Below are 57,671 nucleotides of genomic sequence, written 5' to 3'. Positions count from 1 at the left end.
AAGTGTGAAACGGTTTTGCGTCCGGAAATGCGTAAAAACAAATAGTTAGAGGCCTTTTTTCTTTGCTTCACCCCAGATTGCTTCCATTTCATCGAGGGTCGCGGCATCAAGATCGCTTCCGGTTTCATCGAGCGTCTTTTCGATGAAATGGAACCGCCGCTTGAATTTCTCATTGGCGGCGACGAGTGCAGTTTCTGCATCGATCTCAAGATGGCGGCCAAGATTGACCATGGCAAACAAAAGGTCGCCATATTCCTCTTCGATATCCGCACGTTCCTTCGCCGCCATGGCTTCCTTAAGCTCTGCGGTTTCCTCGGCGATCTTGTCGAGGATCGGTGCTGCCTCAGACCAGTCGAAGCCGACTTTCGCGGCTTTCTGCTGGAGCTTCAACGCACGAAGAAGGGCAGGGAAGGCCTGTGGAATATCGTCCAGAAAGCCGTTCTTTTCGATCGTTTCCAGCCCGAGTTTCGAGCGCCGTTCGGCTCTTTCGGCTTTTTCTTCGGCCTTGATGCGATTCCACGAGCCCTTGGCCATGCCTGCACTTCTGGCTTCAGCGTCGCCAAAGACATGCGGATGCCGCCTGATCATCTTATGCGTGATGGCTTCCACGACATCACCGAAAGCAAAGCTGCCCTGTTCTTCGGCCATGCGTGAATGGAACACCACTTGCAACAGCAGATCGCCAAGCTCTTCGCGCAGATCATCCATATCGTTGCGCTCTATGGCATCGAGGACTTCGTAAGTTTCCTCAAGCGTATAGGGCATGATAGATTCGAAACTCTGCTCTACATCCCACGGACAGCCAGTTTCAGGATCGCGGAGCGCTGCCATGATTTCCAGAAGGCGATCAATATTGCGGGATGGTTTCATCATCGCTCCGTCAAACTTGGCTGATCTACTGCAACCATTCAAGAGAATCGCACCGTGTGGCTTGAAGTCTGTTACTGATTTTGCATAGTCAGCCGGGGATCGCACATCGGGGCGGTATGTTCAACAAGCGGATACATAAACGATGACAATTCTTGTGACTGGCGGCGCTGGCTATATCGGCTCGCACACCTGCGTTCAGCTCATCGAGGCAGGCCACGACGTCGTTGTGGTCGATAATTTTGACAACAGCCACCCGGAAGCCCTGCATCGCATCGAAAAGATTACCGGGCGTCCGCCGCGCCGCGAAGCGGGTGACATCCGTGATCGCGCCTTTCTGGAACAGGTGATCCGGCATCATAAATGCACTGCCGTCATTCACTTTGCAGGTCTGAAAGCCGTTGGAGAATCGAGCGAAAAGCCGATGCTCTATTATGATTGCAATGTGGTGGGTACGCTCCGCCTGCTGCAAGCGATGGAAGCCACCGGCGTCAAGACACTGGTTTTCAGCTCGTCGGCCACGGTCTATGGCGATCCGCAAAAACTGCCGATTACCGAAGACCAGCCGCTAACGGCAACAAACCCCTATGGCCGTACCAAGCTGGTCATCGAAGACATGCTTCGCGATATTTATAATGGCGATAATAGCTGGAAGATTGCCATCCTGCGGTATTTCAACCCGGTTGGTGCGCATGAGAGCGGCCTGATCGGCGAAGATCCGAAAGGTATCCCGAACAATCTCATGCCGATCATCGCGCAGGTTGCCACCGGCCGTCGCGAGAAACTGAATGTCTGGGGCAATGATTATCCAACGCCTGATGGCACCGGCGTTCGCGACTATATCCATGTGGTGGATCTGGCTGCCGGTCACCTGAAAGCGCTCAAGAAGCTCGATGAGCCGCAGTGCTTCTCGGTCAATTTGGGTACGGGGCAGGGCTATAGCGTTCTCGATGTGGTCAAGGCATTCGAACATGTTTCGAATCGCGAGATCAAATACGAGATTGCACCACGCCGTCCGGGCGATGTGGCAGAATGCTACGCTGATCCGAGTTTTGCTCGCGATTTCCTGGGCTGGTCGGCAGAGAAGAACCTGCGCGAAATGTGCCAGGATATGTGGCATTGGCAATCGAAGAATCCCAACGGCTACGAGTGAACCAAATCGGGCCGAAATAACCGTATGAATGAAGCGGGCGCCGCGTTCCACGGTGCCTGCAAGATTGGACGATATGATGCGCTTCCTGCCTGATAAATTCACCAGCATGCTGATCGTGACCATTCTGATTGCGTCGGTGCTTCCCGTGCACGGTGAATTTGCAGATTGGTTCGCACTGGCGACGAAATTCGCAGTCGGGCTTTTGTTCTTCCTGCATGGCGCCCGGCTGTCTCGCGAGGCTGTAGTTGCAGGTATAACGCACTGGAGACTGCATCTGGCAGTCCTCTCGTCGACGTTCATCCTGTTTCCGATCCTCGGTCTGGTAGCAGGCTGGACCATTCCCGGCTTGTCACAGTCGGCTTTCTACACAGGAATCCTCTTTCTCTGTGTTCTGCCTTCGACGGTCCAGTCGTCCATCGCCTTCACGTCAATTGCAGGCGGCAATGTCTCAGCCGCAATCGTATCGGCGTCAGCATCGAACATTTTCGGCATGTTTCTCACACCGCTCCTGGTTGGCCTGTTGTTCGCTGTCAAAGGCGGCGGCGGAATATCGATCGACGCGCTGGAATCCATTCTGTTGCAACTGCTCGCACCGTTCGTGCTCGGGCAGATTCTGCAGCCATGGATTGGCAATTTCATGCGCCGCCATAGCAAGGCGCTCGGCTTTGTTGATCGCGGCTCGATCCTGATGGTGGTTTATCTGGCCTTCAGCGAAGCCGTGGTCGAAGGGCTTTGGCGTACCGTTTCATGGGATGATCTCGGCATGATGGTCGGCGTCAATATTATCCTGCTGGTCGCTGTCCTGCTCGCCACCTGGTACGGCAGCAAATGGCTTGGGTTCAATCGTTCGGACCGCATTACGATCATGTTTTGCGGATCAAAGAAGAGCCTAGCCAGCGGTGCGCCGATGGCAAGCGCGATTTTTGCCGGCGCAAATGTTGGCAGCATTGTTCTGCCTTTGATGCTCTTTCACCAGATTCAGCTTATGGCCTGTGCCGTGATCGCGCGAAAGCTTGCGGACCATAAGGGGCATGACGAACGCGTCACGGCCGCTGCGGAATAGGCAACGTTTTTCGATATAAGCGGAACCGCCTGCGACGTTTGCCGGATCAGCGTAGGAAACGGGGAGGGACATTCTTCCTGCTCTACGCTTTCGAATGTCGTTTGAACTAAAAATTCCGATTTTACAAATAGTTACATGCCGCACCTAACAGGTGACGGACAGAAGAAGGGCCTATCTTCATGGCTGAAAACGACAAACCGGCTTTTGATCAGGAAGCGCTTGCAGAAGCCTATAACCGGGCACTCGCGCTGGAAAAAGCTGGGGATTTCGATGCGGCTGCCAAGGCCTATGAAAACGTTTTGCGTATCGATCCCGATGATCACGGAGGCGCTGCAGTGCGGCTTGCCAGCATGGGACGTGGAGCGGTGCCACTCAAGGCGCCGGATGCCTATGTGTCGACGCTTTTCGATCAGCATGCAGAGATGTTCGATACGATCCTCGTTGATCAGCTCGGTTACGACGTTCCGTTGCAGCTGCGCGAAATGCTCCTTGAGATGAATGAAGAGTTTTTCGCAGAACGTATGCTTGATCTGGGTTGCGGCACTGGTCTGTCTGCCGACGCGCTCGATGATATGGCTGAGCATAAAACCGGCGTCGATATTTCAGAGAACATGATCGAAGTGGCTTACGAGAAAGGTGATTATCAGGCACTGTTCGTTGGCGAGGCCGTGCGCTTCCTCGAAACTACCGATGAAACGGATTGGGACCTGATCATCGCCACTGATGTTCTTCCTTATATGGGCGAGCTCGACAAGTTCTTCGCAGGTGTTGCTGCGCATCTGTCGTCGGGTGGACATTTCGGATTTTCCAGCGAGACGCTCGACGATACGCGGCTGGCCGGGCGTGCATTCATGGTTGGAGACTATCAGCGCTTTGCACATGCACAATCCTATGTGCGTGCAATGCTCGACAATCACGGAATGGATTGTGTGCGTTGCGAAGATATTGTCGTGCGCAGCGAACAAGGATCACCAGTTCCAGGCCATCTCTATATCGCTCGGCGCCGCTAGGGCCTTTGGTTGCCAACTCAGGGCTCGTATTGAGCCTTGAAGAAGCTCTGCTATTCACAAGGCCGCCAATTCAACGTCGGATTTATATTGGGTAGTTCCATAATCTATCTTATGTGATCAATACGTATCATCGAGCATCAGCCGTTTATATCCTGCCCCTCATGTCAATTGGACCGTGCGGCAGCGTGCTTTGCATCGTTGATTTCAATCATTTCGAAGAATCGTACGACGTGAGAAATACACTCCGTATCAGGGCAATCTGTCTTGGTATCTAAGACCAAAGCATGCGTGTGCTGGCGGTTCATATGCGCTATTACCCGGGCGGCGGCGTATTTCGCAAATGGTCGGTAGCAGTATCTTGCTTTCGAGACGGCGAGCGCCATTTCCGGCTCAAGCCCGAATGGGAAGGCCCGAATGGGAAGGCCCGATGGGAAGGAAGGTAGATTTAAAGATGTTGGAAGCACGTATTCGAAACACTTCGCTTCGAGACAAGATCATTACCGCGGAGCAAGCCGCAAGCCTTATCCAGGACGGCATGATCGTCGGCATGAGCGGGTTTACCCGCGCTGGCGACGCCAAGGCTGTGCCGGTTGCCATGGCCGCCCGTGCCGCAACGGACCCCTTCAAGATCACGCTGATTACCGGAGCATCGCTCGGTCACGATGTTGACAAGCTTCTCACCGAAGCCCACGTGCTCTCACGGCGTATGCCGTTTCAGGTCGACAGAACCCTGCGTGCCGCCATCAATCGCGGCGAAGTGATGTTCATAGACCAGCATCTTTCCGAAACTGTCGAGCAATTGCGCTCGAACCAGATCGGGCCCATCGATTACGCTGTCGTTGAGGCCCTTGCCATTACCGAAAGCGGAGGGATCATTCCCACGACATCGATCGGCAACTCGGCAAGTTTTGCCATTTTGGCTGAAAAGGTGATCGTTGAAGTAAATCTCAACCAGCCCATGGCCCTTGAAGGTCTGCACGACATCTATATTCCGACGAAGCGCCCTTCCCGCGATCCGATACCGGTCACGGCATGCGATAGCCGGGTCGGCCTGCCCTATATTCCGATCCCGCCGGAAAAGATCGCAGGCATCGTCATCACGCAGGAGAATGACAGCGCATCCACTGTGGAGCCGGCCGACGGCGAAACCATCGCAATTGCTGGCCATCTGATCGAATTTCTGATGCAGGAAGTGGCCGCCGGACGTCTCGACCTGACGCTGAACCCGCTTCAGGCCGGTATCGGCACCATTGCGAACGCCGTGTTGAATGGCTTTGGGGATAGCCCGTTCCATAATCTGCGCATGTATAGCGAAGTGCTGCAGGACAGCACTTTCGATCTCTTCGATGCCGGAAAGCTCGACTTTGCATCCGGATCGTCAATCACGCTCAGTCCCGCCTGTGGAGAGCGGGTCTTCAATAATATCGACCGTTACCGAGACAAGCTCATTCTGCGCCCGCAGGAAATCAGCAATCATCCAGAAGTCATCCGCCGTCTCGGCATTATCGGCATCAATACAGCGCTGGAATTCGACATTTACGGCAATGTGAACTCCACGCATGTCGATGGCACACATATGATGAACGGGATCGGTGGGTCCGGCGACTTTGCCCGTAACGCCTTCATTTCAATCTTCGTCACCAAGTCCGAAGCCAAGAACGGCGCCATATCCTCTGTCGTTCCCATGGTCACGCATGTCGACCATACGGAACATGACGTGGACATTCTGGTAACGGAACAGGGCCTTGCCGATCTACGCGGCCTCGCCCCGCGTGAACGCGCACGTGTCATCATCGACAATTGCGCACATCCGGATTATCGCCCGCACCTCAACGATTATTTCGACCGTGCATGCACGCGTGGCGGGCATACACCTCATCTGATCGAAGAAGCCTTCAGCTGGCATCAGCGCCGCCGCGAGACGGGCAGTATGCGCAGCTGATTATCTGGAATGTCTTGCGTTGTTCGGCGCCAGCTTGATTTAAGTTCTTGCTTATAAAGCGGAACATTCTTTTCCTTGGGACGTTAACCGGCACATTGTTTTTGGATTGGAAACGATGTGCCGGCAGCAAGAGCCCTGCTCTTCTTTCGGTTTGAACGGGCTCAATCAGACGGCGCGGAGGAACGGCCGTCGGTGAGCAACGCAACCCAAGTTCCGGGAAGGATCAGACCGCCTATGTCCATCCTCATCAGCCTTCTGATAACAATTCTTGTTATCTTCCTCGTGCTTTATCTCATCAACATGCTGCCTCTCGACGCCAAGGTCAAACAGATCGCTCAAGTTATCGTGATCATAATTGGTATAATTTCACTGCTGAAATATCTGGCGGTCTTCTGATTGAAGACAATAACAGTTAAGAATCCCGGAGTTTCGGGCAACTCGCCGCTCCGGGATTTTTATAGTAGCCCGTTCAAGCTATTTCCGAGTTATATTAGAGACTTGCGATTTATGTCTCATTGAGGCAATTCTTTTAAACATAGTTGTGCTTATTTAGGTTTCCTCGTAATATAAAACCGTTATGCTACCTATGATTGTGTCATTAATGGCACGCATAAACAAAAAATTGTAGGAAGTGCATGGTGGTATCTTTCCCCTCACAGGCGTTCCTTTTATAAGGCCCGCAAAATAAAGCCCGTTCATCTGGGGTTCAGGCGGGGTCGTTGATCATCCTCACTCAGGGTTGGGAGTGCGAGGGCATGAAGAAGACTGCTCTTTTGAAAGCAGCACTGATAACGCTGTCTGTCGTGTTGTTCTCGATAGGAGCGACGTCGATTGTGGCTTATTCAGCTGGCGTAAGCCCGGGCGTCGTTGCGCTTACTCTAAGCGCAGGGATTCCTGCGGCTACAGCTTTCCCTTCCCTTGCATATATTTTTCATCAGCATGGCAAGCTGAAAGATGCCTATCTCCAGCTCGAAAAGGCGCATGTCGAACTGCAGGCGCGCTCGAGGATCGATCACATGACTGGCCTTCTCAACCGCGAAGCGCTGTTTGAATCCATGAAGATCAGCCGCTCCCGTATCGAGACCGGGACATTGCTCGTCGTTGACGCAGATCACTTCAAGGCAATCAATGATACGTTCGGACACGGGGTGGGCGATCGCGCTTTGAAGCTGATTGCTTTCGCACTCCAGAATGTGACACGAAAAGGTGACCTCGTCGGTCGCATTGGCGGGGAAGAGTTTTGTGTTTTCCTGCCGGGGGCGAGCGGCGAAACCGGTATGCGTGTTGCACAACGTATTCGCGCGGAAGTGGAAAACACACCGTTTCATACGACCGAATATCAGGTCTATCCGTTGACGATCAGTATCGGCGTTGCCTCTGCACCGAAGAACGAGACGAATTCGCAGGTGCTCAGCCGCGCGGACCGCTGCCTCTACATGGCCAAGCAGCGCGGACGCAATTGTGTGGTCTTCGATGAGGAAAGCGGGCGCCTGGCCAGCGCGTCCGTCGTTTCTATAGCTAGTGCTCGTGAGGTGGCGCGCGGATAGCGCCACGGATCATTTCCAGGGTTCGATGACTTCTTCGGACCATCCCACAGGCACGAAACCCATTTTCTGGTAGAGCTGCAATGCACGCGGGCTGTCAAGCGTGTTGGTGTGGATCATCACCTTTTCCGGGCCATGCGCCCAGGCGGCGGAAATGGCTTCACCGAGGAAGAACTTGCCCAGTCCCCGTCCCTGAAAATCATTGATAAGGCCGAAATAGACAATCTCGGCGGCTTCCGGCAAGGCTGAGAGATCAAGCTCGACGAAACCTGCCGGGCAGCCATCCGCGTAAAGGACATGGATTTCAGTCGTATCGGCGTGAATTGCGGTTGCAACTTCCCCGTCTGTCTGTACACGCCGCATCATCCAGTGATGCTTGCGGCCGACCTGTTCATAGAGATAGCGGTAATAATGGACCGGCATGGTGCCCGCGCGCATGATCGCGAGGCGGATACCAGACGGCACTGGCACCTGAGTGGCCTGACGGGCAGACATTTCCAGATGGGTGATGCGGGCGGTCAGTTTTCCGGTCATATTTATTCGGCTTCACCGGTGACAACGGGCGTATCCTGCCTGCTGCCCCACTCACTCCAAGAGCCATCGTAAAGACGATTATCCGTGTGACCGACCGACGCCAGCGCCAGCATGATGACCGCCGCCGTTACGCCGGAGCCACAGCTTGTAACCACCGGCTTGGAAAGATCGACCCCGGCTTCATCGAAAATCTTGCGCACGCTCGCCAGATCCTTCAACTCACCGTTTTCAGACAAGGTGCCGACGGGAACGTTGCGCGCTCCGGGCATATGGCCGGAGCGCATGCCCGCACGTGGCTCGGCATCGCGTCCCGTGAAGCGACCGGCTGCGCGTGCATCGGCGATCTGCGAGCGTCGTTCGTCAACGATTTCTCGCATCTGTTTGAAATCAACGACTGCTGCCTCGTTGAACGATGGCGTGAACAGCGTTGGCGCAATCCTTGTCACTTCATCGGTGACCGGGTAACCGGCCTTTTTCCAGCCGTCGAAGCCGCCATCAAGCACATAGGCATTTTTCACACCCATGACACAGAACATCCACCAGACGCGCGGCGCTGAAAACATGCCAACCCCGTCATAGACCACGACAGTCTCATCAGCCGTGATTCCCATGGCTCCGACATGCTGCGCAAAAAGCTGTGGCGACGGCAGGGTGTGCGGCAGGCCGGATTCCTTGTCAGCAATCTTGTCCTGATCGAAGAATACGGCGCCCGGAATATGTCCTGCGTTGTATTCGCTCTCACCATTGCGTCCAGCAGCCGGGAGATACCAGGAGGCATCGACAATCGCGAGGCCGGGCTTGCCGAGCCGCTCTTTCAACCAGTCCCGTGAAACGACGAAGGCGCTTTTCTCTACCATGGGTCAACACTCCTCAAGCATGTTTCGCAAAACCGGAAACATGCGGAAAACAATGGGTTCAAGCCTCTGGCAGGGCGCCAAAACGAATTCGGAACCGGCGGTTTTCCTTGCCCTTTTTCTCGATCTTGCCGATGTGGATTTCACCCACTTCCTGCGTTTCGGAAACGTGCGTACCGCCGCAAGGTTGTGAATCCACCACACCGTTTTCGCCGATGAGAACAAGGCGTATCCGACCGAGCCCGACCGGCGGACGCACATTCTTCGACTTCACGATATCCGGATTTGCGAGGAATTCTTCATCGCTGATCCAGCGAATGGCAACCGCGTCATTGACGTTCACCCGCTCCATAAGCTTTTCCGTCACGAATTCCTTGGTGTAGCTTGCGTCGGGAAGGTCGAAATCAACGCGACTTTCATCCTCGCCCACCGCAGCGCCAGTAATCGGGAACGGGCATACAACGGAAAGCAGGTGACAAGCCGTATGCATCCGCATCAGCTTGTAGCGACGCGGCCAGTCGACGTGCAGGACCAGCTTCTCACCGACTGTGGGCGAAGCTTGCCCTTCTGCTGGAACATGAATGATTTCGTTCTTGTTTTCGCCGGTAACAGTCGCGGTTATCGAGATACGAGAACCATCCGCGCGTTCAAAAAAACCGATATCCCCTGGCTGGCCACCAGAGGTCGCATAGAAATTTGTCTGGTCGAGAATGATCCCGCCCGTTTCGGTAATGGCGAGAACCGTGCCCTCCGCCGTTGAAAGATAGGAATCTTCGCGGAAAAGCGCTTCGGTCTCGTATGCCATGATTATCCCTCGAACGGTATGTCTATCTCGGTATTCTTCTCCAGCCATCCCGGTACGGGCAGTTTCTTGCCGTGCAGGAAAGCAGGATTGAACAGCTTGGACTGGTAACGATTACCATAGTCGCAAAGCACCGTCACAATTGTGTGGCCCGGCCCGAGATCTTTTGCAAGCCGGATTGCGCCTGCAATATTGATACCCGAAGAACCGCCGAGGCAAAGCCCCTCATTTTCCACGAGGTCGAACACGATATCAAGCGCCTCCGCGTCCGACAGGCGATAGGAGAAATCGGGAGTGAATCCTTCAAGATTGGCAGTAATACGCCCCTGCCCTATGCCTTCTGTAATTGAGTCGCCTTCGGCTTTCAGTTCGCCTGTCGTATAGAAGGAATGAAGTGCGGCTCCATATGGATCGGCAAGTGCGATCTTGATGTCGGGATTGTGGTTTTTCAGGCCGAATGCAGTGCCGACAAGCGTTCCACCCGATCCGACAGCGGCGACAAATCCATCGACCTTACCGTCAGTGTCGCGCCAGATTTCCTGTGCTGTCGTTTCGATATGGGCTTGCCGGTTGATCGGATTGTCGAACTGGTTAGCCCATACCGCACCGTTAGGCTCCGTCTTTGCCAGTTGTTCGGCCAAGCGTCCGGACAGGCGCACATAATTGTTCGGGTTTCGATAGGGGGCGGCTGGAACTTCGATCAGTTCCGCACCAAGCAGGCGCAGGGCGTCCTTCTTTTCCTGGCTTTGCGTTTCGGGAATAACGATCACGGTGCGATAGCCAAGCGCTTTTGCAACCATCGTGAGGCCAATGCCGGTATTGCCCGCCGTACCTTCAACGATGACCCCGCCGGGCTTCAAAAGTCCGCGTTTTTCGGCATCGCGAATAATATAGAGCGCTGCGCGGTCCTTTACCGACTGGCCGGGATTGAGAAATTCGGCCTTGCCATAAATTGCACAGCCGGTCAGTTCGGAAGCCTTCTTCAAATGGATCAATGGCGTATTGCCGATAGCGTCTAGCACTGATTGGAACATGGCTTCCGTCCTTCCTGTTTCGCAGAGGACGTTATGAGGAAGCGCCCTGCCCTTCAAGCAAGCATGGAATATTTTTCCAGCCTTTTACGCAAACTGAAACCGGTCTCGCGACCACAAATAGAAAAGCCGCCCGAAATGGGCGGCTTTTTGGAAAAATGTTTGAGGTATGTGACTTACGCTGCGCGCTGTCCGCCATTGCCGTTGGCATTGCGACGCTTGCGGCGGAACGGACGCTTCGCTTTCGGTGCAGCTTCACCGCTCGCGTGAGCGCCTCCGCGATGTTCCCCAACCTTCGGAGCGGCACGGCGCGGCTTCTGTGGCGTTCCGCCTTTACGATGCCCGGTCTTCTGCGGACGCTCGCCCGGAGTGGTGGCTCGCGGAGCTGGAGCCGGCGCAAGCTCCACAGGTGCATCCTTGATCGGAAGCTTGTTGCGCGTCACACGCTCGACCGCTCTCAGCTTGGATTCTTCCGCTGCTGGATCGTAGAGCGTGATTGACGCGCCGCTGGCACCATTGCGACCCGTGCGGCCAATACGGTGGACATAGGTTTCCGGCTCATCCGGCAGATCGTAATTCACGACATGGCTGATGCCGGGCACATCGATGCCACGAGCAGCAATGTCGGTCGCGATCAATATCCGCAACGATCCATCACGGAATCCGTTCAGCGCGCGCTGACGGGCATTCTGCGATTTGTTGCCGTGGATGGCGGCGACTTCATAGCCATCGCGTTCCAGATGACGGACCACCGCATCGGCACCGTGCTTCGTACGGGTGAAGACGATGACCGAGCGCATGGCCTTATCGCCCAGCAGCGCAGAAAGAAGACGACGCTTCTCCTTGGTGTGCACGGGATGCACGACCTGCGTGATTTCGGCAGCCGTCGTTCCCTGCGGAGCGACTTCGACACGAACCGGATCGCGCAGCAGGCTCCCGGCCAGCGATGCGATTTCCTTTGGCATTGTTGCCGAAAACAGCGCGGTCTGACGGTCGGAATGGGTTGCCTTTGCGATGCGCTTCACGTCGTTGATGAAGCCCATATCCAGCATACGGTCAGCCTCGTCGAGAACGAGCCAGCGCGTCTGTGACAGGTCTACCAGACCGTCACGCATCAGGTCGGTCAGACGACCGGGCGTGGCGATCAGAACGTCGATGCCCGGCGCGATACGCTTGATCTGGGACAGCTTGGAAACGCCACCAAGAACCAGCGCTGTCGAGATATGCGCGTGTTTGGAAACATTGCGGATCGTCTGTTCAATCTGCACGGCGAGTTCCCGCGTCGGTGCGAGGATCAGTGCGCGTGCGGTCTTCGGACGGCGCTTGTCGCCGAGGCCGATGATTTTTTGCAGGATAGGCAGGCTGAAAGCCGCGGTCTTGCCGGAGCCGGTCTGGGCGATGCCCAGAATATCGCGACCTTCAAGCTGGTGCGGGATCGCCTGTAACTGGATAGGCTTCGGCTCGGTCATGCCAGCGGCTTCAACGCCCTTGAGCAAAATGCCGGTAACGCCAAGAGCGGCAAAACCGCCCGTAATTTCTTTTGTCAATTCAATCTCTTTCGGCGGCGCCATGATTGTCACGGTCCGCATCCAAATGCCGGTCAAGCGCAACTTGCCGAACTCTATCTGTTCAATGATGACGACGGGACGCCGAAGCTTGTAAACTCCTGGCGACTTGCGCTGCCGTGCCCGAACATTTTCTCGGGTCTCCCCGCTTCCAGACCATTCTGGAAGACAGAGGCGAGACGCAACAAGTCCAATGCCGGGAAAGCCGACGAAAACGTCGGCCCATGCGCCTGACGCGGCATATGGGGTGTTTTCGCCGAAAAAGCAACTGATTTCGCTTAAGCCACCGAAATCAGATGATGAAATCAGCGAGCACCTGATTGTCCGTGATGTCCTGATAGGCCCAACCGGCTTCTGCAAATTTCTTTTCCAGAAGCTTGAAGTTTGATGCGTTCTTCGTTTCGATGCCGATCAGCACGGAACCGAAATTGCGCGCCGATTTCTTCAGATATTCGAAACGCGCAATATCATCTTCCGGTCCCAGAAGATCAAGGAATGAACGAAGCGCACCCGGCCTTTGCGGAAAGCGGAAGATGAAATATTTCTTCAAGCCTTCGAAGCGCAGTGCGCGCTCACGCACATCCGGCAGGCGTTCGAAATCGAAATTGCCGCCCGATACAACAATGACGATGCGCTTGCCTTTGAGATCACTCTTCTTGAAATCCTTTAGCGCATCAATGCCGAGCGCGCCGGCAGGTTCAAGCACAACGCCTTCAATATTGAGCATTTCGATGATCGTTGCGCAAAGCCGGTTTTCCGGAACCGTTATGACAGTTTTCGGATCGAACCCTTTGAGAAGCTTAAAGTTTTCCTTGCCGATCTCAGCAACAGCCGCACCATCGACAAAATTGTCGACATGGGTGAGCTTGATACGCTTGCCTGCCTCAAGACTTCCTTTCAGGCTCGCTGCGCCCTGGGGCTCGATGAAGCGGAAATTCGTCTTCCAGCGCAGATCGGAAACATATTGCGTAACGCCACCGGATAGTCCGCCGCCGCCGACAGGCAGCAGGATGAAGTCGGGCTTCTTCCCCTCAGGCAGTTGCCGTTCGATCTCAAGCGCCACCGTAGCCTGCCCTTCGACGATACCGGGATGATCGAAAGGCGGTACCATCACGCCCTTTTGGCTTGCGGCAAATTCCTGTGAGGCAGCATAGCAAACATCGAAAATATCACCCACCAGCTTGATTTCGATGAACTCGCCACCAAAAGCGCGTGTCTTGTCAATTTTCTGCTGCGGCGTCGTAACCGGCATGAAAACCACGCCCTTGCGGCCAAAATGACGGCAGACGAATGCAAACCCTTGCGCATGATTACCTGCAGAGGCGCAAACGAACACGACATTCTTGTCTGTTGTTTCGACCGCTTTGGAAATGAAATTGAAGGCGCCGCGAATCTTGTAGGAGCGAACGGGAGTAAGGTCTTCGCGCTTGAGCCAAATCTCCGCACCGTACTTCCGGGACAAGTAATCGTTGAGCTGCAGCGGTGTTTCGGAAAACAACGCGCGCATTGCCTTTTCGGCCTCGGATACGGATTTGACGAAGGCGGTCATTATTCGACTTTCTGCATTTCCTACGGGTTTTAGCCCATCGCTACATGGGTTTGACAATGCAGACAAGGTTGAAGCTCGCCAGACCGTGAAATCAACGATTTAGAGTAAGCATATATTCGGCAATGCTAACTGTTGATGTTAGCAGGCTTTGTGGCTTGAATTCATGATACAAATCATGACATAGACAATGGCAATTGCTGCGGTCGTGGCGAAATTGGTATACGCAACGGACTTAAAATCCGTCGTCTTTTAGACTTGCGGGTTCAAGTCCCGCCGACCGCACCATTCTCCTTTTTTGCTCTCTGTTTTTCCGTTATCCGTTACGGGCAACCTCGCCTTGACGGTTTGCTGCCCTATCCTCCTGTCTTCCCCTTATCGAAACAGATGCAGACGGAACAATGGAAGAACAAGCCACACAGATTATCGCGAATACAAACGCATTCGTTCTCCAGATTTACGACCTTCTCATACGATATTCGGTCTCCACTCTCGGCGCGCTGATTATCCTTTGTGTCGGCTGGTTACTCGCCGGAATCCTTCAGAAATGGACGATACAGTCGTTATCGAAAATTCGCGGCTTCGATCAAACGCTTGTCGGCTTTTTCGGCGCTGTCGTCCGATACGGCATACTCGTCATCATTCTGGTTATGGTTCTTGGACAGTTTGGCGTCCAGACAGCTTCCATTCTCGCAGCCCTCGGTGCAATTGGTCTCGCAATTGGGCTAGCGCTTCAGGGCACGTTACAGAACATCGCTGCAGGCATCATGCTTCTGGTACTCCGACCGTTTCGCGTCGGGGAATATATCAGCGCCGGCACCATTGTCGGCACGGTACAGGACGTCGGCTTGTTCGCGACGGAGCTTAAAACCGGCGACGGGCTTTACGTACTGGCCCCCAATTCCTCGCTCTGGAATACGCCCGTCACCAATTACAGCCGCATGAAAACCCGCATGCACGATTTCAAGGTCGGGATTGGCTATGAAGACGATATCGATCAGGCATTCGCTATCATGAAAAGTGTCATTGAGGATCAGGAAGGTGTCCTATCTACACCTGTCCCAGCCTATTTCGTATCGCAGCTCGGCGACAACGCCGTCGTTCTCAGCGCCAACTACTGGGTAAACAGCGCAAAATATATACAGGTTTCCCGCCATACGATCAAAGCGGTGAAGGTCGAGTTCGACAAAGCAGGGATCAACATTCCCTACCCGCAAATGACTTATCATGTTGTTGAAAAAGACAATAAAACAGAAGGTACTAAATAAGTTTTCTAAATGATCACTTTGGGAAAAGCCGCAGACTGAATCTGCGGCCTTTCTATACCTCACATGGGCTTAGCTGTGCAGCTTGGCGGTGATTTCTGCAACACGTTTACCCTGAAACCTGGCTCCGTCCAACTCCTGTTCTGAAGGCTGGCGGGAGCCGTCACCGTCCGCGGTCGTCGTCATCCCATAGGGAGCACCGCCGCGCACAACATCGTTCCCCATCTGCCCCTGATAGGCGTAGGAAAGTGGGACAATGATCATGCCATGATGCTGCATCTGCCACTGTGTGGAAATCAACGCCAGTTCCGCACCGCCATGCTGTGTGGCAGTTGAAACCATCACCGATCCGACCTTGTTAATGAGAGCGCCTTTCGCCCAAAGTCCGCCGGTCTGGTCGAGAAAATTCTTCATCTGGGCAGCCATCATGCCGTAGCGGGTAGCGGTACCGATAATGATGGCATCGTAATCGGCAAGCTCAGCCGGTGTGGCGATTGGCGCATCCTGGTCGACCTTATAATGCGAGGCTTTCGCAACATCAGGTGGAACCAGTTCGGGCACCCGTTTGAGGGTAACCTCCGCACCGCCTTCCCGCGCCCCTTCTGCAGCTGCCTTGGCCATTTTTTCCATATGACCATAGGCCGAATAATACAGCACCAGCACTTTAACCATGTGACGTCTCCATATCCCGTTTTGTGAGGCCCCAACCTCGACAGGTTCAATTAGGGGAGCGGCCTTCTTTGGAAAGACGCAACTTCTCGCAAACGAAGGAAATGCTGAAATAAAGCAGTTGCAGCCTTGTCCTGCTGGCGCTTAACTGATGCCAGAAAATGGAGTCTGGATATGACCAACAATCCGCAGCAAGCCGTCAAGGCCGCCATGCTGGCAATTGGCGACGAGCTTCTCTCGGGCCGCACCAAGGACAAGAATATCGGACATCTTGCCGATGTCCTGACAGTGGCGGGCATTGATCTCAAGGAAGTACGGATTGTTCCGGACGAAGAAATAGCCATTGTAGCGGCTCTCAATGCGTTGCGACCGCATTTTGATTATATCTTTACGTCAGGCGGGATAGGCCCTACCCATGACGACATTACCGCTGATGCCGTTTCCGCGGCCTTTGGCGTGCCGTGTATCTATGACGAGAAAGCCATGAAGCTGCTCGGCGACAATTATGCAAAGCGCGGACTGGAATTCACCGACTCACGCAAGCGCATGGCGCGCATGCCACAAGGTTCGGAGCATATCGCCAACCCAATCTCTGCTGCGCCGGGTTTTCATATCGGCAATGTCTATGTGATGGCGGGTGTGCCGTCTGTCTTTCAGGCGATGCTCGACAATGTTCTGCCTACCTTGAAGACGGGCCGCAAACTTCTGTCCAGATCAGTACTCTGTCCCTTTGGCGAAGGCGTAATCGGCGCTCCTCTGACGGAAATCCAGAAAGAAAACCCCGACACGATTATCGGCTCCTATCCGAAATTCGAAAATGGGCGTTTCAGTACAGAGTTGGTTGTCCGTGGAAGCGATCCAGAAAAAATCGATACGGCAATCCATGCAATCGAAAAAATGATCTCATCGCTCGAGACTGAAGGGGCAGCTTAATCCTCTGCAACCTTTTGCCCGCGCAACTCGTTGCACTATATGCTAAAATAGAAAAACAGCCGGAAGGAGTTCGGTCATGTCCTACAAGACGGTGGTTGCCTATTCTCGCAGTGAATCCGAGTTGAAACGGGTGGTGTCCGCCGTTGGACTTCTAAAGCAGAAAGTGCCTGATATTCATGTCATCGGGCTCTATTCCATTCCTTCTCCTATCGTCTATGCCGACCCGAACGGCTTCATCGATCCGGGAATGTTCGAATTGCATGATAAGCAGCACAAGGAGCTGTCCGAAAGACTGAAACATGTCTTCGAAGAGGAAATGCGCCGTCAGGGCATCAATTATGAGTATCGCATCACGCGTTCGGAAACGGGCACAGCCGCAGACGGCGTGCTGACGGCATGCCTGGGAGCGGAATTGCTGGTTGCCGGACAGCCCGACCCGGACGATCCCGCCACCAACGACGAAACAGCCGATACAATTGTTTTCAATTCGAGCTGCCCTGTTTTGCTGGTTCCCTATGCGCCGGTGCTGCAGATGGTGTCGCTCGACCGCATCGTCGTCGCCTTTAACGGCAAGCGGGAAGCTGCCAGGGCCGCATTCGACGCCCTGCCCCTGATGAAACATGCAGACAGAACGGAAATCGTTTGGGTCGATCCGCCGGAAATCGAAGGCGAGGATCAGGCTTTGGCGAGCCATGATATTGCAGAAGCATTGTCGCGGCACGGCATCAACGTAACCCCTACCGCCATTGCATCCAACGGACGCTATGCGCAGGATGCGTTGCGGGAACATATCATCGCGGAACGCGCCGATCTCCTGGTGATGGGGGCTTACAGTCATTCCCGGTTGCGAGAACTGGTCTTTGGCGGCGTAACGCGCTCCATGTTGAACGAGCTTCCCATTCTTACGCTTTTTTCCCGTTAGAAAGCCTGTTTCAGCCATTTTTCTCGCCAACCGGCGTACAATGACACGACACGCTTGCAAGAACACCATTTTTGCGGTTATCAGCATCACCCGGCGCTGACTGTGCCGGGTGGAGAGCCTTTTCCTCTCCCGCCGCCCGCCTGAAATGGGCGCGGATGAAGAAAAGCTGCAGATCCTGACAGTTACAGCGCTTGGCAATCCGTCACAGCGCATTTTTGGTTTTTAAAGGTCCGGAGAACGAACTCCGGATCGTTCCACGGAGCGTTTCGATGTCCTTGCCAGATAAAGCCTTTCCCGTTTCCTGGGATCAGTTCCACCGCGATGCCCGCGCCCTCGCCTGGCGCATTTCCGGCATGAATCGCGAATGGCACGCAATTGTCGCCATCACCCGTGGCGGTCTGGTTCCTGCTGCCATCGTTTGCCGTGAGCTGGGCATTCGCCTCATCGAAACCGTCTGCATCGCGTCCTATCATGATTACACCTCGCAGGGCGAAATGCAGATTCTCAAGGGCGTAAGCGAAACGCTTCTGGAAAATGGCGGCGAAGGCGTCATCGTCGTTGATGATCTGACCGACACCGGCAAAACCGCAGCCATCGTACGCGAAATGATGCCGAAGGCCCATTTTGCAACGGTTTATGCCAAGCCTAAAGGCCGTCCGCTGATCGATACCTTTGTAACAGAGGTTTCTCAGGACACCTGGATCTACTTCCCCTGGGATATGGGCTTCACCTATCAGGAGCCGATCGCAGGCGACAAGCGCGGCTGACACGTTGCGCATCCGGTCAGAGAACCGGCGCGAACTCGATATCCGTTTTATAAAAACGCTATGAAACGAAAACAAATGAACGCGGTTGTGGTGATATTTCCGCCGCAATCGCACCTTATGGAAAGCGCTCCGAATAAAGCCGATTAAGGGCGGATAGCGTTTTCAAGGCTGCTATCCCTACCCCGAAGTTTAGTAATACCTTTAAAATAAAAGCTTTTTTCAAATATTTTCAAAGGTCTGTTGCCTAACTAACCAGTTGTTATTTTGGCGAATCGGATCATGCTATCAGCAAAAGGGGATTTTCGCGGTGAAGTCGCAAGTAAAACAACTGATTGCAACCGAAAAGCGTATTCTGACGCCTTCCGGTCGTTTGCAGCAAGTTGCGGCGCTTGTTTATCGTCGCGATATGGGCTCCCTCAAAGTTCTCGTCATCACGAGCCGCGGAACAGGCCGCTGGATCATCCCCAAGGGCTGGCCGCAAGTCGGTCGCACGCTTGCGGAAACAGCACTTCGTGAAGCCTATGAAGAATCTGGCATTCGTGGTGAGGTTTCTCCCGTACCAATTGGCAGTTTCTGCTATTGCAAGACGGATCTTCCGCCTGAACGCATAAACCAGTTCACGGCAGCGGTATTCGCGGTGCAGTTTACTGGGCAGGAGAAAGACTGGCCTGAACGGGATCAACGTATATGCGAATGGGTGTCGCCGCAGGAGGCGGCCCATCGTGTCGAAGAAACCGAATTGAAGCAGATATTGAACCAGTTTGGTGATTCGGGGATCGCTGCGGCTGCCGAGTGAGCAATTGGCGGCCTGCCTTGGCAATATTTACTCTGGATAGCGGTCTTTCTGCGGGGATTTCCGCTTGCTTTAGCGCATTCTGCCGAAATTACCCCTCAAGCTGCCACTACAAGCGGCTTTTCTGGCTCCCAAAATCTCGTAGCCGGCTTGGTTCGCAAAAGTGTCGCTTCTCCCCGTTATCCACATTTGCTCCAAGCTGTTACGCACAATATCTAGATGCTGGAGCGTTGCAGTAAACCATTGCTTGACGGTCGCAGCCGAGTCGTTTTTTATGGGGTTATCGTTGCGTAAGTAGCGTGATCGGATGTTGTAATCTGCCGGTCTTTTTTTCGGTCAAGTTGAGTATCGAACGGGCGTAGCGCTTTGAAGGTGCGATTTTCGCTCGGTGCTTTCTTGCGCCCAGAATCTGGGCGTGCCGGTCTCTGGAGAAGCAGATGCAGCGTCGAGCAGAAACAGCGTTAACACTAGATTTAGTATTTGCGCTCATGCTTCTTACAAGATAAGGTGTTTTTCGTTCCGCTGATTTTGAACTGCGATAGTGCCAGCAAGGTTGCAATTAAGCTCCCCTGAGGCGTTTTTTCGTGGCTTTAGATGAGGTGGAAGTGGATTTCCGGGAGTTTTCTCCCCAACAGCACGTTCTTCCCCGCAGAAGAGCTGTTTTGACAGAGACGCGATACAGACAGGCCGTGGCTGAAAACCGTCACTAGAGCTACTATATATAGAACGTTTGGATGGGACAGATGAAGATCGAACGCCGTTTCACGAGAGAGAATCAGTCGGCCTATGCGGACATCGCGTTCCGGACTGCGACCAGCGAGATCAAGAATCCCGATGGATCCATCGTATTCCGTCTCGAAAACATCAATGTGCCCGCGCAGTTCAGCCAGGTTGCCGCTGACATTCTCGCGCAGAAATATTTTCGCAAGGCTGGCGTCCCCGCACAGCTGAAGAAGGTCGAGGAAAACGACGTTCCTTCGTGGCTGTGGCGCTCTGTTGCCGATGAGGAAGCACTCGCCAAGCTGCCGGACAATGAACGCTATGGCTCCGAAATGGATGCCTGCCAGGTTTTTGACCGTCTCGCCGGCACTTGGACCTACTGGGGCTGGAAGGGTGGCTATTTCGCCTCCGAGGAAGATGCCCTCGCCTTCCGCGACGAGCTTGCATACATGCTCGCAACGCAGCGCGTGGCTCCAAACAGCCCGCAATGGTTCAACACTGGCCTGCATTGGGCCTATGGCATCGACGGTCCCGGTCAGGGCCATTTCTATGTTGACTGGCAAACCGGCAAGCTGACGAAGTCCAAGTCGGCCTACGAACATCCGCAGCCGCATGCCTGCTTCATCCAGTCCGTTGGCGACGACCTCGTCAATGAAGGCGGCATCATGGATCTGTGGGTCCGCGAGGCACGTCTGTTCAAGTATGGTTCCGGCACCGGTTCCAACTTTTCCTATCTGCGCGGTGAAGGTGAAAAACTGTCTGGCGGCGGCAAGTCTTCCGGCCTGATGAGCTTCCTCAAGATCGGCGATCGAGCTGCGGGCGCAATCAAGTCGGGTGGCACGACCCGCCGCGCTGCGAAGATGGTCGTGGTCGACATCGATCATCCGGATATCGAGGAGTATATTGATTGGAAGGTCAAGGAAGAGCAGAAGGTTGCTTCGCTCGTTACCGGCTCCAAGATTGTCAAGCAGCATCTAACCGCCATCATGAGGGCTTGCGTCAACTGCGAAGCCGACAATGATGATTGCTTCGATCCATCGAAGAACCCTGCCCTGAAGCGCGAAATCAAGGCTGCAAAGAAAAACCAGGTTCCGGAAAACTACGTCAAGCGCGTGATCCAGTTTGCGCGTCAGGGCTATACCGACATCCAGTTCAAGACCTATGACACGGACTGGGATTCGGAAGCTTATCTCACCGTATCAGGCCAGAACTCCAACAATTCCGTCTCGCTGAAGGACGAATTCCTGCGCGCTGTCGAAAACGACGGCGACTGGAACCTGACAGCTCGTCGCGACGGTCGCGTCATGAAGACGCTGAAGGCGCGCGATCTTTGGGAAAAGATCGGTTACGCCGCCTGGGCCTCCGCTGATCCGGGCCTGCACTACAACACGACCATGAACGACTGGCACACTTGCCCGACGGCTGGTCCGATCCGTGCTTCCAATCCTTGCTCGGAATATATGTTCCTTGACGACACGGCCTGCAATCTGGCGTCGATCAACCTGCTCACCTATCGCAACAAGGACGGTTCGTTCGATATTGCGGCTTACGAGCACACGGCACGCCTGTGGACCATCGTTCTCGAAATCTCGGTGATGATGGCGCAGTTCCCGTCGAAGGAAATTGCCCGCCTCTCCTATGAGTACCGTACGCTCGGCCTCGGCTATGCCAATATTGGTGGTCTGCTGATGACTTCCGGTATTCCTTATGACTCCGACGAAGGCCGTGCGATCTGCGGCGCGCTGACGGCGATCATGACCGGCGTGGCCTATGCCACCTCTGCTGAAATGGCAAAGGAACTCGGAACTTTCCCGAGCTATGAGCCAAATGCCGAGCACATGCTGCGCGTCATTCGCAACCACCGCCTCGCTGCCCATGGCGAGACCGAAGGTTATGAAGGCCTTGCCGTCAATCCAGTGGCGCTGATTGCCGAGGATTGCCCCGATCAGGACCTGATCACCCATGCACGCGCGGCCTGGGACAAGGCGCTGGAACTCGGCGAAAAGCACGGCTACCGCAACGCACAGTCCACTGTTATCGCGCCGACCGGCACGATCGGCCTCGTCATGGACTGCGACACGACCGGCATTGAACCGGACTTCGCATTGGTGAAGTTCAAGAAGCTGGCCGGTGGCGGTTACTTCAAGATTATCAACCGCGCCGTACCGGAAGCACTTCGCACACTCGGTTATTCGGAAAGCCAGATCGCCGAAATCGAAGCCTATGCTGTCGGTCATGGCAACATCAATCAGGCACCGGGCGTCAATCCGTCGTCGCTGAAGTCCAAGGGCTTCACCGATGAGAAGATCGAAGCCCTGAATGCCGCTCTCAAGAGCGCCTTCGACATTAAGTTCGCTTTCAACAAGTGGACGCTGGGCGAAGAATTCTGCAAGGACGTGCTGAAACTCACCGACGAACAGCTCAACGATTTTTCGTTCGAAATGCTGCCGGCGCTGGGCTTTGCTAAGAAGGACATTGAAGCCGCCAACATCCATGTTTGCGGTGCAATGACCCTCGAAGGCGCACCTTTCCTCAAGGAAGAGCATTACGCCGTGTTCGATTGCGCCAATCCATGCGGCAAGATCGGCAAGCGCTATCTGTCAGTGGATAGCCACATCCGCATGATGGCTGCCGCGCAACCGTTCATTTCGGGTGCGATTTCCAAGACGATCAACATGCCGAACGATGCCACCGTCGAGGACTGCAAGAACGCCTATATGCTGTCCTGGAAGCTGGCCCTGAAGGCCAATGCGCTTTACCGTGACGGTTCCAAGCTTTCGCAACCGCTCAACGCTGCGCTGATCTCCGACGATGAGGACGAAGACGATGCAGTCGAGGCACTGATCGAAGCGCCAGCAGCCGCTCGTGCCGTTCAGGTGACGGAACGTATCGTCGAGAAGGTTGTCGAAAAGATCGTACATGAGCGCGATAAGCTTCCGAACCGTCGTCAGGGATATACGCAGAAGGCGGTTGTTGGCGGACACAAGGTCTATCTGCGCACTGGCGAATTCGGTGATGGACGCCTTGGCGAAATCTTCATCGATATGCACAAGGAAGGCGCTGCGTTCCGTGCGATGATGAACAACTTCGCCATCGCGGTGTCGCTCGGCCTGCAATACGGTGTGCCGCTCGAAGAGTATGTGGAAGCCTTCACTTTCACGAAGTTCGAACCGGCTGGCATGGTCATCGGTAACGATGCCATCAAGACCGCGACGTCGATCATCGACTATGTCTTCCGCGAACTGGCCGTGTCCTATCTCGGTCGCAATGATCTCGCTCACGTCGACACAAGCGATTTTGGCAATACGGCGCTCGGAAAGGGCATCAAGGAAGGCAAGACCAATCTGGTTTCGACCGGCTGGACGCGCGGTTACAAGCCTACGCTGGTGACGAATTCGGGCAACGAAGCCAAGGGATCGACGAGCTCGGCACCGCAGGCTTCCAATGTCACAACCTTGAAGTCGTCGGCACCGGCGAGTAATCGCCCTGCAACTATCGGTCTGGTGACGGACGGTGCAACCGCCTTCAAGCGCGAGTTCGAGGAACAGCCTGCTCCGGCGCAACAGCAGGAAAGCTCATCGGCAACCGAACTTTTCTCGGATAAGGCTGCCGCGGATGCTGCCTCTGCCCGTGCAGAAAGTGCAAATGCTGCCAAGAAGCTGGAAGCTGATCGCCGCATCAAGTCGATGATGCAGGGCTATACAGGCGATAGCTGCACCGAGTGCCAGAATTTCACCATGGTTCGCAATGGCACCTGCCTCAAGTGCGATACTTGCGGAGCAACGAGCGGCTGCAGCTAAGATTAGATTGTATAAAAATAGTAAGAAAAGCCCGCCTTGCGCGGGCTTTTCTGTATTCTTAGCCTGTGGAAATAGAATATGCATGCCGAATGTAATCATATAGCTACATGTAACAATTCAATTAATTTGGGAACGAACTGACTATTCCAACGTTCAGTCTAAGCAACCGAACGTATAAAGGAGATAGTTATGTTCAGAACTAAACTTCTGACGACGACGTGTGCATTGCTGATTGGCGGCGCAGCTTATGCTCAGACAACCGCGCCAGCGCCCGCCCCTGCCGAGCCCCCGGCAGCAGCAGAGGAAATGCCGGTTTCCTCTAAGGACATGTTTGGCAATCCCACATCGGGTGAGACCGACAAAGTCGGCTTTCTGGAGCCGAAAGAAGGCCAGCTTCTGGTCTCCTCTTTCATCGGGCAGAACGTTTATGAAAGTGACGCAGCTGACGCCCAGACCGTTGGTAAACTGAATGACCTTATCGCTAGCCCCGAAGGTGAGATTGAGGCCGCAGTGATCGGCGTGGGCGGCTTTCTTGGTATCGGTGAAAAGGATGTTGCCGTAAGCCCGGATCAGTTGCAGCTTGCAACCCGTAGCGACGGCAAAAAATGGCTGGTCATCAAGGCAACCAAACAACAGTTGACGGATGCACCAGCATTTGACCGCTCTAAGCTTTTTGCGGATGGCGTAGCCGACCCTTCAGCGGCAAACGAGACGAATGCTCCGGCAACTGATGCGCCAGCAAGCGACACGGCTCCCGCATCGCCACCTCCGGCACAGTAATATCGTTTCAATATTCAACACAACAAGTCTACCCCGGCCTATTGGCCGGGGTTTTAATGAAAAATGGGTACTGCTCGCGGTTGAAATCTTCATACGACCGCCTTAATTCCGGGTAGAACGCACTACAGTCACCGCAGCACAGCTTTTAAATCTCACCAGGTTAATCTCAGGAAAGTCTATTGTCGGAATTTTTTATTGCTCATCCTTGGGCGGAAACGCTTAGCGCGCTCGGGGGATTGTTTCTTTCAGCTTTCATTGCAAACTTTCTGATCAAGGCAATTTTGCTCAAGCTACTTGATCGTATTGTCCAGAAAACATCGTTCGGGCAAGACGAAGAGCTCAAGAAACACGGTGTCATCAGCCGTCTTGCCAACATCGTTCCGGCCTTGATTATTTCATCTGGAATCATGGCGGTTCCGGGACTCCCCGAAGGCGTGATCACGGTCATCCGGAATGTGGCTATCGCCTTTATCATTCTGACGCTGGCTCTGGCGGTCAACGCCGTGTTCGGGCTTGTCGACACGCTCTATCATCGCCGTCCAGAGGCGAGATTCCGCCCCATGAAGGGCTATATTCAGGTCGCCAAGCTGGCGGTTTATATCATCGCGACCGTCCTCATCATCGCGACATTGCTGGACAAATCGCCGGTTATCCTTCTTTCGGGTGTCGGTGCCATGGCCGCCGTGCTTATCCTGGTCTTCCAAGATACGTTGCTTTCACTGGTCGCCAGTATGCAGATCGCCTCTTCCAATATGGTCCGTGTTGGCGACTGGATCGAAATGAAGAACCTCGATGCCAATGGCGATGTGACGGAAATCGCGCTCTACACCGTCAAGGTCCAGAACTTCGACAAGACGATCACTACCATTCCAATCCGCAAACTCATCACCGAGCCGATGAAGAACTATCGCGGCATGCAGGAATCAGGTGGGCGACGCATCAAGCGCGCGCTTTACATCGATCAGAACACTATTCGCTTTCTGTCGGATGAGGAACGAGCCAGACTTGGTACCGTTGACTGGCTGGCGGATTATCTGCCGAAAAAGGCCAAGGAAATCGCCGAATGGAACCAGAAGTTAGGCGACCGCGCCAACAATCCGGTCAACAGGCGCCAGTTCACCAACATCGGTACGTTTCGCGTCTATGTGGACAATTATCTGCGCAATCATCCCGGTGTGCATAAAGGCATGACGTTACTGGTGCGCCAGATGGACCCTACGCCTGAAGGCCTGCCGCTTGAAATCTACTGTTTTACGAACACAACCGTCTGGGCATCCTTCGAACAGATCCAGTCGGATATTTTCGATCACCTTTATGCAGTTTTGCCAGAATTTGGCCTCAGCGCCTTCCAGAATCCGAGCGGCAATGATTTTCGCAAACTGACGATCAGTGCGCCTGTCGGACAGCCTCAATAATCTTGGCGTTCAGGTGCTGAACATTGTAGCGCGCACGTGATGGTGTCAGGCCAAGACGGACTACAGCAAGATGCATCGATGGAACGATCATCACGCTTTGCCCGTCATGCCCTGACATCCAGAAAGCATCTTCCGGAATGCCGTCCTCACCTGCCCTCACACCGCTAATCTGCAGCCAGACTTGTGCCGAACCATAGCGTCCTTCGGACTCTGGCCTGGGTTTGCGCATAAATGAAATAAAGTTCGCTGGCAGGACAGGCTTTCCGTACAGATTTCCGCCATCCGCGAGAAACGCGCCGAGCCGTGCCCAATCCCGGGCCGTAGCGTACATATAGGAAGAACCGGCAAAGACGCCCGATGCATCCGTTTCCAGAATGGCACTGCTCATGCCAAGCGGACCGAAAAGTGCCAGTCGTGGATAGGCCAGAGCCTCCTCGCGACTATTGAAACTGTCCATGAACAGCTCTGACAGAATATTGGCCGTTCCACTGGAATAATTGAATTTTGTCCCTGGCACTGCCTCGAGCGGTAAAGACGCAGCAAAGCCAGCCATGTTAGGCTCCAGATAAAGCATGCGCGTGACATCGGTGACGGTGCCGTAATCTTCATCGAAGCGCAGGCCGCTATTCATCGCCATCAGGTTTGCGAGAGAAATCTTCGTCCGTTCATCGCTTTTCCATTCCGGCAAAAGCGCGTTGCTTTCCAAACTCATGCGCCCTTCGGCAATGCGCATGCCAATCAATGTCGCAATGACGGACTTGGTCATGGACCAACCAAGCAAAGGCGTATCGGCGTTAAAACCCGGACCGTAATTCTCGGCGATCAGCTTGCCATCGCGGATGACCGCAATCGCGCGCATACCTGGACCAGCAAGTGCCTGATCCTCAATCACAGCCTGCACTGCTGGGTCGGCCTCAATCCGGATCGGCTCCGCCGGTACCTGCGGGCCTGCTGGAATTTCAACGCGCAAATCGTCTTTCTGGATATTCGCGCATCCAAGTGCAGGGCGATAGGTTGCGGTACTTGGCGCAAAAAAACCGAAAATACGCACCGTCACGCTGGTGTTATTCTTGTCGAGAGAGGCATTCAGAAATCGCAGAAGCGGGTTTCCCGGTGCCTGGACATCGTCTGCAAGGACGGCATCAGCATCCCGGTCCGCAATGAAAACATTCGAGCAGATGATCTTGGCGGCATAGCCGGTTCCGACACGCAAAAGTTCAGGCGGCTTGATGGCCAGCCAGAAAGTTACTCCAAGCACAATGGCAAGCAGAAGACCACCGACAAACTTCAAAATGCGCTTCATGCTGCCCCTCGCGAATAATCATATGTCGGATCATATCAGGCCGAGATAACTTGCCAACTCCCGCGCGGCGCTGCCGCCTGCCCTGTTTGCACCGATGGTCGAGGCAGACGGGCCATAACCAACAAGATGGATGCGAGGATCAGCGGCAACCTGTGTCGCCAAACGACCGGTCATGAGGATGCCACCTTCCGTATTACGTAATTGCAACGGGGCAAGATGGTCAAGCGAGCTACGAAATCCCGTGCACCACAGAATAACATCGAAGGATTGTTCGGTTCCGTCGTCCCACTGAACACCCGTTTCCGTGATCTCGCTGAACATTGGCAACCTGTTGAGCACACCCCGAGCACGGGCAGCTTCGATTGCCGGCGTCAACGGCAGGCCTGTCACTGAAACCACCGAGCCCGGCGGCAGGCCGCGGCGTACACGTTCTTCCACCAAAGCCACGGCAGCACGGCCAAGCTCCGGCGTAAACGGGCCTTCCCGGAAAGCAGGCTCCTTCCGCGTGACCCAAACAGTTTCCGTCACACGCGATATCTCATCCAGAAGCTGCACAGCAGAGATGCCCGCGCCGACAACCAGAACACGTTTGCCCTTGAAGACATCTGCTGTTTGATAGTCACGTGTGTGAAGCTGCTGGCCTTTGAACAGTTCTGCACCGGGATAAGGTGGAATATAGGGCGTTTCCCATGTACCAGTTGCGTTGATGATCCCGCGTGCCGAATAGTTGCCCCGATCGGTCTCCACACGAATCCGTTCTCCGCGGTCACAAACCACTTTGACCATGACGGGCCGGTGCACTGGAAGATCGAACTTTTCTTCATATGCGCGATAATATTGTGGGACAGCAACTGATGCGCGCACTTCGCCATTGGTCGTTTCGACGATATCCTCAAACTTCATGCCGGGGAGATCGTGAATCGCGTTCGCGGTTCTGAGCGTCAGCGAAGGCCAGCGGAATTGCCAGGCTCCGCCCGGCCCTGCAGCCTTGTCGAGAACCACGAATTGCCGCTCTCCTGCAAGCCCAAGCTTATTTAAATGAAAGGCCGATGAGAGCCCCGCCTGTCCGGCTCCAATGACCACGATATCGACCTTGCGGGCGACTTTCACATGGCCGTTATCGGCTGGCTGATGATCGACGGACTGTGTATCTGACATGATGCGCAACAAGCTTCCAAACATTATCGGTGTCCGTAGATAGGGATCAGACGACGGCACTGAAAGCCACCTATCCCACCGCCGCAGCGCCGCGCAGTCTTTTGTTGCGCCCCTCCCATACACTCACGACCAGCATGATAACCGTCGTCAATATGCCCATTTCCAACAGATTGGCCACATAACCGACCGGGATTGCAACCATCAGGGCCAGAACGCCGAAAAAGTGCGATATGGGAATGACACCATAGACGACCTTCTTGTAGATGGCGCTGCCAATCAGATAGATCGCCGGTCCTGCCACCAGAATGAGAACATAAGACGTTTTCAACGGATCGTGTGGGTGCTCCATCACCAGATCGTTTCCGACTGCCGTTGCGATAATACCTGCAACCAAAATGGCATGGACATAATGGAAATATGCGCCAATCCGCCCGGAATCGGTGGAATGGGTGATTGTTTCTGTTGCGTCCTTGCTGGAAGTGCCAAAATACAGCCACCACATGGCAAGCGTACCGACAAAAGTTGCAAGCAGGGCCGACATGAGAGCCATGTTCCATTCTTCAGCACCGGAAAGGGACGCACCAGTAGCCAGCAACGTTTCGCCGAGCGCCACGATCACGAACAACTGGCATCGTTCTGCAAGATGTCCCCCCTCGATGGTCCAGTCGCTGGTATGGGAACGTCCGAGGCCCGGTAGCGCAAAGCCCAGCATCGGCGATAAGTATTCGCAAAGCACGGCAATCAACCACAAGGCCATACGAGCCTCATGCTCGACAAAACAACCGGCTATCCAGAAAACAGCTGAAATCACAAACCATCCGAGCATTCGCCGGTAATTGGCAGCAAGCGGATGGTTCTGTCCCAAAACAAACACGATATAGGCAGTTCGCCCAGCCTGCATTGCCACATAAGCCAGTGCGAATATCCAGCCTTTGTCTGCAAAAGCGCCGGGGATGGACGATGCCATAATCAAACCAAGCAGCATGACGCAGAACAATAGGCTGCGTATCTGCGGCGTCTCCGGGTTGAACCAGTTTGTTACCCAGCAGGTATATTGCCAGCCGAGCCATACTGCGAACCAGAGGATCAACGTTTCCACAACGCCGGTCAGCGTCAGATTGTGCAAAAGCTCATGGCTCAATTGTGTAACTGCGAAAACATACACCAGATCGAAGAACAGTTCCTCGAAGGTAACACGGGCATGATGCCCGTCTCGTTGTCTCAAAAGCGGGTGTGCAGCGACGGTAGAAGCTGTATTCATGCGAATGTACCTTCCCCTCAGACGCAAGCATTCAATGCTCCTGTCTGGCAGATTAGCCCGCAGTCGATCAGCCGTATATCCGAATGTGCTGATTTCCACTTAAAGAAGGTCGTGTCAGCTTATCTCTCGCGGAGCGTGTTGCCTGCCCTGAGCCATGCATCGATACCGTCCGCCGCCGCACGGCCCATCGCGAAACAGGCAGTCAGAAGATAACCGCCGGTTGGAGCCTCCCAGTCGATCATCTCTCCTGCAACAAAAATGCCAGGCAGCTTTGGCAGCATGTAGTTCTTGTCGATTTCGTGCCAACGAATACCGCCTGCCGACGAAATCACTTCATCCAGCGGGCGTGGACGGAGCAGCGGAATGGAAAGAGCCTTGATCGTGGCGGCCAGCGCTTTCGGGTTTCTGTCGCGGGTGAACTCAGTCACAAGAGCTGCCTTCACGCCGGTCAGACCTGCCGCCTTGCGCAGAAGATTGCCGAAGCTCAGCTTTGCATCTTGCCGGGAAATGTCAGCCACCAGCCGCTCAAGAGTTCGTCCCGGAACAAGATCAAGTGTCAGAAACGCCTTTCCGTTCTCCTGCAAGCTGTCGCGCAGAGCTGCGGAATGGGCATAAACGAGGCTACCCTCCACCCCGCCGCGCGTAATGACAAACTCGCCCTGTGTCGTGCCTGCACTGGACGTCGCGGTGACCGACTTCACCGGTTCACCGGCAAAGCGTTCGACAAAAAAATCACTCCAGGCAACATCAAAACCGCAATTTGCAGGTTGAAACGGCGCTATATCGATTAATTTGCGTTGAAACCCATCAATCCAGAGGCCATTGGAACCGAGTTTTGGCCAGCTTCCGCCACCAAAAGCAAAGAGCACAGCGTCACATGTAATCGTCTGAATACCATCCGGGTTCTCGATACGGAGACCATTGCCCTCGAAGCCAAGCCAGCGATGTCGAGTGAGAATGCGAACACCCTGATCTTCCAGACGTTTTCCCCACGCCCGCAAAAGCGGCGACGCCTTCATCGCCTTGGGAAAAACACGGCCGGATGAACCGATAAAAGTCTCCGCACCAAGTTCATCCGCCCATATGCGTAACTCGGTCGAACCAAAAGCGGTCAACGCTGGTAATATACGGTCGCGGCTTGAGCCGAACCGCTTCGCAAAAGCTGCAAATTCTTCCGAATGCGTAATATTCAGACCAGACTTGCCAGCGAGCAGAAACTTGCGACCAACCGTGGGCATCTGTTCGTAAACCGTCACGCGATAGCCTCGCGCTGACAGTCTTTCGGCGGCCATCAGACCAGATGGCCCTCCTCCAAGTATAGCGATACTGCCTTCAGGCATCACGGTGTAAGCCTAGCCGAAGCATTAATCCTGCTTCTCCAGCATTTCCTTAACAGTTGTCGCCAACTGTTTGAGTGAGAATGGCTTTGGCAGGAAACCAAACTTGGCATCGGCTGGAAGATTGCGTGCAAATGCATCCTCCGCATAACCTGATACGAAGATGAACTTGATTTCGGGATAAGTCTTGCGCAGTTCGCGCAGCAGCGTCGGGCCATCCATTTCAGGCATAACTACGTCCGATACGACGATATCCACCTCACCGCCAAGTTCGGCCATGACCTCAAGCGCTTCGACACCGGACGCTGCTTCGTGAACGGTATATCCGCGCGACTGAAGTGCACGCACGCCGCCCATACGGACCGCATCCTCGTCTTCCACCAGGAGTACCGTTGCCGAACCGGAAAGGTCGGTCGCTTTCTCGACCTTCTTTTCCTTCACAACGACTGGCGCATCATCAGCGCGTTTTTCCTCGATAAGACGCGGCAGGAATATCTTGAACGTCGTGCCTTTTCCAACTTCGGAGTCGCAGTAGATGAAGCCACCCGTCTGCTTGATAATGCCATAGACCATCGACAGACCAAGCCCGGTGCCCTTACCCACTTCCTTCGTCGTAAAGAACGGCTCGAAAATCTTTTCAAGCACGTCCGCAGGAATACCCGTTCCGGTATCCTCAACTTCGAAGACCACATAATCCGCTTCCGGCAGATCACGATAATGAAGCTTTGCGGCTTCCTGCGTCGACACGTTACGCGTACGCAACGTGATTGCACCGCCTTCCGGCATGGCGTCGCGTGCATTGACTGCCAGATTGACGGCAACCTGCTCGAACTGTCCGAGATCGGCCTTGACCGGCCAGAGATCGCGTCCATGATCGATCTTCAGCTCGATATCCTTGCCGACGAGACGTGCCAGCAGCATCCTCAGGTCTGCCAGAACGTCGGTCAGATCGAGCACTTCCGGACGAAGCGTCTGACGACGCGAGAACGCCAGCAACTGACGCACAAGCGAGGCCGCGCGATTGGCGTTCTGCTTGATGTTCATGATGTCCGGGAAGGACGGATCGGATGCGCGATGGTTCGTCAGCAGCAGATCCGACGACATGATGATCGCCGTCAGAACATTGTTGAAGTCATGCGCAATGCCGCCGGCGAGCTGGCCGACGGCCTGCATCTTCTGGCTCTGTGCCATCTGGTTTTCGAGAGCTTTCTGCTCGGTCGTCTCGACAGCCGAAATAATCGCTGCCTCTTCGGCGCGTTCGCCACCAAGATCGGTTACCGGGCTCATGTAAAAGCGGATATGTCGCTCTTCATTCCCCGGCAAAACCGTATCGACAGGCGAAATGCTCGCCTGCCCGGCGAAAGCGGCTGCAAGTGCCCTGTTGAAAGTCTCTCGGTCGCGCTCGTGCACGACGATCTCAAGCTTTGCATTGCCATCGATCGCATCACGATCGACAACCGGAGCGAAAATATCGAGGAAGCGCGCATTGGTGCGCAATATATGTCCAGCGGAATCAACCGCGGCGATGGCCATCGGAGCCGAGTTGAAGAAACGCGTGAAGCGTACTTCGGCGGAGCGCAGCGCCATCGATGAATCTTCACCCTCCGCACGATCCAGAACGATAGTACGGCTCGTACCGCGTGTTCCATCACGCGCGGCCTGAACACGGTGATAGAAGCGAACAGCGAGGCTCTGTCCGTTCCGCTTGATAAGGTCAAGATCAATGACAGTGTTACGGCTCGTGCCCGGCTCGGCTTTCACCGCCTTGATGAGCGCCATCCCGCTGCCTGCCACGATATCGTTGAGTGTCAACGATCCCGGCGTGAACTGGGTCAGATCGACGCCAAGCCATTCCGCAAGCGTCGCATTGAGATAGATGATCCGACCCGAAGGATCAGCGGAAAAGAAGCCCGCCGGTGCATGGTCAAGGTGATTGATGGCTTCCTGCAGTTCCTGAAAGAAACGCTCCTGCTCCGCGCGCTCATCGGAAATATCGGCGATCTGCCAGGCAACGAGCGGGCTTTTGAATTCCTGCCCCGCCTCGATGGGACGTGCCTTGATGCGATACCAGACCGGAGCCAGCGAACCATGAGCTTCACGAGAAAGACCGCCGGAAAGCCGTACTTCCTCCTGTGCCGACAGACCATCGCGAACGGCATTCGTCAGGCGGTAAATGGCATCGGACGCTGCCGGTTCAGCCGTCAACACATTATCAAGTGAGCGAACGCCTTCGGCATTAGCTACTCCGGTCATGGCAGCATAAGCCTGATTGGCATAAACAATCTGGCCGCGCGCATCGGAAATAACCGTTCCTTCCGGCTGGGAATCCATGAAGGAATGCGCGAGATCCTGTTCGCCGTTCTTCTGACTGAATTGAATGAGGCCAGTTGCAGCACCGAAAAGATAGAAGACGCCGACCATCGACAGAATGCCCATGAGAACGAGGGCAAATCCGTCTCCCAACCGGTCGCGAAACACAAAATAGGCAATTGCGGCGACGGTCAGCAAAATGCCAACGATCAATAGGCGAAGGGCACCACTGCGATTGCGCTTGGGCATTACGAGCGGTTTCGGGTAAGCGTTGTCCGTCTGTCGCGACATCAAGCCTGCTGCCCTTTCATGTTGCGTGGCTCGGTATCAACAGGCACCAGGATGCCATGTGCTTTTTCGATCAGCCAAGACGTCATTTCAATCATCCGCATATCCGATTTTCTCGAATGCATTTTCTGCGCAGTCTAGCCATCGCGTGGGTACGCGCAGCCAATATGTCAGGGTATATCCGATTCGCAGAATGCTTTAATCGGCGAGCAGTACAAGCATTGCTGCACTGAAACGGTGCAAATTGGACTTTTTTGCACTGTTTTGCCTGGGGATCATATATTTCCCGCATTTCCAAGAAACATTCCCAAGGCATAGAAATTCAATTACTGTACCAAACATGTGATGATGCGGAGTGTCGGGGGAAACGCAGTCTCCATTCGTCGCAGGTTTTTCGTTTATTGTATAAGAGGGTATCCGCATGAAGGAATGGCTCAGCGGCATCGTTGGAGAGAGCGCGGCTAATATTGTCGGCTTTATCCTAATATTTGCGATCATTCTTGGCGGAATTTTCGTTGTTCTCAGTATCATTCGTCGTTTCAGCGGCGGTACCTTCGTCTCCAACGGGCGTACACGGCAGCCCCGTCTTTCGGTGATGGATGCGGCGGCGGTGGACAGCCGACGCAAGCTTGTTCTTATCCGCCGTGACGATGTGGAACACCTGCTGCTCATCGGCGGACCAACCGACGTCGTGGTGGAACAGAATATAGTCATGGAATCGCGTGCCCACGCGCGCGTGCAAGCTTCACGCATAGAGCCAGAGCACATTGAACGCTTCAAACAGCACGAAGCAACACTGACCAATGAAAAGGCGGAGCGCCCTGCTCTTCCACTGCAAACACCACAGGCCGAAGAGAAGGACGAAGCGATCCAGATCACGTCCGCAATTGAAACACCGACTTATCGCAAGCCTGAGCCAGTACGAGAAGAGCCTGCTCAGCAGACTGTTGCGCCTGTACGTGTTCCGCCACAGGCTCCGACGGCACCCATCCCACCGCGTTCACCTGTTGAGCCGAAATCCGTTCAGCCGGTCCAGCCTCGACCGCAACAACCACGCCCGGCGCCCAACTATCCGCCACAACCCCGCACCGTATTGCCGCCCCGTCCCGCTCAAGCTCAACCGCAGTCAACCCGTGCCCACCCGGCCTATCCGTTGAGCCAGGTTTCACGCGGCGTTCTGAGTTCGACCTCTTCCGGAGCGACTGCCGCCGCCGGTGTTGCCACCGCATCGGTTGCTTCTGCAAATCTCGGCAGCATCGTTCCCGAGCGTGAAACAACGGTCACGGACAAAACTCCCTCGGTCGACGTGACCGAGCCCACGGTCTCCTCGACTGCTGCACCTGCGTTCAGCACTCCTTCGGAACCGAAGCGCGTGGAGCCCGAAATCACGGTTGCCGAGCTAAAACCGGTAGAATCCGAAGCGGTTACAGCCGAAACGCCAGGCGATGATCTGGCCGACCTCGGCGACGCGTTACACAGCTCGATCACTGCGGACGTCAATTCGGAAAGCGTCGCGAGCGATGAAGCCAAGGATGCTATCTCGTTTGACGCAGAGTTCTTCGAAAATGAACTTCTGAGTTCACTTGATATTTCTGCTACGGACGATGCCGTTGAAGACAAAGCCAAGGATGATATCGAAGATGAAATGGAAAAACTTCTCGGTGAATTGACCAAGGATGAAATTCGCAGAAGCTGAGCTCCCAGCCAATGTACATCTCGATAAAAAATAGGCTGCGGAAACCGCAGCCTATAATTTTTTTAAACTGTCTTGAAACTTAGTCGTCGCGATAGACTTTTTCACGACGCTCATGACGTTCCTGCGCTTCGATAGATAGCGTAGCGATCGGACGCGCATCAAGCCGCTTCAAGCTGATAGGTTCTCCCGTTTCCTCGCAGAAGCCGTAGGTTCCTTCATCAATACGGCTCAGGGCCGCGTCGATTTTGGAGATCAGTTTGCGCTGTCTGTCGCGAGCACGTAGCTCAATTGCCCGATCCGTTTCGGAGGATGCCCTGTCCGCCAGGTCCGGGTGGTTTGCATTTTCCTGCTGTAGCGCTTCAAGCGTTTCACGCGCTTCTCGCAGAATATCATTCTTCCACGCGATCAGTTTCGCGCGGAAGTAAGACTTCTGCCGCTCATTCATGAACGGCTCGTCTTCAGTGGGCCTATAGTCAAGGTCAATCAATTCACTCATTCTGAATTACCCCACATCTAGGAGACGCGAGCGGTTATATAGTTCCATAGCAACAAGGACACAACATCAAACAACCGTATCCCACTACTTTTTAGTGCATCAATTTTGTATGATTTTGCATCAAAATTATGCAGTTTAAAAATGCATGGGAATAGTTGCTCTTTGAACTTTCACAATAACTTCAATCTATTGCTAATAAAGTGGGTACATTTTTCACTTACAGATACCATCAGCCTGCGGCAGCATAACGAGCCTATTAATTAGGCAGGTGCCCGCTGTAAATAATGCTGACAGACATCAAAAAATCGGGAGAATGGGCTTCTGGACTGCTCAATTGCGCTCCAATTATGGCCGGAAATGCTCTCTAAACACAGCTTGGAACGTTACAGATGAGTCGTTTACTTCTCCTAAGACATGCCAAAGCCGCATGGGCAAAACCCGGAATGAAGGATTTCGACCGCCCTCTAGATCAGGAAGGGAAAGCTTCGCTTGACCGGCTTGCAAGGACAATGAAGTCAATCAACCTATATCCTGATCGGGTGGTTCTTTCCGGTTCGTGTAGAACGAGAGAAACCGCGTTCGGTATTATTGAACGTTTGGGTGTGGAGGTCGAAACCATAATCGATGATACCATCTATAGCGGAGGGGCAGCTGACTATATGCGAGCCATACGTGAACATGGCGATGTGCCGACGCTGATGCTCGTGGGACACAATCCCAGCATAGAAGATCTGGCGCTGGCCTTATGTGGCGATGGTAACAGGGATGGTCTCTTGAAGCTCCGTGCAGGTTTTCCCACTGCCGCACTGGCAAATATTACGTTTCCTGCTTCACTGGGCGAACTCGAACGTGGAGCAAGCTATCTCGAAAGCTTTATGCTGCCTCAGTAGATTTTCCGTAAGTGCACCAACATTCCTTGCCAAGACCGCAGACGCGCCCCTATCTATACCGCTGACAGATCAATGATTTCGACGAGGGTTAATTGGCTAAGCTGACAAGTATTGGCGACGAAGCGAAGATCGCACTCGATACACTGGCAGATCGTGCGACCGGGCTTTTGTCTCCATCATTGCGGCTCGGCGTGACTGGTTTGTCACGTGCCGGCAAGACGGTCTTCATCACAGCCCTCGTTCACAACATGTTGCATGGTGGCAGGCTTCCGATGTTTGAAGCCTATACATCGGGCCGCATTTCACGCGCGCTGCTTGAGCCGCAGCCCGATGATGCAGTCCCCCGCTTTCAGTATGAAGAGCACCTGTCGGCGTTGATCGATGAGCGTATCTGGCCGGACTCCACTCGCGCCATCTCGCAATTGCGCCTGACAATCGAATATGAATCCGCTTCTGCCTGGGGACGTTGGCTGTCGCCCGGCAAGCTGTCGGTTGATATCGTCGACTATCCCGGAGAATGGCTGCTGGATCTGCCTTTGCTTGGCAAATCCTATGCCGAATTCAGTGCGGATTCTTTTGCTCTGGCCCATGAACCGACGCATAGGGATTTGGCTCAGGAGTGGATCGCCGAAACTTCTCTCGTCACACCTTCCGAGAAAGCAGACGAACTGACCGCACAGCGACTGGCAAAGAGCTTCACGGCTTATTTGCGTGCAGGAAAAGCCGATGAACGCGCTTTATCGACCTTGCCGCCAGGACGCTTTCTAATGCCGGGCGACCTCGAAGGGTCACCGGCACTGACATTCGCCCCGCTTCCCGACCTGAAACCGGACGATCTGAAGGCTGGCTCTCTGGGCGCAATGATGGAACGGCGCTACGAAGCCTATAAAACCTATGTCATCAAGCCATTCTTTCGCGAACATATTGCGCGGCTCGACCGGCAAATCGTGCTTATCGATGCCATGCAGGCAATGAATGCAGGTGGCGCAGTCGTCACTGATCTGGAACGGGCACTCACCGATATCCTGTCCTGCTTCCGGCCGGGACGCTCAAACCTGCTGACTGGCCTGATCCAGCGCCGGATCGGGCGTATCCTTGTTGCGGCAACGAAAGCCGACCATCTGCATCATGAAAGTCATGACCGTCTGCAAGCCATCGTGCGCCGTCTCGTGGAACGGGCTATAGAGCGCGCCGATTTTTCCGGTGCCGATATTGATGTTCTCGCAATGGCTGCAGTTCGGGCCACCCGTGAGGCAACCGTGACACAAGGCAAGGAAACCCTGCCCGTCATCGTCGGTACACCGCTGAAAGGCGAAAGGATCGACGGTGAAGTGTTCGATGGCGAAACCGAAACAGCTATATTTCCCGGTGATTTACCGAAGAATCCCAATGCGATCTTTGAAAAGTCTTTTGCGCAGGGTGATCCGGCCATCCGTTTTGTCCGTTTTCGTCCGCCCCGGCTAGAGCGTACCACTGAAGGCATAACGCTTTCCCTGCCCCATATAAGGCTGGATCGCGCCCTGCAGTTTTTGATTGGGGATCGTCTCGCATGATAGAGAAGGCACCACGCAAACCAGCATCATTTACGGTGAACCAGCCCTCAGTCCGTCCTGAAACAGTGGACGAGCCGCCGCGCCGCCCTCGTGCAGTGCGGGACCTCGACGCCGTTATCTCCCAACCGGATGTCTTCGCATTGAGCGAAGACGAGGCGGCAGAACTAGAAATCCTTGATCCGTCGTTTGAAGCGCCTGAACGCAAGGGCTGGTCGCTTAGCAGAATACTTTTCGGTGCACTCGGCATACTTGTTTCTTTCGCCGTTGGCATCTGGACCGAAGACCTTATCCGGGCGCTATTTTCCCGTGCGGATTGGCTAGGCTGGACCGCATTGGGTGTTGCTATAATTGCGCTTACCGCCTTTATCGCCATCATCGTTCGCGAACTTGTCGCATTGCGTCGCCTCGCGTCCGTGCAGCACCTTCGCAAAGACGCCGCAGATGCAGCAGAACGCGATGATATGGCGGCAGCCAGAAAAGCAGTGGACGCGTTGCGCTCAATTGCGGCGGGCTTGCCCGAGACAGCGCGCGGGCGGCAGCTTCTGGACGGTTTGACAAATGATATTATTGACGGGCGGAATCTGATCCAGCTTGCCGAAACGGAAATCCTTCGTCCTCTTGACCGTGAAGCGCGCGTACTCATTTTGAATGCTTCAAAACGCGTTTCGATTGTCACAGCAATCAGCCCGCGCGCGCTCGTCGATATCGGCTATGTCATTTTTGAATCAGCGCGGCTGATCCGTCGGCTTTCACAACTTTACGGCGGCCGCCCCGGAACACTTGGCTTTCTGAAGCTCGCACGCCGGGTTATTGCTCATCTGGCCGTAACCGGAACACTAGCCATGGGGGACAGCGTGATCCAGCAGTTGGTAGGACACGGTCTTGCCTCCCGGCTGTCGGCCAAGCTCGGTGAAGGTGTGGTCAACGGGCTCATGACGGCACGCATCGGGATTGCGGCCATGGATGTGGTGCGTCCATTTCCATTCAATGCGGAAAAGCGCCCCGGAATCGGAGACTTTATCGGCGACCTTGCGAGGATAAGTGGTGAACGAACCGATAAAAAGCGTCCTGGAAAATAGCGGTTTATTTCCGAAGCATTAACCATTCGCGACGATTATGTGCAGATAGAAATCCGCGCCAGAATCGAGCGATCCGGTGTATCGGCACACTCCCCCTGAACCCGTGCCCTTCTCCATCGATCGGCTTATGGCAATGTCGGAAAATCCGACAGTTTGCGAGGCGCGACCAGCTTTTGGTCGTGACATGCTTAAAAACAACGATTAGGAATGACGTCCGATCAAGGTCGTGAATCCGGGACAGAGCTGAATATGAAGAATTGCATCGCCGCCTGCCTGACGCTGCTGCCCGTGTCATTTTCCGCCGCGCCGGTTCTGGCCGCTGACAAGGACAAGCAGTTCTTTCAAACGATCGAAGGCCAATGGTCTGGCCCGGGCGAAATCGTCGCCGGAAAATACAAAGGCACGAAATTCGTCTGTAATCTCGCCGGATCAACACCGGAAGAAGATGTCGGCATGACGCTTGACGGTACCTGCCGCGTTGGCGTCTTTTCGCAGCCTATGAAGGCCACCGTAACGCGTGTCGGCTCCGCTTATTCAGGCAAGTTCAACGACGGCGCAGCGGGCAAAGGCCTTGACGTGACGTCAGGTTCCGTCAGTGGCAACAAGGTTGTTTTCGGCCTGAACCGCAAACAGTTGAACGGTGCCATGCTGGCCCGCGTTTCCGATCAGAACACGATGAATGTGACGGTTTCCGTTCGCGTCGACAAGGAACTGGTTCCGGTCATAGGCATGAGCCTGAAGCGTGTGGATAATATCGCAGTCGGCAGCATCGCGAAGAACTGACAAAAGCTCTGGAGCAGTTCTCGTTAGACTGCGTCTTCGGAACTGCTCTAACTATTTGTTTAGTCGCATTTTTGCTGGAACTGCTCTACTCTCGCCACCAGCCCGCGTCCGTGCGGGCTTTTTCTATTCCGACTTGTTCTATCCCAGTATTCCAATCCGCGATCGTTTTGCCTGCAATTTTGAGAGATGGCGCAATATCGTTCAAGGGCACGAGAACGAAAGCCCGCTCATGCATGCGTGGATGCGGAAGTTGGAGAGCTGTATCATTCATGACGACGGCTTTTCCCACCTCGTCCTGCATCGCCAGTAAATCGATATCGATGATACGCGGACCCCATCGCTCGATCCTAACGCGCTTCAACGAGTGCTCCACATCGAGACAGGTCGCAATCAGCTCTAATGGCTGCAACGTGGTTTCGATTTCTGCACATGCGTTGTGAAACGACGCCTGATCTGTCTTGCCCCATGGGGGCGTGCGATAGACAGCCGAGACAGCCCCGATATTTGTGTCGGCCCTTTCGTCCAATAAGCGTAAGGCTTTGCCCATAGACGCAACGGGATCATCGATATTTCCGCCAAGCCCCAGCCAGGCGCGATAAAGGCCGCCTGCTTTCACTGTGGATAAACCACGGTCACTTCAACATGGTCCAGCACTCCTGGAACAGGTGCATTCGGCTTGCGAACCGTAATTTCTGCGCGCTTTACCTGCGGAAACCGGGCGGTCAGTGCCTTCGCCACGTCGAGAGCCAGCGTTTCGATCAGATAGCGCTGACGACCGGTGATGATGTCTTCAATGACAGCAAAGGCGATACCGTAATGCACAGTACCATCGATATCATCATTCTCCAGCGCATTGCCCGGATCGACATCAAGAATAGCATCGACGTAGAAACGCTGACCGAGCTTGTGCTCTTCATCGAAAACGCCGTGGTGCGCGAAGAATGCGCAATTCATCATTCGGATCGTGTACACGGCTTTACTTTCTATTTTCACTGCGTCTGGATTGCAGGATATCATCTGCAACGGCAAGTGCATCTCTATTAAAAGCGACATTGTGAACACGGAAGATGTCGGCACCTGCCAAACGCAGTGCGACAGACGTTGCCGCAGTTCCTATGTCGCGGTCGAGCGGATTGTCCCTGCCCGTCATGCCGCCGATAAAACGTTTCCGCGACGTGCCGACGAGTAACGGGAATCCAAACTTCTGCAATTCATCTGCTCTGGCCAACAGTGCAACATCCTCATCCTTATTCTTGCCGAAGCCAAAACCGGGATCGAGCACGATGCGGGATTCTTCAATGCCAGCCTTTTTCGCTATATCCAGCGAAACATTCAGGAACGAGAACTGATCTTCGATGACATCGGCGAGAACGGGTCGATCCCTGCTGGTATGCATGATGACCAGTCCTGCGCCGGCTGTTTTGGCAATATCGGCGATTTCAGGCTCTCGTTGCAGCCCCCAGACATCATTGACGATATGAGCTCCGGCTTTGACCGCAGCCTGCGCAGTTACAGCACGGTAAGTGTCTATGGAGATGATGCAATCGTATTTCTTCACCAATGTTTCGATAACAGGAACAACGCGTTTGATTTCCGTTTCGGAGTCGATCGCAGCAGCTCCGGGGCGGGTCGATTCTCCGCCAACATCGATGATCGTCGCTCCATCGGCGAGCATTTGACCGGCTACTTCTATGGCCTTTTCCAGCTCATTGTGGTGGCCGCCGTCGGAAAAAGAGTCTGGCGTGATATTCAATATGCCCATGATCACGGACTTTTCCCCCAGGCGAAGGCTTCTTCCATGAGCAACGTGCCATTCTTTCGTCATAGCGAAATGTTCCTGTGCCATTTCCTGGGGGCATTTCCCTAGGCCATTTCATTGTGGCGAGGTTGCAACCAACCTCGCCTGAAGTCATTTTGTGAAGGGCGTTATAGTTCTCTTGACGATTGCATGCCATGCTCGCGGCAATAAAAAGCGAATTTCTTACTGGTTTTAGAAAGAGGTGCCAGGACATGAATTTGAGGAAGAAGGTTCTGGCTCTCAGTGCAGTTCTTGCCATCGTAGCTCCGCAAGCGGAAGCCGCCGCGATCTTTCGCGAATTCAACTATTATACCGTAAGTGGCAAAACGGCAGCAGACCTCGACAGGGCTCTTTCCCGTAATGGGCCCTTCCTCAAGAAGACTGGCCAGCACCACCCCGGCGCCGCCGAAATCCGTTTCGATGCCAAGGTACGTTATGGCCGCGCGCCTGGAAAAGCCTGCAAAGTGCAGGACGTTTACGTGAACGTTCACGCAAAGGTTTCCCTGCCTCGCTGGAAACAGCGCCGCAAGGCAACGCCGGAACTGGCGTTGATCTGGGATACGTTGTTGCAGGACATTCGCCGTCACGAAGAAAGCCACATCGTGATTGCGCGCAGCTTTGCAAGCCAGATGGAACGGGAAATACGTGGACTGCGCACCCGCACAGATTGTTCTGTGCTTCGCACTGACATCGACAAAGTCACTGCACGCCTTATGGAAGCGCATGACAAGGAACAGCAAAGGTTTGATCGGGTTGAGACGATCAATTTCGAAAACCGCTTTGCGCGCTTGCTGACCTATCGCATGGAACGCGCCCAGCAGGCTTCCAAATGAAGCAACGAGACTAGTGGTCTGATTCCGACATTTGCTCGGCGCTCATATCCGAGGGATGCAAATGTCGGAATCAGACCACTAGTGCAATTCTCGGCGTATAGCCTGCGTCATCAATGCGGCTTCATGAAACCCTGACAGAATGAGTTTCAGCTTGCCCGGATAGTGGCAGGCATCGCCGATAGCATAGACCTTCGGACTTGAAGTTCTGAAGGTCTCGGGGCTCACAGCCAGCATGTTACCCGTCTTAATGAAAGAAAGCTCGGCCAGCGGGTCTGGACGGATGACCTGTCCGTCTCCGTTGAACGCACCAAGACCGGATGCAATCACCACTGCGCGCGCTTTAAGCTTGTCACCATTACCAATGCCAACGGTCACGCCGTCGTCATCGACTGCGATGCTGGCCGCTATCTTGTTGAAATGAAAAACGGGATTATACGGCTCGATCTGCCTGAGAAGCCGTTCTACGAGTTCCCCGCCCATGATTTCGGGAAAACCAGGCACGTCGTAAATCGGCTTGTCGGCATAGAGCGCCGTACATTGACCACCAGGCCGATCACTGGCATCGATGAGATGGCACCTGAACCCGAACAGCCCAAGCTGAAAAACGGAGAAAAGTGCGACAGGCCCGCAGCCGATAATGACAATATCATTATGCGGTTCTACGCCCATCGCATCACCATTTCTTCAACAATTTAGTTCTGGCGCTCAGGCACCTGCACGACGAGGCCTTCAAGGTCATCCGACACGCGGATTTGGCATGAAAGGCGCGAGGTAGGGCGAACTTCATAGGCGAAGTCCAGCATATCCTCTTCCATCGCGTCGGGGCCACCGACAGTGTCGCTCCAGTCTTCATCAACATAGACATGGCAGGTTGCGCAAGCGCAGGCACCGCCGCATTCCGCATCGATGCCCGGAATGCCATTGCGAATGGCTGCTTCCATCACACTTGACCCGTTATCGGCTTCGACCTCGGTCCGTGTCGCGCCATCAGCTGATACGAATACGATCTTCGTCATTTTCATTCCTTGAAACACGCAAATTCCGCGCGATCTTCATCTTTGGCGTTCGTCGCCGTCCCGGCTGAAAAACGCAAATAAACTCGGAATGGCAGATACGGCGTTCTGCAAATAGTTTCAACCTTGACCGCACCCAAGCAGGCAACTGCGCCAATATGCCGTGCATCAGTTGAGAGTTTGGGCCCCTGCCAAACCTGACAGTTGCGCCCGAAATCGGAAAACCCTTCCTTGTCGTCTGCGGAAAGTGCATCATATGATGTGATTGAGGGAGAATGAGGAATGACGGAAAGAATCCCGCGCCCAGCTCATACAACTAGTAAATGATAATTATGACTCCGGACACTCTATGCGAGCGTTTTTGTTAATAAACTCGTAGAGTATTGTCGGATGATGGAAACAGCCTCGACCGATTTCCACAACTTGCTGGTAAATGTGGAAAGCCCGGAAATGTCGAATTTTCATGAATTGAGCCGCTTTCCGTTAACCTTGTATTTAAAGTTTTAGGTATCGGCAGAAGTCGCCTATTTCCTTAACAAGCCCGAGCCGATACGATGCAAAATGGCGGAGAAAGTTTTGTAACGGCCTTTTTATGGTCCGGCCGTCGCAGTAATGAGTACGAGGTAGGCAAACAATGGCTTCCAAATCCAAGGCACAGAAGCTCGACCTTGAGGTTGAAAAGGCACTGGAACAGGCACTCGATATCGATTTCGGTGACGATCTTGATATCGATATGGACTTGAGTGCATTCGATGGTGGCTTCTCAGTCGACGATCTGGAAGAGCAGATTTCGCGTGCTGCTGAAGAGCTGGTTGCCGAACAGAAGACCAAAACAGTCGAACCGGCTGCCGTCTCCCCTGTTGAAACTGCTGCGAAAGTAGCCACCATCACCACTGCTTCAGTGATTGCAACGCCTGCAGCGCCTCCGGTCCCGCCGGTCGTGAAAGCTGCCGGGCCAGTTTCGCAAGCTACAGTCAGCGTTCAGCACAAGCCTGCCAACACGTCGAAGGTCGCAACGCCTGCACCCGAACCAGTTGTTAGCAAGCCTGTTGCCGCTGCAACTGTTGCGACCGCCGCCAACGCTGCATCCCCTACCTTCACGCCGGCAAATGATGATTCCCGCAGTGAAAAAGCGATCATCGCCGCTCCGCGCCGCGCGACTGAAAACTCCTCGAAGCTTTTCTGGACCACAACTGCAATCAGCGTGCTGTGGGCCGCTGGCGGCGTTGCACTGAGCAAGGCCATCAATCCCGATGTCTTCTCGACCTTGCAGGCCACCAAGGACTTCTTCACTTCACCTGCCGGTCTCGGCGTCGTCGCAGGCATTGCACTGCCAGTCGCAATGTTCTGGGGTTTCGCGCAGCTCGTGAAGCGTGCGCAGGAAATGCATACGGCAGCGCGCAGCATGTCGGAAGCTGCCATGCGGCTGCTCCAGCCGGAAGCTGTATCCGGTGATCGCGTTTCAACCCTTGGACAGGCTGTGCGCCGCGAAGTCGCCGCCATGAACGAAGGCATCGAACGCACTTTGGCGCGGGCCGTCGAGCTGGAAACGCTCGTTCAGTCGGAAGTCAATCAGCTTGAACGCGCCTATAGCGACAATGAAGTTCGTATCCGTTCGCTCGTCAGCGATCTCGGCAACGAACGCGAAGCTGTTGTCAGCCATGCCGAGCGTGTGCGTTCATCGATCTCTGGAGCGCATGAACAGCTTAAGGAAGAACTTTCGAGTGCTTCCAACATCATCCGCGACAACGTTCTCTCTGCATCTCAGCAGTTGAGCACCCTGCTCAGCGAATCTGGTGAGCGCCTGATCGGCAGCATTAATGATAGCGGCGGCGCTATTGCCGAAGCCATTGAAACCCGTACGGGCGACATCGGTTCACGCATCACGACTTCGGGCGAAGCCTTCGCAAACCTGCTCGATACGCGCATTGCGACGCTCGATGAACAGTCGCGCACTGTATCGGATCGCCTGTCGGAAGCTCTCGACGAACGCACTACCGGCATTGCCAATCTGCTGGGCGGTGCAACGCAGTCCATGGTCAGCGAATTCGATACTCGTCTTGCCAACCTCGAAAGCACCCTCTCCGAGCGTGGCCGGTCGCTTCTGTCTGAGTTCGAGGCCCGTGCGCATGCTCTCGACAGCAGCACCGAAAAACTCAATGCAGCTCTCGAAACCCGCTCGCGCCAGATCAACGAAAACCTCATCGCTCGTACTCGCGAAATCGCAGAAACCTTCTCCAGCGGTCGTACGTCTCTGAGCACGATGATTGATGAAACCAAGACGAAGATCGGCGAAGATCTGACCTCTATCGGTGAGAGCGTAGGCAACATTCTTGGCGAGAAGGCCGATGCCTTTGCAGGCAAGCTTGCTGAAAGCCGCGATGTACTCGCTGCGTCGCTGGAAGGCGAAACGGAACGCGTTTCCTCCGTCATCCGCGGCCATGCCGATACGCTTGCTGCACGCACGAGCGACATCGAAAATGCGGTCAATGCCAGTGCATCTGCCCTCAACTCGGTTGCCGACAATCATGCGGCAATTCTGGAAGAGCGGACCAACGCACTGCGCCAGACGATGGAAAGCCACTCAGCATTGCTCGATACGAGCTTTGCAGACCACGCCCGCTCTCTGGAAGAACGTGCAACCACGCTTCACGGCGTCATCGCTGGCAATCAGGCCATGCTTGCTCAACTGATGGATGAGCGCACTGCTGCAATGCGCGATAACTTCAATGAAAACCGTGAAGTTCTTGCCCGTACGTTCGATGAACGCGTGAATTCGCTGCAGGCGCTTATCGCTGATAACCAGGACACGCTCGCACGTATTCTCGACGAACGCGCAAGCAGTATGAATGAATCCATCGGCGCTGGTCGCGATGCATTCGTCGCCGCCCTTGGCGAACACGTCCGTCAGGTCGAAGAGCGTACAAGTGGCCTCCACGCTGTCCTGAACGATCACAACAATGCCCTCTCCGGCATTCTGGACGGACACGAACGCACTATTGAAACCCGTGCTGCCGAAATTCGTTCGACGTTGAGCGACAGCACAGCATCACTGAGCCAGACGTTGCAGGATCACAGCGACATTCTGGAACAGCGCACAACCAACCTGCATAATGCAATCACCGACAGCAGCTCGACCATCAGCCGCGCGTTCGAAGGCCAGACCGGCATTATCGAAGAACGCACGCAGACGATGGAAAAGGCCCTCACCATCGGCGTCGACAATGTTCGTCGTGCACTTGAACAGAGCGCTGGCATCGTCGCTGGAACGCTGCGCGAGAAGATTGGCGAAGCCGCCAGCACGCTTTCGGCTGAAGCAGCCAAGGCTGGTGAAGCTCTGGACGGTTTCGGCGAAGCATTCAGTGCCCGCCTGATCGACAACCTGTCTGGTACCGAAGCTCGTCTCGGCGACCGCGCCGATGCGATTGCCGGTCGTCTTGGCGAGATCGAAAGCCGTCTCACCGGCGAGCTTGGCTCGATTGAAGCCCGAATCGCGAACACGGCAAGCAGAACGAGTGAAACGCTTGCTGGCCATAGCGAAGCCTTTGCTGCGAGCGTTGCCGACAATCTGGCTGGTACCGAAACCCGCCTCAATGAGCGCGCCAGCGCCATCGCCAGCGGTCTTGAAGCAATCGAAAACCGCCTCACCGGCGAACTTAGCTCAATTGAAGCCCGGATCGCAGATACGGCATCCAAGACGAGCGAAACGCTTGCAGGTCATAGCGAGTCGTTCTCGGCCAGCGTTGCCGACAATCTCGCTGGTACCGAAACGCGTCTTGCAGAACGCGCTGATGCGATTGCAACGCGTCTGGGTGATATCGGTTCACGCATCACGATGGAACTCGGTTCTGTCGAGGCACGTATTGCACAGGTAACCGACACCACAGCCGTTACGCTGGAAGAGCGCACTCGCGAACTCAATGCCGTTCTCGCCGCCCGCTCGCAGGAAATCACCAAGATTCTCAACGATACGGCAGAACCGCTTGTACAGCGGCTGGCTGATAGCGGTCGTGGACTGGCACAGCAGCTTGAAGAAGCAACCCACGCTGCTACTGACAGACTTCGTTCGGAAAATGCCGCTCTGGTCAATGCACTTGCAAGCCGCACGGCAGAAACAATTGCCGCTGTTCAGCAGGCCAAGACCGGTCTCTCCGACAATGTTAGCGAGCTGATCGACCGCCTTGCTGCGTCGAACGGCGAACTGGGCAAGCTGATCGATGCCGCAACGCGCAATCTCACGGATATCGATGGTCGTCTCGTAGACACGACTTCCAGCTTCGTTGAGAACACCAATCGTGCGGCGCAGATGTTCCAGGCTTCCACCGGTCTGATCGACAACAATATCGGTACTTTGCGCGCACTCTCCGACAGTACGCTGTCGCAGATCGCAGACATTGCCGACCGCTTCGAAGAGCACGGAAAGGTTCTCTCCTCGGCTTCCGACATGATCAATACTGCCCAGAACGGCCTCGTCAGCACGCTTGAAGATCGCCATCAGGCGCTCGACAAACTGGCATCGGGCCTGGTCGAGAAGTCGGAAGGCGTCGAAAAGCTGATGCAGTCCTTCGAGGAGCTGGTGACTTCTGCTTTCCAGCGCGCCGAAGGTCAGACCCGTTCGTCTGCCGAGAAGATGCGCGAAAGCGTTTCGGAAATCGTCGAGCAGGCTGCACAGAAGTTTTCCGCGGCAACAGACGATATCCGCCGTACCGCAAGCGAAATCCGCAACGAGCTCAACACGACCCGTGGCGAGTTGAAGCGCGGTGTTCTCGACATGCCTGCAGAAGCCAAAGAAACCACGTCTGCAATGCGCAAGGCCGTGAGCGAACAGATCAACGCGCTCAAGGAACTGGCTGAGATCGTCAACAAGTCCGGTCGTCTGGTGGATGTTGGCGAAAGCCGTGCAGATCGTCCGGTTTCGCGTCCGGCGCCGGTTGCACCTCGCCCGGCTCCAGTTCACGCACCGGTGGCCCAGACAGATGTTGTAATCCGTCAGCGCGCCGCCTACGATGCGCCAAAGGCTCAACCTGCTCCGGCAGCCACGCAGCCGGAAAAACCGCGCGGATGGGTGTCCGATCTCCTTGCCCGCGCCTCCCGCGAGGAGGAAGAAGCAGCCCAGCCAAAGGCTCAGCCGACCGCGACGCCTCGTTCACCGAGCCACGTTGTTGAATCACTGAATTCGCTTTCGGTGGATATTGCTCGCGCTATCGACCACGAAGCTTCGGTGGAGCTTTGGGACCGTTACCGTCGCGGTGAACGGAATGTCTTTACCCGTCGTCTCTACACGCTGAAGGGTCAGCAGACCTTTGACGATATCAAGCGCAAGTATCAGACGGATGGTGAATTCCGCCGCGCTGTCGACCGCTATATGGACGACTTCCAGCGTCTGCTTGAAGATGTAGCCCGCAATGACCGTGATAACATGGTAACGCGGACTTATCTGACGTCAGATACGGGCAAGGTCTACACCATGCTTGCTCACGCAAGCGGTCGCCTTCGCTAAGACTATAATTCACAAAAACGCGGCCTGAGGGCCGCGTTTTTGTTTGTTCAGTCGTAAATGAATAGCAATAGCTCCAGAGCGGTTCCGGTTAATACGAAGCCAAAAAAGCGCTCTATCTGTTCGTTTATAGGCGTTATCCAACGCAAAACCGCTTCGCACTTCTGCTGGAAATGCTCTAATCAATAAAAAAGGCCGGCGAACATCGCCGACCCTCCGAGGCTTTAATATTGTGCGGTTTATAGCGCCGTTACTGTCCAGCTGACAATTTCGCTAGCTGTCCGCTCAAAAGCTGCATCGAGCGCTTTCACGTAGGCTGCATTCGTTGTCCCGTTTACCTGGATAGCCGTACGGAACACACGAGTTGCACGGACTTCACCATTCTTGTCGTTCATCAGCTTTACGGCCAGTTCAACCACGGCGAGCTTAGGCGACGCGTAAGCCTGAATTCCGAACATACGCAAATCGGTCAGTATCTGATAATTGATCGCCAGCCCATCTCCCGGACGACCAATTCCGCCAAACACGCCAGTATTTTCATAAGCCTGAACCAGACGTGACTGCACGATGTTCGTCAGCCTGTCGCCCCATTGGGCGCCCTTTAGATATTCAATGGAGCCAGGTGCGGAGCTGACGACAATATTCTCGCTATCGAGCGCCTTGAGAGCCGTTGGCGTCGGAACCAGCAACTGTGTGCTCTTACGGCTTGGCGAAGATATGCCAGGTTGCGGTGCCGACAGATTGAATGTGTCAAGCGGTGTTGTCGTCCCGCAGCCAGCAAGGAGCAGGCCAATAAGAACCGGAACTGTGCGACGAGCGGCGCGAGGTGATCTCATCTCAATATGACTGACTCTGGAAATCAATGGCGTGTCCTCCCGTCATATTTCGGTACATTCCCCTGACCGCCGAAGATCAGGCGCTGGGGATTGCGCTCAAGATCAGTAATTGCCTGTTCTATGCGCTGTATGGAACGACGGCTGTCCACGACGACGGATTGCACATCACGCAGCCCCTGTCCTGAAAAACGCTGGAGATTATCCGCAATCGGCCCCAACCGCTTGTCGAGATTGTCTGACGTTTGACGGATAGATTCCAGTGTTGCCTTCGCTTGTGCAACAACGCCATCCTTGTCGTCACTCGACAGAAGCTTGTCAGTCTTCGCCAGAATGTCATCCACACGCACGGAAGCAGCGTTCAAACGCGCCATCATATCCTTGGCGTCAGTGACGATCTGGTTGATGTTTCCGGTGTTCTCGCCGAGTTCTTCTATAATGTTGGCGTTCTTCGCCAGCGCGTCCGTGAAGGTCTTCGTATTGTTGATTGTATCCGTCAGTGGTCCACGAGCATCCTTCACAAAGCCTTCCAGCTGACCGAGCACTGAATTTGCACGTGCGGCGATATCCTGCGCAGTAGCAAGGAGATTGTTGACGGCAGATGGATCGGCATCGATACGGGCAACCGTATCCTCCTTTGCGGCCTCGGTTAGAAGATTGGGTTCATCGAGGCGCCCCCCCTTCAGTTCAATATAAGCCTGCCCCGTCAGCCCCTGAAAACCGAGAGTTGCTGCGGTTGAGCGGGTAATAGGCGTCGTCGCGTTGACGCGCGTTTTGACGATCACCATTTCCGGATTGGTCTCATCAAGATGCAGCGCCCGAACATCGCCAACCTTGATACCGTTAAACAGGACCTGACTTCCGATCGAGAGGCCGGTAACAGAACCCGGGATACGAACATCGAGCTCCAGAGAATCGCGTGCTTCCCCGAAACGGGCGATCCAGAACACGAATGCGAAAGCCAACAGGCTGACGATCAGCGTAAACACACCCACCAGTACGTAATTGGCTTTAGTTTCCATATCTTATCCAGTCTGCAAGCGGCTGCCGGGCCGCCGTCTCGTTGGCGCTGATGGATCGATCTGGCGCGCACGCTTGCCCCGAAAATAGGATTTAACCCACGGATCGTCCACCGTCAGCATGTCTTCAATGGTGCCGCTGACGAGTACTTTCTTGTTTCCAAGAACGGCAATCCGGTCGCAAATTGCAAAAAGACTATCGAGATCATGGGTGACCATATAGACGGTCAGACCCATCGTATCCCGCAGATTGGCAATCAGGTCGTCAAACTCTGCAGCACCGATGGGATCGAGACCCGATGTCGGCTCATCAAGAAACAGAATATCCGGATCCAGGGCCAGCGCACGCGCAAGCGCGGCACGCTTGATCATGCCGCCGGACAATTCAGACGGAAATTTTTCTGCCGTGTCAGGCTTCAAACCGACAAGATCGATTTTAAGTCGCGCCAGCTCGTCCATCAGCTTCGGGGACAGATCGAGATATTCACGCATCGGAACCTGAATGTTTTCGAGAACATTCAGTGCCGAGAATAATGCGCCGTGCTGGAACAGGACGCCCATACGCATGTCGATGGACATTTTTTCCAGTTCATTCAGCTGATCGATGTTGCGGCCGAGAATCTCGATCTCACCCGACTGTTTCTTGTTGAGACCGAGAATGGTCCGCATCAAAACGGATTTGCCCGATCCGGAGGGACCGATGAAGCCAAGAACCTCGCCCTGGTAAATCTCAAGCGACAGCTTGTCGAGCACTGTCTGTCGCCCGAACGAAACCGTCACGTCGCGCACCGAGATCATCGGCACGGCCGTCTGGCGATTGTCTTCGTCCTGCGGTTGCGACCGGTGGTCGATGCCGTTCTCCATAACCATTCTTTAACCGAGCTTGGCTTCGGACTGAACCGTTGAACATGATTGAAGGGTCAATTTTCTGTGCAACTGTGTCTCAAAGAACCCATTAAAAACAAAGAACATAAGTCGTTTCTAAAAATTGATTGCCGCATAGAACATCGCGAACATACCATCCACGACAATAACGACAAAAATGGCTTTAACAACAGAAGCCGTGACGCGGCGACCAAGCGATTCTGCACTGCCACCGACCTTCATGCCTTCTACTGAAGCGAGGATACCAATAATCATTGCCATGAACGGAGCTTTGATAAGGCCCGCAAAATAAGTGTTCAAAGCGACTGCATCGTGCAAACGGCTGATGAAAGCATCAGGTGAAATATTGGAATAGAACCATGCGACGCCGCCTGCCCCGATCAGCGCAGCCAGGTCGGAAATGATGGTGAGCAATGGCAGGACTATGACTAGTGCTACAAGACGGGGAAAAACCAGAACACCTACCGGATTGAGGCCGATAACCGTTAGAGCATCCGTTTCCTCACGCATTTTCATGGAGCCGATTTCGGCTGTGATCGCGCTACCTGAACGGCCGGCAATCATGATCGCTGTCAGTAGCACTCCGAGTTCGCGCAACACCAAAATACCGACCAGATCGACAACAAAGATTTCCGCACCGAAATAGCGCAACTGAAATGCACCCTGTTGGGCGATGATCGCGCCAACGATCGTCGACATCAGAATGATGATGGGAATCGCGCCGACGCCCATACGGTCCATCTGTGTAACGATGGCGGCAATGGGGATCCCGCTTCCGCGTCCGTATTTCAGCTGAGCTCCGCGGATGGTGGCACCCAGGATATGCATAGCCATCTTGAAGTCGTTACCCATCGAGATAACGCCACCGCCAAGCGCGGCCAAAAACGAAATGAAAAAGAAAGGCTTTTTCTGACGTGGAATATCCAGAGTGCGCTCTACAGCCTGCCCCACTTCCTCCATTAGAGGAAGCCAGGATTGACGCACCCCCTCAAGCTGGGCTTCCGTGTTCTTTGCAACAAGACGCTGCCGCAAGCGTTCAATTAGCCAAGCACCTGCTGTATCTAGACCGGATATGGCAGAAACATCGATGATTGTTGCTTTGTGCTCGTCCGTTCTCTCAAGGTCGCGCATTTTGTCGTCAACAAGATTGACGCTCTGCGACACCCAACGACCGCTTAACCGGATATGGCGCGCACCGTCTTGCTCCGCCCAATCAATCTTTGGCGCAGGATTGTCGGTAACTCTTGCTTTGTCGGCAGTGTCGGTCAACATGGCCTACCTCATATACGAGTCGTTGAACGACCGAAATACTGCGTCCCAGAGGGCATCTCTATGCACAATACCTTGAATATCATCGTCGAACGCTATCCCATCGCCGGAAAATTCACAATCTCCAGAGGCTCCAAGACGGAAGCCGCTGTTGTTGTGTGCGTGATTGGCAACGGTCTCCATCAAGGGCGCGGCGAATGCGTTCCATATGCACGCTACGGCGAAAGCATTGAAAGCGTGAGTACCCAGATTGAAGCTGCTCGCTCTGCCATCGAAGCTGGTGCCACGCGGCAGGATATCCAGACTTTGATGCCAGCTGGCGCTGCTCGCAACGCGATTGATTGTGCTTTTTGGGATCTGGAAGCAAAGACGTCGGGCAGAAGCGTTGCTGAAATGCTCGGTATACCAACCCGTCCGCTTGAAACCGCTATCACCGTTTCGCTCGGCACGGCTACCGAAATGGCGGAATCGGCAGCGAAGGTCGCTCACTATCCACTCATCAAGGTCAAGATGGGCGGTGAAAACGATATTGAAAAAATCCACGCAGTCACCAGGGCAGCTCCGAATAGCCGCATCATCATCGATGCAAACGAAGGCTGGACGGCAGACAATATAGCAGAGAACATGCGTGCGGCAGCTGACGCAGGCGTGGTACTTATCGAACAACCGCTGCCGTCAGACAACGATCATATTCTCAGAAAAATTGAGCGTCCCGTCACCATTTGCGCCGACGAAAGCGTTCATACGGCGGTTGGCCTGGAGGAACTTGCCAGGCGTTATGACGCCATCAATGTAAAGCTTGATAAGGCTGGCGGGCTGACCGAGGGACTTGTCATGCGAGACAAAGCAATTAATCTCGGTCTTCAAATCATGGTCGGCTGTATGGTCGGCACGTCGCTCGGCATGGCACCTGCAGTTCTGCTTGCCCAGAAAGCTAATGTGGTTGACCTTGATGGCCCTTTGCTGCTCGCCCATGATCGCGAGCCAGGACTGCGCTATGACGGCGCAATGGTTTATCCACCGGAAGCCGCAGTCTGGGGCTGACCTGTACGCCGAAAGCCCTCGCTCGCAGTTTCGTGGATTGGAGCGAGAGCATCCTCAAAAATATCAGCACAAGCATCCCAGGTGAATTGTTTGAGAACTTGCCCGGGTTCAAATGGCTCCATTTGCAGAGCGGCAAGACATGCCTCCCCGAGATTTTCGGAGAGAACACCCGCACCGGTTGCGCCAACAACATCCCGCGATCCTGGGACCGGGTACGCCGCAACCGGTAAACCGGAGGCTATCGCTTCAAGCAAAACGAGACCAAAGGTGTCAGTACGGCTCGGGAAAACAAACACATCAGCCGCAGCATACGTTTTGGCCAACGCCTCGCCTTCACGTTTCCCAACAAACACTGCCTCTGGAAACCGCATCTGCAAGTCTTTGAGGGAAGGACCATCTCCGACGATCAGCTTTGTGCCGGGAAGATCAAGTTCCAAAAACGCCGGTAGGTTCTTTTCTGCGGCAACACGTCCGACGCAGATGAATACTGGTCGGGGCATATCCTTGGTTACCTCGGGTCGAGGATAAAATAATGTACGATCAACACCTCTTGTCCAGAGGTCCAGCCGTATAAAGCCTCGCGCTTTGAGATCATCGAGAATAGATTGGGTTGGTACCAGCGTGTGCTGAGCAGCATTATGAAAACGCTGCAAAAATGCATAGGTCCAGTGTGGCGGGATGGGAAAACGTTCTTCCAGATACTCTGGAAACCGCGTGTGAAAGCTTGTCGTGAAAGACCAATCCATTTTCAGGCAGGCACGTCGTGCCATGAACCCCAGCGGCCCCTCAGTTGCGATGTGCACAAAATCCGGGCTCAAAGTTGTCAAGCGCCGTCTTAAGGCACCTGGCGTCGTCAACGCGAGGCGGATCTCTGGATAAGTGGGACATGGAACCGATCTATAATCGAGCGGCGATATGACTGTGACGTCGTATCCGCGCTCAATCATCAGATCACGACATTTGGTCAGCGTGCGTACGACGCCGTTGACTTGAGGATGCCAGGCGTCGGTGACGATGACGATTTTCTTCATTAGCGGAAGGCCGCCAGTTCACGAGCTGGGCGGGGAAGCTGGATCACCCTGCCCTCGTCAGGCTCTTCGCCATCGGAGTTGACACTCCCTGTTGTCGAGCGGCGATCACGGCGTTCGGTCCACTTGATAAGTTCCATCCGACCATCGAAATGTTCGATCACGGCCGTACAGCTTTCCACCCAGTCGCCAGTATTGATGTACTCGACGCCATTCATACTTTCGATTGTAGCGTGATGGATATGGCCGCAGATTACACCATTGACCCCGATACGTTGAGCTTCTTCCGAAACCACATTTTCAAACTGACCGATGAAATTAACTGCTTTTTTGACGCGGAATTTTGCCCAAGCCGAAAATGACCAGTAGCGTAGACCGAACAGCGAGCGCACACGGCTCATAACCGTATTTATCCAGATCGCCGTATCGTAGGCCCAATCGCCCAGATAAGCGATAAAGCGTGCATTGCGCACCACCACGTCAAACTGATCGCCATGAATAACGAGAAACTTGCGGCCATCTGCTGTTTCGTGGATAGCCCGGTTCATGACTTCGATGCCGCCGAAGTGCGTTCCTTGGAAATTTCGCAGGAACTCGTCGTGATTACCCGCGATGTAGATGATATTGGCGCCCTTCCGGCTTTTGCGGAGCAGTTTCTGGACTACGTCATTGTGTTCTTGAGGCCAATGCCAGTTGCGCCGCAGACGCCAGCCATCGACAATATCCCCTACGAGATAAATCGTCTCAGCTTCATGATAACGGAGAAAATCCAAAAGTAATTCGGCCTGTGCGGCCTTGGAACCAAGATGGACATCCGAGATAAACAGGGTTCGGAGTTTTCTGGGTTGTGGAGCGTCCGTGCTCATTGGGTTGTCCCCTTCAATGGCAACCTGATCTGAGCGCAGAAAACCCGATTCATGTCACAGGGTTATGACGGTCTGTTTTGAGGCGCAGAGAGCAATGTCCGCGCCTCTCCGTGTTGTAAGCGCTAGGCAACGAGCCCTATAAGTGGACCAACATAACGTGACTGCGGGCGAATGAGCTTGTTGGCTGCCACCTGTTCACGACAATGAGCCACCCAGCCCATGGTTCTTCCCATGGCGAAAACACAGGTGAAAGCTTCGCGTGGGAAACCTAGCCGTTCAAGCAACAGAGCGGTATAAAACTCGACATTGGTTTCGAGAGAACGATCTGGCTTATGGCGTTTGAGAACCGCAATGGCGGCCTTTTCCACAGCTTCGGCCAGTTCTACGCGATGTTTTCCGCGCTCGTGTCCAACAATTTCCATGCGTTTCAACGCCCCCTTCAAAGCATCGGCGCGAGGATCGCGTACACGATAAACCCGGTGACCGAACCCCATCAATCGTTCTCCATTCGTGACAGCGGTTTCGAGCCATCGTTCGGCGTTGTCGGGACTCCCGATCGCGTCCAGCATATCGAGTACAGGTCCCGGAGCACCGCCGTGCAGCGGCCCTTTTAAGGCGCTGAGCGCAGCAAGCAGCGAAGATGTCAAACCGGCACGCGTCGATGCTACGACGCGTGCGGCAAAAGTCGATGCGTTCAATCCGTGGTCGGAAACCGTCATGAGATAAGTGTCTAGCGCGGCAACTTCTGCTTCATGGGGCATTCCAGCATTCATCATGCGGAGGATGTCTGCGCTATGCGGAAGTGTCGGATCAGGACGAACAGGACGTCGTCCCTTGTGTGCACGCAGAATAGCAGTCGTGAAAACTGCCGGCGCAGCCATCAGATATAAGGCCGCAGTCAGATCGTCCACATCAGGAATGCGAGCCATCAATGCGCGGAGCGTTTCAACAGGTGATAGTTCCATCAACGTATCATCAAGCGCGTCCGTATGATTAAACATCTGCAAGCGCGCCTCACCGAGAGCTTTCTGTAATTCTGCACCTTGGGGTAGATTTTCGAAAAAACCATCCCACAAAAGCTCGATTCCGTCTTCAACGCTGCTTTGCGGAACCAGATCGTCCAGCGACCGACCGCGAATAACCAGCCGGCCTGCAAGCCCATCAACATCAGACAGCACGGTTTCAGCAGCAATCACATCTTCAAGTCCGCTATTCATGATCGTTCTCCTTGTTTGCCTTTCGACATTGAATCCAAGTATAGTTGACGTCAATCTTGATGAAATAGATCAATGTAGGGGGCAATATTGGACTGGCTAACAGCGGAAGAGGCCCTTGCCGTTCTTCAGACGAAGCCTCAGACCCTTTACGCGAATGTGAGCCGCGGCCGCATTCTGTCGAAGCCATTGCCTGATGATCCTAGACGCAGTCTCTATCGATCAGAGGATGTTCATCGTCTG

General features: G+C 54.4%; 49 protein-coding genes and 1 tRNA gene (1 of these 50 only partly in view). 24 read left to right on the top strand and 26 right to left on the bottom strand.

Annotated features, from left to right (window positions below):
- Window positions 1-45 precede the first annotated feature (45 nt).
- Entirely contained in the window at window positions 46-870 is an 825-nt protein-coding gene (gene mazG / locus HWX93_RS10470; protein ID WP_109987860.1) for a nucleoside triphosphate pyrophosphohydrolase, read from the bottom strand.
- A 142-nt stretch (window positions 871-1,012) separates the two neighbouring features.
- On the opposite strand from mazG, the gene galE reads away from it, so the two are divergent.
- The 6 genes from galE (at window position 1,013) to HWX93_RS10440 (ending at window position 7,582) form a co-directional block, all read left to right on the top strand.
- A complete protein-coding gene (gene galE / locus HWX93_RS10465) occupies window positions 1,013-2,020 on the top strand; it encodes a UDP-glucose 4-epimerase GalE (RefSeq protein WP_176037336.1) in 1,008 nt (335 codons plus the stop codon).
- 76 nt (window positions 2,021-2,096) lie between these two features.
- Window positions 2,097-3,083, top strand: a complete 987-nt coding sequence (locus HWX93_RS10460; RefSeq protein ID WP_109987877.1) for a bile acid:sodium symporter family protein — start codon at window positions 2,097-2,099, stop codon at window positions 3,081-3,083.
- A gap of 179 nt (window positions 3,084-3,262) precedes the next feature.
- On the top strand, window positions 3,263-4,093 hold the full coding sequence (locus tag HWX93_RS10455; RefSeq protein ID WP_176037335.1) for a class I SAM-dependent DNA methyltransferase: 831 nt from the start codon (window positions 3,263-3,265) through the stop codon (window positions 4,091-4,093).
- Between the two features lie 451 nt (window positions 4,094-4,544).
- Window positions 4,545-6,035 (top strand): acetyl-CoA hydrolase/transferase family protein, encoded by a 1,491-nt coding sequence (locus HWX93_RS10450; RefSeq protein WP_176037445.1) that lies wholly within the window; start codon window positions 4,545-4,547, stop codon window positions 6,033-6,035.
- Window positions 6,036-6,269: 234 nt separating this feature from the next.
- On the top strand, window positions 6,270-6,431 hold the full coding sequence (locus tag HWX93_RS10445) for a Thivi_2564 family membrane protein (protein ID WP_010660091.1): 162 nt from the start codon (window positions 6,270-6,272) through the stop codon (window positions 6,429-6,431).
- Between the two features lie 359 nt (window positions 6,432-6,790).
- Window positions 6,791-7,582, top strand: a complete 792-nt coding sequence (locus tag HWX93_RS10440; protein ID WP_109988135.1) for a GGDEF domain-containing protein — start codon at window positions 6,791-6,793, stop codon at window positions 7,580-7,582.
- 9 nt (window positions 7,583-7,591) lie between these two features.
- Here the strand turns inward: HWX93_RS10440 and HWX93_RS10435 are convergent, their stop codons facing one another.
- The 6 genes from HWX93_RS10435 to ilvA all read right to left on the bottom strand — a co-directional run bounded on the left by HWX93_RS10435 (window position 7,592) and on the right by ilvA (window position 13,917).
- On the bottom strand, window positions 7,592-8,113 hold the full coding sequence (locus HWX93_RS10435; RefSeq protein ID WP_176037334.1) for a GNAT family N-acetyltransferase: 522 nt from the start codon (window positions 8,111-8,113) through the stop codon (window positions 7,592-7,594).
- Window positions 8,114-8,115: 2 nt separating this feature from the next.
- Window positions 8,116-8,970, bottom strand: a complete 855-nt coding sequence (gene sseA / locus HWX93_RS10430; protein WP_176037333.1) for a 3-mercaptopyruvate sulfurtransferase — start codon at window positions 8,968-8,970, stop codon at window positions 8,116-8,118.
- 58 nt (window positions 8,971-9,028) lie between these two features.
- Window positions 9,029-9,772: an alanyl-tRNA editing protein gene (locus HWX93_RS10425; RefSeq protein ID WP_176037332.1), complete on the bottom strand. Its 744-nt coding sequence runs from the start codon at window positions 9,770-9,772 to the stop codon at window positions 9,029-9,031.
- 2 nt (window positions 9,773-9,774) lie between these two features.
- Window positions 9,775-10,803, bottom strand: coding sequence for a cysteine synthase A (locus HWX93_RS10420; RefSeq protein ID WP_176037331.1), 1,029 nt, complete (start codon window positions 10,801-10,803; stop codon window positions 9,775-9,777).
- A 173-nt stretch (window positions 10,804-10,976) separates the two neighbouring features.
- On the bottom strand, window positions 10,977-12,371 hold the full coding sequence (locus tag HWX93_RS10415) for a DEAD/DEAH box helicase (RefSeq protein WP_176037444.1): 1,395 nt from the start codon (window positions 12,369-12,371) through the stop codon (window positions 10,977-10,979).
- 286 nt (window positions 12,372-12,657) lie between these two features.
- Window positions 12,658-13,917, bottom strand: a complete 1,260-nt coding sequence (gene ilvA, locus HWX93_RS10410) for a threonine ammonia-lyase IlvA (protein ID WP_176037443.1) — start codon at window positions 13,915-13,917, stop codon at window positions 12,658-12,660.
- A gap of 196 nt (window positions 13,918-14,113) precedes the next feature.
- Between ilvA and HWX93_RS10405 the strand changes: the two genes are divergently transcribed.
- A tRNA-Leu gene (locus HWX93_RS10405) sits at window positions 14,114-14,199 on the top strand.
- A gap of 113 nt (window positions 14,200-14,312) precedes the next feature.
- Window positions 14,313-15,179, top strand: a complete 867-nt coding sequence (locus HWX93_RS10400; protein ID WP_109988141.1) for a mechanosensitive ion channel family protein — start codon at window positions 14,313-14,315, stop codon at window positions 15,177-15,179.
- 69 nt (window positions 15,180-15,248) lie between these two features.
- Here HWX93_RS10400 and wrbA read toward each other — a convergent pair whose 3' ends face one another.
- Complete coding sequence (gene wrbA / locus HWX93_RS10395) at window positions 15,249-15,848, bottom strand: NAD(P)H:quinone oxidoreductase type IV (protein WP_176037330.1); 600 nt, start codon at window positions 15,846-15,848, stop codon at window positions 15,249-15,251.
- 171 nt (window positions 15,849-16,019) lie between these two features.
- Between wrbA and HWX93_RS10390 the strand changes: the two genes are divergently transcribed.
- The 7 genes from HWX93_RS10390 (at window position 16,020) to HWX93_RS10360 (ending at window position 25,975) form a co-directional block, all read left to right on the top strand.
- On the top strand, window positions 16,020-16,778 hold the full coding sequence (locus HWX93_RS10390) for a competence/damage-inducible protein A (RefSeq protein WP_176037329.1): 759 nt from the start codon (window positions 16,020-16,022) through the stop codon (window positions 16,776-16,778).
- Between the two features lie 76 nt (window positions 16,779-16,854).
- Window positions 16,855-17,700 (top strand): universal stress protein, encoded by an 846-nt coding sequence (locus HWX93_RS10385; protein WP_109988144.1) that lies wholly within the window; start codon window positions 16,855-16,857, stop codon window positions 17,698-17,700.
- Window positions 17,701-17,969: 269 nt separating this feature from the next.
- Entirely contained in the window at window positions 17,970-18,467 is a 498-nt protein-coding gene (gene gpt / locus HWX93_RS10380) for a xanthine phosphoribosyltransferase (RefSeq protein WP_109988145.1), read from the top strand.
- 307 nt (window positions 18,468-18,774) lie between these two features.
- Entirely contained in the window at window positions 18,775-19,263 is a 489-nt protein-coding gene (locus HWX93_RS10375) for an NUDIX hydrolase (RefSeq protein WP_109988146.1), read from the top strand.
- Window positions 19,264-20,003: 740 nt separating this feature from the next.
- A complete protein-coding gene (locus HWX93_RS10370) occupies window positions 20,004-23,780 on the top strand; it encodes a vitamin B12-dependent ribonucleotide reductase (RefSeq protein ID WP_176037328.1) in 3,777 nt (1,258 codons plus the stop codon).
- A gap of 189 nt (window positions 23,781-23,969) precedes the next feature.
- Window positions 23,970-24,560 carry a PRC-barrel domain-containing protein gene (locus HWX93_RS10365; protein ID WP_109988147.1) on the top strand — a complete coding sequence of 197 codons (591 nt, stop codon included), beginning with the start codon at window positions 23,970-23,972 and terminating at the stop codon, window positions 24,558-24,560.
- 179 nt (window positions 24,561-24,739) lie between these two features.
- Entirely contained in the window at window positions 24,740-25,975 is a 1,236-nt protein-coding gene (locus HWX93_RS10360) for a mechanosensitive ion channel family protein (protein WP_109988148.1), read from the top strand.
- On the opposite strand, the gene HWX93_RS10355 is transcribed toward HWX93_RS10360, so the two are convergent.
- From HWX93_RS10355 to cckA, 5 genes are all read right to left on the bottom strand, one after another.
- Window positions 25,947-27,278, bottom strand: coding sequence for a serine hydrolase domain-containing protein (locus HWX93_RS10355; RefSeq protein WP_176037327.1), 1,332 nt, complete (start codon window positions 27,276-27,278; stop codon window positions 25,947-25,949). The two genes, HWX93_RS10360 and HWX93_RS10355, sit on opposite strands and share 29 nt — an antisense overlap.
- A 30-nt stretch (window positions 27,279-27,308) precedes the next feature.
- Entirely contained in the window at window positions 27,309-28,436 is a 1,128-nt protein-coding gene (locus HWX93_RS10350) for an NAD(P)-binding domain-containing protein (RefSeq protein WP_176037326.1), read from the bottom strand.
- Window positions 28,437-28,506: 70 nt separating this feature from the next.
- Window positions 28,507-29,697 carry a low temperature requirement protein A gene (locus HWX93_RS10345; protein ID WP_176037325.1) on the bottom strand — a complete coding sequence of 397 codons (1,191 nt, stop codon included), beginning with the start codon at window positions 29,695-29,697 and terminating at the stop codon, window positions 28,507-28,509.
- Between the two features lie 119 nt (window positions 29,698-29,816).
- On the bottom strand, window positions 29,817-31,037 hold the full coding sequence (locus HWX93_RS10340; protein WP_176037324.1) for a TIGR03862 family flavoprotein: 1,221 nt from the start codon (window positions 31,035-31,037) through the stop codon (window positions 29,817-29,819).
- Between the two features lie 24 nt (window positions 31,038-31,061).
- The gene (gene cckA, locus HWX93_RS10335) at window positions 31,062-33,635 is read right to left on the bottom strand and encodes a cell cycle histidine kinase CckA (protein ID WP_176037323.1); all 2,574 of its coding nucleotides are present in this window, start codon (window positions 33,633-33,635) and stop codon (window positions 31,062-31,064) included.
- Window positions 33,636-34,053: 418 nt separating this feature from the next.
- Between cckA and HWX93_RS10330 the strand changes: the two genes are divergently transcribed.
- The gene (locus HWX93_RS10330) at window positions 34,054-35,328 is read left to right on the top strand and encodes a flagellar biosynthetic protein FliO (RefSeq protein ID WP_176037322.1); all 1,275 of its coding nucleotides are present in this window, start codon (window positions 34,054-34,056) and stop codon (window positions 35,326-35,328) included.
- A gap of 79 nt (window positions 35,329-35,407) precedes the next feature.
- Here HWX93_RS10330 and dksA read toward each other — a convergent pair whose 3' ends face one another.
- Window positions 35,408-35,824: an RNA polymerase-binding protein DksA gene (gene dksA, locus HWX93_RS10325; protein WP_006466858.1), complete on the bottom strand. Its 417-nt coding sequence runs from the start codon at window positions 35,822-35,824 to the stop codon at window positions 35,408-35,410.
- A 389-nt stretch (window positions 35,825-36,213) separates the two neighbouring features.
- On the opposite strand from dksA, the gene HWX93_RS10320 reads away from it, so the two are divergent.
- From HWX93_RS10320 to HWX93_RS10305, 4 genes are all read left to right on the top strand, one after another.
- A complete protein-coding gene (locus tag HWX93_RS10320; protein ID WP_176037321.1) occupies window positions 36,214-36,714 on the top strand; it encodes a SixA phosphatase family protein in 501 nt (166 codons plus the stop codon).
- A gap of 92 nt (window positions 36,715-36,806) precedes the next feature.
- Window positions 36,807-38,267: a YcjX family protein gene (locus HWX93_RS10315; RefSeq protein WP_176037320.1), complete on the top strand. Its 1,461-nt coding sequence runs from the start codon at window positions 36,807-36,809 to the stop codon at window positions 38,265-38,267.
- Entirely contained in the window at window positions 38,264-39,346 is a 1,083-nt protein-coding gene (locus HWX93_RS10310) for a YcjF family protein (protein WP_176037319.1), read from the top strand. The genes HWX93_RS10315 and HWX93_RS10310 overlap by 4 nt, the downstream gene beginning before the upstream one ends.
- 249 nt (window positions 39,347-39,595) lie before the next feature.
- A complete protein-coding gene (locus HWX93_RS10305) occupies window positions 39,596-40,129 on the top strand; it encodes a hypothetical protein (protein WP_176037318.1) in 534 nt (177 codons plus the stop codon).
- Window positions 40,130-40,214: 85 nt separating this feature from the next.
- Here HWX93_RS10305 and folK read toward each other — a convergent pair whose 3' ends face one another.
- The 3 genes from folK to folP form a co-directional block, all read right to left on the bottom strand.
- The gene (gene folK / locus HWX93_RS10300; protein ID WP_235969101.1) at window positions 40,215-40,676 is read right to left on the bottom strand and encodes a 2-amino-4-hydroxy-6-hydroxymethyldihydropteridine diphosphokinase; all 462 of its coding nucleotides are present in this window, start codon (window positions 40,674-40,676) and stop codon (window positions 40,215-40,217) included.
- A gap of 65 nt (window positions 40,677-40,741) precedes the next feature.
- Complete coding sequence (folB, locus tag HWX93_RS10295) at window positions 40,742-41,101, bottom strand: dihydroneopterin aldolase (protein ID WP_061346273.1); 360 nt, start codon at window positions 41,099-41,101, stop codon at window positions 40,742-40,744.
- A gap of 4 nt (window positions 41,102-41,105) precedes the next feature.
- A complete protein-coding gene (gene folP / locus HWX93_RS10290; RefSeq protein ID WP_176037316.1) occupies window positions 41,106-41,954 on the bottom strand; it encodes a dihydropteroate synthase in 849 nt (282 codons plus the stop codon).
- Window positions 41,955-42,139: 185 nt separating this feature from the next.
- Between folP and HWX93_RS10285 the strand changes: the two genes are divergently transcribed.
- Window positions 42,140-42,760 carry a DUF922 domain-containing Zn-dependent protease gene (locus HWX93_RS10285; RefSeq protein ID WP_109988158.1) on the top strand — a complete coding sequence of 207 codons (621 nt, stop codon included), beginning with the start codon at window positions 42,140-42,142 and terminating at the stop codon, window positions 42,758-42,760.
- A gap of 78 nt (window positions 42,761-42,838) precedes the next feature.
- Here the strand turns inward: HWX93_RS10285 and HWX93_RS10280 are convergent, their stop codons facing one another.
- Window positions 42,839-43,429 (bottom strand): FAD-dependent oxidoreductase, encoded by a 591-nt coding sequence (locus HWX93_RS10280; protein WP_176037315.1) that lies wholly within the window; start codon window positions 43,427-43,429, stop codon window positions 42,839-42,841.
- A 23-nt stretch (window positions 43,430-43,452) separates the two neighbouring features.
- On the bottom strand, window positions 43,453-43,776 hold the full coding sequence (locus HWX93_RS10275) for a 2Fe-2S iron-sulfur cluster-binding protein (protein WP_061346270.1): 324 nt from the start codon (window positions 43,774-43,776) through the stop codon (window positions 43,453-43,455).
- Between the two features lie 631 nt (window positions 43,777-44,407).
- On the opposite strand from HWX93_RS10275, the gene HWX93_RS10270 reads away from it, so the two are divergent.
- Window positions 44,408-49,273 (top strand): kinesin, encoded by a 4,866-nt coding sequence (locus HWX93_RS10270; protein ID WP_176037314.1) that lies wholly within the window; start codon window positions 44,408-44,410, stop codon window positions 49,271-49,273.
- A gap of 236 nt (window positions 49,274-49,509) precedes the next feature.
- Here the strand turns inward: HWX93_RS10270 and HWX93_RS10265 are convergent, their stop codons facing one another.
- The 4 genes from HWX93_RS10265 to HWX93_RS10250 all read right to left on the bottom strand — a co-directional run bounded on the left by HWX93_RS10265 (window position 49,510) and on the right by HWX93_RS10250 (window position 53,279).
- Complete coding sequence (locus HWX93_RS10265) at window positions 49,510-50,106, bottom strand: ABC-type transport auxiliary lipoprotein family protein (protein WP_419190841.1); 597 nt, start codon at window positions 50,104-50,106, stop codon at window positions 49,510-49,512.
- 23 nt (window positions 50,107-50,129) lie between these two features.
- Complete coding sequence (locus HWX93_RS10260; protein WP_109988162.1) at window positions 50,130-51,125, bottom strand: MlaD family protein; 996 nt, start codon at window positions 51,123-51,125, stop codon at window positions 50,130-50,132.
- Between the two features lie 3 nt (window positions 51,126-51,128).
- Window positions 51,129-51,992, bottom strand: a complete 864-nt coding sequence (locus HWX93_RS10255) for an ABC transporter ATP-binding protein (protein ID WP_109988163.1) — start codon at window positions 51,990-51,992, stop codon at window positions 51,129-51,131.
- 111 nt (window positions 51,993-52,103) lie between these two features.
- On the bottom strand, window positions 52,104-53,279 hold the full coding sequence (locus HWX93_RS10250; RefSeq protein WP_176037313.1) for an ABC transporter permease: 1,176 nt from the start codon (window positions 53,277-53,279) through the stop codon (window positions 52,104-52,106).
- Between the two features lie 60 nt (window positions 53,280-53,339).
- Between HWX93_RS10250 and dgcA the strand changes: the two genes are divergently transcribed.
- Entirely contained in the window at window positions 53,340-54,320 is a 981-nt protein-coding gene (gene dgcA / locus HWX93_RS10245) for an N-acetyl-D-Glu racemase DgcA (protein ID WP_176037312.1), read from the top strand.
- Here the strand turns inward: dgcA and HWX93_RS10240 are convergent.
- The 3 genes from HWX93_RS10240 to HWX93_RS10230 form a co-directional block, all read right to left on the bottom strand.
- The gene (locus HWX93_RS10240) at window positions 54,290-55,351 is read right to left on the bottom strand and encodes a glycosyltransferase family 4 protein (protein WP_176037311.1); all 1,062 of its coding nucleotides are present in this window, start codon (window positions 55,349-55,351) and stop codon (window positions 54,290-54,292) included. The two genes, dgcA and HWX93_RS10240, sit on opposite strands and share 31 nt — an antisense overlap.
- Window positions 55,351-56,214: a UDP-2,3-diacylglucosamine diphosphatase gene (locus HWX93_RS10235; RefSeq protein ID WP_109988167.1), complete on the bottom strand. Its 864-nt coding sequence runs from the start codon at window positions 56,212-56,214 to the stop codon at window positions 55,351-55,353. Before HWX93_RS10235 ends, HWX93_RS10240 begins: the two co-directional genes overlap by 1 nt.
- 122 nt (window positions 56,215-56,336) lie before the next feature.
- Window positions 56,337-57,431, bottom strand: coding sequence for a citrate synthase/methylcitrate synthase (locus HWX93_RS10230; RefSeq protein WP_176037310.1), 1,095 nt, complete (start codon window positions 57,429-57,431; stop codon window positions 56,337-56,339).
- A gap of 87 nt (window positions 57,432-57,518) precedes the next feature.
- Between HWX93_RS10230 and HWX93_RS10225 the strand changes: the two genes are divergently transcribed.
- A protein-coding gene (locus HWX93_RS10225) for a citrate synthase (RefSeq protein WP_176037309.1) crosses the window boundary here: on the top strand, window positions 57,519-57,671 show its start. It continues 1,002 nt past the right edge of the window; the window shows 153 of its 1,155 coding nt (coding positions 1-153); it begins with the start codon at window positions 57,519-57,521; its stop codon lies beyond the right edge, outside the window.

Source organism: Brucella tritici (assembly GCF_902825325.1).
Lineage (GTDB): Bacteria > Pseudomonadota > Alphaproteobacteria > Rhizobiales > Rhizobiaceae > Brucella.
The sequence above is the reverse complement of the archived record's forward strand: the minus strand, read 5'-3'. Positions and strand labels throughout refer to the sequence as shown.

What these genes read in the sequence shown, in the direction of transcription:
- mazG (WP_109987860.1), bottom strand. Translation starts at nt 870, where the DNA reads ATGAAACCATCCCGCAATATTGATCGCCTTCTGGAAATCATGGCAGCG.
- galE (WP_176037336.1), top strand. Translation starts at nt 1,013, where the DNA reads ATGACAATTCTTGTGACTGGCGGCGCTGGCTATATCGGCTCGCACACC.
- HWX93_RS10460 (WP_109987877.1), top strand. Translation starts at nt 2,097, where the DNA reads ATGCGCTTCCTGCCTGATAAATTCACCAGCATGCTGATCGTGACCATT.
- HWX93_RS10455 (WP_176037335.1), top strand. Translation starts at nt 3,263, where the DNA reads ATGGCTGAAAACGACAAACCGGCTTTTGATCAGGAAGCGCTTGCAGAA.
- HWX93_RS10450 (WP_176037445.1), top strand. Translation starts at nt 4,545, where the DNA reads ATGTTGGAAGCACGTATTCGAAACACTTCGCTTCGAGACAAGATCATT.
- HWX93_RS10445 (WP_010660091.1), top strand. Translation starts at nt 6,270, where the DNA reads ATGTCCATCCTCATCAGCCTTCTGATAACAATTCTTGTTATCTTCCTC.
- HWX93_RS10440 (WP_109988135.1), top strand. Translation starts at nt 6,791, where the DNA reads ATGAAGAAGACTGCTCTTTTGAAAGCAGCACTGATAACGCTGTCTGTC.
- HWX93_RS10435 (WP_176037334.1), bottom strand. Translation starts at nt 8,113, where the DNA reads ATGACCGGAAAACTGACCGCCCGCATCACCCATCTGGAAATGTCTGCC.
- sseA (WP_176037333.1), bottom strand. Translation starts at nt 8,970, where the DNA reads ATGGTAGAGAAAAGCGCCTTCGTCGTTTCACGGGACTGGTTGAAAGAG.
- HWX93_RS10425 (WP_176037332.1), bottom strand. Translation starts at nt 9,772, where the DNA reads ATGGCATACGAGACCGAAGCGCTTTTCCGCGAAGATTCCTATCTTTCA.
- HWX93_RS10420 (WP_176037331.1), bottom strand. Translation starts at nt 10,803, where the DNA reads ATGTTCCAATCAGTGCTAGACGCTATCGGCAATACGCCATTGATCCAT.
- HWX93_RS10415 (WP_176037444.1), bottom strand. Translation starts at nt 12,371, where the DNA reads ATGGCGCCGCCGAAAGAGATTGAATTGACAAAAGAAATTACGGGCGGT.
- HWX93_RS10400 (WP_109988141.1), top strand. Translation starts at nt 14,313, where the DNA reads ATGGAAGAACAAGCCACACAGATTATCGCGAATACAAACGCATTCGTT.
- wrbA (WP_176037330.1), bottom strand. Translation starts at nt 15,848, where the DNA reads ATGGTTAAAGTGCTGGTGCTGTATTATTCGGCCTATGGTCATATGGAA.
- HWX93_RS10390 (WP_176037329.1), top strand. Translation starts at nt 16,020, where the DNA reads ATGACCAACAATCCGCAGCAAGCCGTCAAGGCCGCCATGCTGGCAATT.
- HWX93_RS10385 (WP_109988144.1), top strand. Translation starts at nt 16,855, where the DNA reads ATGTCCTACAAGACGGTGGTTGCCTATTCTCGCAGTGAATCCGAGTTG.
- gpt (WP_109988145.1), top strand. Translation starts at nt 17,970, where the DNA reads ATGTCCTTGCCAGATAAAGCCTTTCCCGTTTCCTGGGATCAGTTCCAC.
- HWX93_RS10370 (WP_176037328.1), top strand. Translation starts at nt 20,004, where the DNA reads ATGAAGATCGAACGCCGTTTCACGAGAGAGAATCAGTCGGCCTATGCG.
- HWX93_RS10365 (WP_109988147.1), top strand. Translation starts at nt 23,970, where the DNA reads ATGTTCAGAACTAAACTTCTGACGACGACGTGTGCATTGCTGATTGGC.
- HWX93_RS10355 (WP_176037327.1), bottom strand. Translation starts at nt 27,278, where the DNA reads ATGAAGCGCATTTTGAAGTTTGTCGGTGGTCTTCTGCTTGCCATTGTG.
- HWX93_RS10350 (WP_176037326.1), bottom strand. Translation starts at nt 28,436, where the DNA reads ATGTCAGATACACAGTCCGTCGATCATCAGCCAGCCGATAACGGCCAT.
- HWX93_RS10345 (WP_176037325.1), bottom strand. Translation starts at nt 29,697, where the DNA reads ATGAATACAGCTTCTACCGTCGCTGCACACCCGCTTTTGAGACAACGA.
- HWX93_RS10340 (WP_176037324.1), bottom strand. Translation starts at nt 31,037, where the DNA reads ATGCCTGAAGGCAGTATCGCTATACTTGGAGGAGGGCCATCTGGTCTG.
- cckA (WP_176037323.1), bottom strand. Translation starts at nt 33,635, where the DNA reads ATGTCGCGACAGACGGACAACGCTTACCCGAAACCGCTCGTAATGCCC.
- HWX93_RS10330 (WP_176037322.1), top strand. Translation starts at nt 34,054, where the DNA reads ATGAAGGAATGGCTCAGCGGCATCGTTGGAGAGAGCGCGGCTAATATT.
- dksA (WP_006466858.1), bottom strand. Translation starts at nt 35,824, where the DNA reads ATGAGTGAATTGATTGACCTTGACTATAGGCCCACTGAAGACGAGCCG.
- HWX93_RS10320 (WP_176037321.1), top strand. Translation starts at nt 36,214, where the DNA reads ATGAGTCGTTTACTTCTCCTAAGACATGCCAAAGCCGCATGGGCAAAA.
- HWX93_RS10310 (WP_176037319.1), top strand. Translation starts at nt 38,264, where the DNA reads ATGATAGAGAAGGCACCACGCAAACCAGCATCATTTACGGTGAACCAG.
- HWX93_RS10305 (WP_176037318.1), top strand. Translation starts at nt 39,596, where the DNA reads ATGAAGAATTGCATCGCCGCCTGCCTGACGCTGCTGCCCGTGTCATTT.
- folK (WP_235969101.1), bottom strand. Translation starts at nt 40,676, where the DNA reads ATGGGCAAAGCCTTACGCTTATTGGACGAAAGGGCCGACACAAATATC.
- folP (WP_176037316.1), bottom strand. Translation starts at nt 41,954, where the DNA reads ATGACGAAAGAATGGCACGTTGCTCATGGAAGAAGCCTTCGCCTGGGG.
- HWX93_RS10285 (WP_109988158.1), top strand. Translation starts at nt 42,140, where the DNA reads ATGAATTTGAGGAAGAAGGTTCTGGCTCTCAGTGCAGTTCTTGCCATC.
- HWX93_RS10280 (WP_176037315.1), bottom strand. Translation starts at nt 43,429, where the DNA reads ATGGGCGTAGAACCGCATAATGATATTGTCATTATCGGCTGCGGGCCT.
- HWX93_RS10275 (WP_061346270.1), bottom strand. Translation starts at nt 43,776, where the DNA reads ATGACGAAGATCGTATTCGTATCAGCTGATGGCGCGACACGGACCGAG.
- HWX93_RS10270 (WP_176037314.1), top strand. Translation starts at nt 44,408, where the DNA reads ATGGCTTCCAAATCCAAGGCACAGAAGCTCGACCTTGAGGTTGAAAAG.
- HWX93_RS10265 (WP_419190841.1), bottom strand. Translation starts at nt 50,106, where the DNA reads ATGAGATCACCTCGCGCCGCTCGTCGCACAGTTCCGGTTCTTATTGGC.
- HWX93_RS10260 (WP_109988162.1), bottom strand. Translation starts at nt 51,125, where the DNA reads ATGGAAACTAAAGCCAATTACGTACTGGTGGGTGTGTTTACGCTGATC.
- HWX93_RS10255 (WP_109988163.1), bottom strand. Translation starts at nt 51,992, where the DNA reads ATGGTTATGGAGAACGGCATCGACCACCGGTCGCAACCGCAGGACGAA.
- HWX93_RS10250 (WP_176037313.1), bottom strand. Translation starts at nt 53,279, where the DNA reads ATGTTGACCGACACTGCCGACAAAGCAAGAGTTACCGACAATCCTGCG.
- dgcA (WP_176037312.1), top strand. Translation starts at nt 53,340, where the DNA reads ATGCACAATACCTTGAATATCATCGTCGAACGCTATCCCATCGCCGGA.
- HWX93_RS10240 (WP_176037311.1), bottom strand. Translation starts at nt 55,351, where the DNA reads ATGAAGAAAATCGTCATCGTCACCGACGCCTGGCATCCTCAAGTCAAC.
- HWX93_RS10235 (WP_109988167.1), bottom strand. Translation starts at nt 56,214, where the DNA reads ATGAGCACGGACGCTCCACAACCCAGAAAACTCCGAACCCTGTTTATC.
- HWX93_RS10230 (WP_176037310.1), bottom strand. Translation starts at nt 57,431, where the DNA reads ATGAATAGCGGACTTGAAGATGTGATTGCTGCTGAAACCGTGCTGTCT.